The organism is Morganella sp. B601 (assembly GCF_051172335.1).
In the GTDB taxonomy this organism is placed as follows: domain Bacteria; phylum Pseudomonadota; class Gammaproteobacteria; order Enterobacterales; family Enterobacteriaceae; genus Morganella; species Morganella morganii.
On record NZ_JBPIZE010000005.1, the window covers coordinates 173,015 to 230,685 of the forward strand.

The 57,671-nt window shown below is 53.6% G+C and carries 49 protein-coding genes and 1 pseudogene (2 of these 50 running past the window's edge); 22 read left to right on the forward strand and 28 right to left on the reverse strand.

Annotation, left to right across the window (positions count from 1 at the left end; all coding sequences use genetic code 11):
• The 3 genes from rlmD to dgt form a co-directional block, all read right to left on the reverse strand.
• Window positions 1-728 carry the 5' portion of a 23S rRNA (uracil(1939)-C(5))-methyltransferase RlmD gene (rlmD, locus tag ACSBQN_RS14335; RefSeq protein WP_080740636.1) on the reverse strand. The gene continues 655 nt to the left of window position 1, outside the view, so the window shows 728 of its 1,383 coding nt (coding positions 1-728); the start codon lies at window positions 726-728; its stop codon lies beyond the left edge, outside the window.
• Between the two features lie 346 nt (window positions 729-1,074).
• Window positions 1,075-2,196, reverse strand: a complete 1,122-nt coding sequence (locus ACSBQN_RS14340) for a glutamate-cysteine ligase family protein (RefSeq protein ID WP_214167808.1) — start codon at window positions 2,194-2,196, stop codon at window positions 1,075-1,077.
• A 209-nt stretch (window positions 2,197-2,405) separates the two neighbouring features.
• On the reverse strand, window positions 2,406-3,917 hold the full coding sequence (gene dgt / locus ACSBQN_RS14345) for a dGTPase (RefSeq protein WP_024472720.1): 1,512 nt from the start codon (window positions 3,915-3,917) through the stop codon (window positions 2,406-2,408).
• 115 nt (window positions 3,918-4,032) lie between these two features.
• Between dgt and mtnN the strand changes: the two genes are divergently transcribed.
• From mtnN to ACSBQN_RS14360, 3 genes are all read left to right on the forward strand, one after another.
• Window positions 4,033-4,734 (forward strand): 5'-methylthioadenosine/S-adenosylhomocysteine nucleosidase, encoded by a 702-nt coding sequence (gene mtnN / locus ACSBQN_RS14350; RefSeq protein ID WP_004235964.1) that lies wholly within the window; start codon window positions 4,033-4,035, stop codon window positions 4,732-4,734.
• A complete protein-coding gene (gene btuF / locus ACSBQN_RS14355; protein WP_434991728.1) occupies window positions 4,731-5,537 on the forward strand; it encodes a vitamin B12 ABC transporter substrate-binding protein BtuF in 807 nt (268 codons plus the stop codon). The genes mtnN and btuF overlap by 4 nt, the downstream gene beginning before the upstream one ends.
• 210 nt (window positions 5,538-5,747) lie before the next feature.
• Window positions 5,748-6,716: a macro domain-containing protein gene (locus ACSBQN_RS14360; protein WP_354632924.1), complete on the forward strand. Its 969-nt coding sequence runs from the start codon at window positions 5,748-5,750 to the stop codon at window positions 6,714-6,716.
• Window positions 6,717-6,767: 51 nt separating this feature from the next.
• Here ACSBQN_RS14360 and ACSBQN_RS14365 read toward each other — a convergent pair whose 3' ends face one another.
• The 6 genes from ACSBQN_RS14365 to erpA all read right to left on the reverse strand — a co-directional run bounded on the left by ACSBQN_RS14365 (window position 6,768) and on the right by erpA (window position 13,890).
• Window positions 6,768-7,622 carry a dimethyl sulfoxide reductase anchor subunit family protein gene (locus ACSBQN_RS14365; RefSeq protein WP_024472723.1) on the reverse strand — a complete coding sequence of 285 codons (855 nt, stop codon included), beginning with the start codon at window positions 7,620-7,622 and terminating at the stop codon, window positions 6,768-6,770.
• A gap of 11 nt (window positions 7,623-7,633) precedes the next feature.
• Window positions 7,634-8,176 (reverse strand): DMSO/selenate family reductase complex B subunit, encoded by a 543-nt coding sequence (locus tag ACSBQN_RS14370; protein WP_004238898.1) that lies wholly within the window; start codon window positions 8,174-8,176, stop codon window positions 7,634-7,636.
• Between the two features lie 11 nt (window positions 8,177-8,187).
• Window positions 8,188-10,767: a molybdopterin-dependent oxidoreductase gene (locus ACSBQN_RS14375; RefSeq protein ID WP_024472724.1), complete on the reverse strand. Its 2,580-nt coding sequence runs from the start codon at window positions 10,765-10,767 to the stop codon at window positions 8,188-8,190.
• Between the two features lie 32 nt (window positions 10,768-10,799).
• Window positions 10,800-11,486, reverse strand: coding sequence for a TorD/DmsD family molecular chaperone (locus ACSBQN_RS14380; protein ID WP_024472725.1), 687 nt, complete (start codon window positions 11,484-11,486; stop codon window positions 10,800-10,802).
• Entirely contained in the window at window positions 11,476-12,825 is a 1,350-nt protein-coding gene (locus ACSBQN_RS14385; protein WP_024472726.1) for a radical SAM protein, read from the reverse strand. The genes ACSBQN_RS14380 and ACSBQN_RS14385 overlap by 11 nt, the downstream gene beginning before the upstream one ends.
• Window positions 12,826-13,545: 720 nt before the next feature.
• A complete protein-coding gene (erpA, locus tag ACSBQN_RS14390) occupies window positions 13,546-13,890 on the reverse strand; it encodes an iron-sulfur cluster insertion protein ErpA (RefSeq protein WP_004235975.1) in 345 nt (114 codons plus the stop codon).
• 239 nt (window positions 13,891-14,129) lie between these two features.
• On the opposite strand from erpA, the gene hemL reads away from it, so the two are divergent.
• Window positions 14,130-15,410 carry a glutamate-1-semialdehyde 2,1-aminomutase gene (hemL, locus tag ACSBQN_RS14395; RefSeq protein ID WP_036417975.1) on the forward strand — a complete coding sequence of 427 codons (1,281 nt, stop codon included), beginning with the start codon at window positions 14,130-14,132 and terminating at the stop codon, window positions 15,408-15,410.
• Between the two features lie 61 nt (window positions 15,411-15,471).
• Here hemL and ACSBQN_RS14400 read toward each other — a convergent pair whose 3' ends face one another.
• The 5 genes and pseudogenes from ACSBQN_RS14400 to ACSBQN_RS14420 form a co-directional block, all read right to left on the reverse strand.
• Window positions 15,472-15,921 carry a hypothetical protein gene (locus tag ACSBQN_RS14400; protein WP_227989215.1) on the reverse strand — a complete coding sequence of 150 codons (450 nt, stop codon included), beginning with the start codon at window positions 15,919-15,921 and terminating at the stop codon, window positions 15,472-15,474.
• Entirely contained in the window at window positions 15,918-16,283 is a 366-nt protein-coding gene (locus ACSBQN_RS14405; RefSeq protein WP_024472730.1) for a tlde1 domain-containing protein, read from the reverse strand. The genes ACSBQN_RS14400 and ACSBQN_RS14405 overlap by 4 nt, the downstream gene beginning before the upstream one ends.
• A 55-nt stretch (window positions 16,284-16,338) precedes the next feature.
• Window positions 16,339-17,058, reverse strand: a complete 720-nt coding sequence (locus ACSBQN_RS14410; protein WP_354632925.1) for a DmsC/YnfH family molybdoenzyme membrane anchor subunit — start codon at window positions 17,056-17,058, stop codon at window positions 16,339-16,341.
• 52 nt (window positions 17,059-17,110) lie between these two features.
• Complete coding sequence (locus ACSBQN_RS14415) at window positions 17,111-17,752, reverse strand: DMSO/selenate family reductase complex B subunit (protein ID WP_354632926.1); 642 nt, start codon at window positions 17,750-17,752, stop codon at window positions 17,111-17,113.
• A pseudogene (locus ACSBQN_RS14420) lies at window positions 17,749-19,614 on the reverse strand (DMSO/selenate family reductase complex A subunit); the annotation flags it as partial. The gene ACSBQN_RS14415 and the pseudogene ACSBQN_RS14420, both read right to left, overlap by 4 nt.
• A 448-nt stretch (window positions 19,615-20,062) precedes the next feature.
• Between ACSBQN_RS14420 and ACSBQN_RS14425 the strand changes: the two are divergent.
• The 4 genes from ACSBQN_RS14425 to fdnI all read left to right on the forward strand — a co-directional run bounded on the left by ACSBQN_RS14425 (window position 20,063) and on the right by fdnI (window position 25,716).
• Window positions 20,063-20,848, forward strand: coding sequence for an AraC family transcriptional regulator (locus ACSBQN_RS14425; RefSeq protein ID WP_024472733.1), 786 nt, complete (start codon window positions 20,063-20,065; stop codon window positions 20,846-20,848).
• Window positions 20,849-21,119: 271 nt separating this feature from the next.
• On the forward strand, window positions 21,120-24,167 hold the full coding sequence (fdnG, locus tag ACSBQN_RS14430) for a formate dehydrogenase-N subunit alpha (RefSeq protein ID WP_139144829.1): 3,048 nt from the start codon (window positions 21,120-21,122) through the stop codon (window positions 24,165-24,167).
• A gap of 9 nt (window positions 24,168-24,176) precedes the next feature.
• Window positions 24,177-25,067, forward strand: a complete 891-nt coding sequence (gene fdxH / locus ACSBQN_RS14435; RefSeq protein WP_004235986.1) for a formate dehydrogenase subunit beta — start codon at window positions 24,177-24,179, stop codon at window positions 25,065-25,067.
• Window positions 25,060-25,716: a formate dehydrogenase-N subunit gamma gene (fdnI, locus tag ACSBQN_RS14440; RefSeq protein ID WP_004235987.1), complete on the forward strand. Its 657-nt coding sequence runs from the start codon at window positions 25,060-25,062 to the stop codon at window positions 25,714-25,716. The genes fdxH and fdnI overlap by 8 nt, the downstream gene beginning before the upstream one ends.
• Window positions 25,717-25,775: 59 nt before the next feature.
• Here fdnI and ACSBQN_RS14445 read toward each other — a convergent pair whose 3' ends face one another.
• The 3 genes from ACSBQN_RS14445 to hrpB form a co-directional block, all read right to left on the reverse strand.
• Window positions 25,776-26,096: a HigA family addiction module antitoxin gene (locus ACSBQN_RS14445; protein WP_046895108.1), complete on the reverse strand. Its 321-nt coding sequence runs from the start codon at window positions 26,094-26,096 to the stop codon at window positions 25,776-25,778.
• A 147-nt stretch (window positions 26,097-26,243) separates the two neighbouring features.
• A complete protein-coding gene (gene mrcB / locus ACSBQN_RS14450) occupies window positions 26,244-28,751 on the reverse strand; it encodes a bifunctional glycosyl transferase/transpeptidase (RefSeq protein WP_354632927.1) in 2,508 nt (835 codons plus the stop codon).
• A gap of 134 nt (window positions 28,752-28,885) precedes the next feature.
• Window positions 28,886-31,336: an ATP-dependent helicase HrpB gene (gene hrpB / locus ACSBQN_RS14455; RefSeq protein WP_337137302.1), complete on the reverse strand. Its 2,451-nt coding sequence runs from the start codon at window positions 31,334-31,336 to the stop codon at window positions 28,886-28,888.
• Between the two features lie 92 nt (window positions 31,337-31,428).
• On the opposite strand from hrpB, the gene sfsA reads away from it, so the two are divergent.
• The 6 genes from sfsA to panC all read left to right on the forward strand — a co-directional run bounded on the left by sfsA (window position 31,429) and on the right by panC (window position 36,795).
• The gene (sfsA, locus tag ACSBQN_RS14460; protein ID WP_337137301.1) at window positions 31,429-32,139 is read left to right on the forward strand and encodes a DNA/RNA nuclease SfsA; all 711 of its coding nucleotides are present in this window, start codon (window positions 31,429-31,431) and stop codon (window positions 32,137-32,139) included.
• A gap of 187 nt (window positions 32,140-32,326) precedes the next feature.
• On the forward strand, window positions 32,327-32,782 hold the full coding sequence (dksA, locus tag ACSBQN_RS14465; protein ID WP_004238923.1) for an RNA polymerase-binding protein DksA: 456 nt from the start codon (window positions 32,327-32,329) through the stop codon (window positions 32,780-32,782).
• Between the two features lie 55 nt (window positions 32,783-32,837).
• Window positions 32,838-33,740 (forward strand): tRNA glutamyl-Q(34) synthetase GluQRS, encoded by a 903-nt coding sequence (gluQRS, locus tag ACSBQN_RS14470; RefSeq protein WP_024472739.1) that lies wholly within the window; start codon window positions 32,838-32,840, stop codon window positions 33,738-33,740.
• Between the two features lie 100 nt (window positions 33,741-33,840).
• Complete coding sequence (gene pcnB / locus ACSBQN_RS14475) at window positions 33,841-35,376, forward strand: polynucleotide adenylyltransferase PcnB (RefSeq protein ID WP_174525726.1); 1,536 nt, start codon at window positions 33,841-33,843, stop codon at window positions 35,374-35,376.
• Window positions 35,373-35,873 (forward strand): 2-amino-4-hydroxy-6-hydroxymethyldihydropteridine diphosphokinase, encoded by a 501-nt coding sequence (gene folK, locus ACSBQN_RS14480; protein WP_024472741.1) that lies wholly within the window; start codon window positions 35,373-35,375, stop codon window positions 35,871-35,873. The genes pcnB and folK overlap by 4 nt, the downstream gene beginning before the upstream one ends.
• Window positions 35,874-35,907: 34 nt before the next feature.
• Window positions 35,908-36,795, forward strand: coding sequence for a pantoate--beta-alanine ligase (gene panC, locus ACSBQN_RS14485; protein WP_024472742.1), 888 nt, complete (start codon window positions 35,908-35,910; stop codon window positions 36,793-36,795).
• Here the strand turns inward: panC and ACSBQN_RS14490 are convergent.
• The 7 genes from ACSBQN_RS14490 to ACSBQN_RS14520 all read right to left on the reverse strand — a co-directional run bounded on the left by ACSBQN_RS14490 (window position 36,767) and on the right by ACSBQN_RS14520 (window position 45,036).
• On the reverse strand, window positions 36,767-38,110 hold the full coding sequence (locus ACSBQN_RS14490) for a TolC family protein (protein ID WP_036408615.1): 1,344 nt from the start codon (window positions 38,108-38,110) through the stop codon (window positions 36,767-36,769). The genes panC and ACSBQN_RS14490 overlap by 29 nt on opposite strands.
• Window positions 38,111-38,115: 5 nt before the next feature.
• Window positions 38,116-39,423 (reverse strand): HlyD family type I secretion periplasmic adaptor subunit, encoded by a 1,308-nt coding sequence (locus ACSBQN_RS14495; RefSeq protein WP_024472743.1) that lies wholly within the window; start codon window positions 39,421-39,423, stop codon window positions 38,116-38,118.
• Entirely contained in the window at window positions 39,413-41,119 is a 1,707-nt protein-coding gene (locus ACSBQN_RS14500) for a type I secretion system permease/ATPase (RefSeq protein ID WP_354632928.1), read from the reverse strand. Before ACSBQN_RS14500 ends, ACSBQN_RS14495 begins: the two co-directional genes overlap by 11 nt.
• Window positions 41,120-41,189: 70 nt before the next feature.
• The gene (locus ACSBQN_RS14505; RefSeq protein ID WP_354632930.1) at window positions 41,190-41,618 is read right to left on the reverse strand and encodes an AprI/Inh family metalloprotease inhibitor; all 429 of its coding nucleotides are present in this window, start codon (window positions 41,616-41,618) and stop codon (window positions 41,190-41,192) included.
• Entirely contained in the window at window positions 41,593-43,047 is a 1,455-nt protein-coding gene (locus tag ACSBQN_RS14510) for a serralysin family metalloprotease (protein WP_354632931.1), read from the reverse strand. Before ACSBQN_RS14510 ends, ACSBQN_RS14505 begins: the two co-directional genes overlap by 26 nt.
• Before the next feature lie 295 nt (window positions 43,048-43,342).
• Window positions 43,343-44,113 carry an ABC transporter permease gene (locus ACSBQN_RS14515; RefSeq protein WP_004236001.1) on the reverse strand — a complete coding sequence of 257 codons (771 nt, stop codon included), beginning with the start codon at window positions 44,111-44,113 and terminating at the stop codon, window positions 43,343-43,345.
• Window positions 44,110-45,036: an ABC transporter ATP-binding protein gene (locus ACSBQN_RS14520; protein WP_004238932.1), complete on the reverse strand. Its 927-nt coding sequence runs from the start codon at window positions 45,034-45,036 to the stop codon at window positions 44,110-44,112. The genes ACSBQN_RS14515 and ACSBQN_RS14520 overlap by 4 nt, the downstream gene beginning before the upstream one ends.
• Before the next feature lie 184 nt (window positions 45,037-45,220).
• Here ACSBQN_RS14520 and can point away from each other — a divergent pair, with 184 nt between their 5' ends.
• A complete protein-coding gene (gene can / locus ACSBQN_RS14525; RefSeq protein WP_004236004.1) occupies window positions 45,221-45,880 on the forward strand; it encodes a carbonate dehydratase in 660 nt (219 codons plus the stop codon).
• Window positions 45,881-45,944: 64 nt separating this feature from the next.
• Here can and ACSBQN_RS14530 read toward each other — a convergent pair whose 3' ends face one another.
• From ACSBQN_RS14530 to cueO, 3 genes are all read right to left on the reverse strand, one after another.
• The gene (locus tag ACSBQN_RS14530; RefSeq protein ID WP_024472747.1) at window positions 45,945-46,229 is read right to left on the reverse strand and encodes a helix-turn-helix domain-containing protein; all 285 of its coding nucleotides are present in this window, start codon (window positions 46,227-46,229) and stop codon (window positions 45,945-45,947) included.
• A gap of 122 nt (window positions 46,230-46,351) precedes the next feature.
• Window positions 46,352-46,891, reverse strand: a complete 540-nt coding sequence (gene hpt, locus ACSBQN_RS14535; protein ID WP_015422488.1) for a hypoxanthine phosphoribosyltransferase — start codon at window positions 46,889-46,891, stop codon at window positions 46,352-46,354.
• A gap of 153 nt (window positions 46,892-47,044) precedes the next feature.
• Window positions 47,045-48,649, reverse strand: a complete 1,605-nt coding sequence (cueO, locus tag ACSBQN_RS14540; RefSeq protein WP_152696850.1) for a multicopper oxidase CueO — start codon at window positions 48,647-48,649, stop codon at window positions 47,045-47,047.
• Window positions 48,650-48,862: 213 nt separating this feature from the next.
• Here cueO and ACSBQN_RS14545 point away from each other — a divergent pair, with 213 nt between their 5' ends.
• From ACSBQN_RS14545 to fbpC, 7 genes are all read left to right on the forward strand, one after another.
• Window positions 48,863-49,207, forward strand: a complete 345-nt coding sequence (locus tag ACSBQN_RS14545) for a YacC family pilotin-like protein (protein WP_024472749.1) — start codon at window positions 48,863-48,865, stop codon at window positions 49,205-49,207.
• A 144-nt stretch (window positions 49,208-49,351) separates the two neighbouring features.
• Window positions 49,352-49,981: a response regulator transcription factor gene (locus ACSBQN_RS14550; RefSeq protein ID WP_004236009.1), complete on the forward strand. Its 630-nt coding sequence runs from the start codon at window positions 49,352-49,354 to the stop codon at window positions 49,979-49,981.
• A gap of 3 nt (window positions 49,982-49,984) precedes the next feature.
• Window positions 49,985-51,532: an MASE1 domain-containing sensor histidine kinase gene (locus ACSBQN_RS14555; protein ID WP_004238936.1), complete on the forward strand. Its 1,548-nt coding sequence runs from the start codon at window positions 49,985-49,987 to the stop codon at window positions 51,530-51,532.
• Between the two features lie 86 nt (window positions 51,533-51,618).
• Window positions 51,619-52,947 carry an MFS transporter family glucose-6-phosphate receptor UhpC gene (gene uhpC, locus ACSBQN_RS14560; protein WP_024472750.1) on the forward strand — a complete coding sequence of 443 codons (1,329 nt, stop codon included), beginning with the start codon at window positions 51,619-51,621 and terminating at the stop codon, window positions 52,945-52,947.
• Between the two features lie 17 nt (window positions 52,948-52,964).
• Entirely contained in the window at window positions 52,965-53,996 is a 1,032-nt protein-coding gene (locus ACSBQN_RS14565; protein ID WP_024472751.1) for an ABC transporter substrate-binding protein, read from the forward strand.
• 106 nt (window positions 53,997-54,102) lie between these two features.
• Entirely contained in the window at window positions 54,103-56,181 is a 2,079-nt protein-coding gene (locus ACSBQN_RS14570) for an ABC transporter permease (protein WP_024472752.1), read from the forward strand.
• Window positions 56,182-56,197: 16 nt separating this feature from the next.
• Complete coding sequence (gene fbpC, locus ACSBQN_RS14575) at window positions 56,198-57,247, forward strand: ferric ABC transporter ATP-binding protein (protein ID WP_024472753.1); 1,050 nt, start codon at window positions 56,198-56,200, stop codon at window positions 57,245-57,247.
• A gap of 72 nt (window positions 57,248-57,319) precedes the next feature.
• Here the strand turns inward: fbpC and ACSBQN_RS14580 are convergent, their stop codons facing one another.
• Window positions 57,320-57,671 carry the end of an amidohydrolase family protein gene (locus tag ACSBQN_RS14580; protein ID WP_024472754.1) on the reverse strand. It continues 1,265 nt past the right edge of the window, so 352 of the gene's 1,617 nt are visible here — the last part of the coding sequence; its start codon lies beyond the right edge, outside the window — the gene reads right to left on this strand; the stop codon is at window positions 57,320-57,322.

Below are 57,671 nucleotides of genomic sequence, written 5' to 3' on the forward strand. Positions count from 1 at the left end.
AACGCTGTCAGTGCGGACAAATCCGCATCGCTGAGCGGTGCCAGATGACGCAGCACCAGCAGCGGACCGCTTTCGGTATCCGCCAGTTCCGCGTGACCGAGTTCCGGTGCGGCGGCCAGAGACGACAGACAGCGCTGTAAGGGTACCAGTAATGCCTCCAGACGCGGAACCAGCACCGGACACTGTGTGACAGCAACGGTTGATTTGCTCTGCGCCTGACGGAATCCCATGGTCAGCTGTTTTGTTTTCGGGGAATACACCAGCGCCAGCCGCGCCCGGCGGCGGTAGCCGTACTCTTCTCCGCTCAGAACAGGAACCTCACCGCACGCCTCACCCGTTTCGCGGGTCAGCAGATACGCGAGATACGCCGCTTTGGTTTCCCGCTGCATAGCAACCGGAATGTGCTGCTGCTGGCAGCCGCCGCACTGCCCGAAATGACGGCAGACCGGTTTGCGGCGCGCCGGGCTATCAGACAGGCGTTTCACCACACTGCCTTTGGCATAGTGACGCTTTTCTTCCGTCAGCCTGACCTGTGCGGACTCACCCGGCATCAGATCCGGGATAAAAACAGTTTTTCCCTGAAGGCGGGCAATGCCCTGCCCGAGGGCATCGAGAGAGTCAGCGGTGACAGTGACAGTCCGGGACTGCCGCGGGGTCTGACGGGGCTGAGAATAAAATTGCGCCATAATGATAAAAAACGTTGTCTGTGAGGCCGGTGATTTTCCCATAAAGCAGCGTATTGACCAACGGATTCTTCGGATACACTGCAAATAACACGTCATGAACCGGTTAAAAATGCGTGGCGCTGATTATACCATACTGCCGGATAGTGCCTCAGCACTATTTGTTAAAAGGATAAATGATATTTATCGTTACACATCAGTGCTGCCGGTTTCATTATTTATAATGCCTGATACCGCACTATCCGCTGAATAATACGCAATATCAGCCGCTGATAAATAATAAATTTACATGAACTTACCGGTGCTGATTTTTTAGCACAAAAAAAACCGTTATTTAAAAAATAACGGTTTATTGTTACCGGAAATAAAAATGTATCCTGATATGACAGCGTTATGCATCCTGCTCCGGCCACAATCCGCCGAAATGCATTAACTCCCCGCTGACCAGGAAACGGGTGATCATTTCATCCGCCGGGGTCATTCTGTTTGCCAGACGTCCACTGAGTAACTGCAGCCGCGCCGCTTCATTCAGCAGACCATGCTGCTCCAGTGCGCGCCGGGCGGCGATAAGCAGTGTCTCAACCACCGTGGAAACGGTCAGGTCAGCAAACGGTTCGCAGGCAATCGCATTAAAGCGGGCGTCCGGCTGTACGCCGTAATTAAAGGAAATGGTATCATCCAGCACCAGCCCGAGGATCCACGCACAGAATGCGCCCATCAGCGCAGGGTCCGGAACCGCATCGAACGCTTTGAATTCAATCCGTCCGTGCTCACCCTCGTTACGTGCCGGATAAATAAAGTCATGCGGATACACCGCCGAGTTGGTCAGGAACCCTTTACAGGCCGGACGGTGACAACTGCGCAGTGCGGTACGGCGCGATAAGCCGCCCCATAACTGCCCGTTTTCCAGCGGGCCGTTCAGCGAAAGCGCCACCAGATACGGTGCGAAGAACGTCAGTTTTTCAACCGCATGCACAACACGGGCGTCACTCATTTCCGGCACGGAAATATTGATATCCGGACCGCAGGTCTGCATTACCAGATCGGCGTGGCGGAAAGCGGCGTGCTCCTCACGGAACGCTTTTTCCCATGCATTCAGCGGCGGATTAAACTGATAGCGCGGCGAAACCGGATGATAAGCACTGATTGCCAGCCCCAGCCCGCACGCTTTCAGGCGTTCACTCAGTTGCGCTTCAATGATCTGCAGGGAATCCAGTGCCGCTGTCACCGACTTTGCCGGTGGCGTGCGGATTTCTATCCCTTTGATAACCTGGGCAATGAGTTTGCCTTCCGGTGAAAACCGCTCATCGCCCTCAACATACCAGTAACCGGCTTTAATACCCGCATCACCCTTATGCAGCGAGGCATCATCCATCCCCGGGCGGTTATTCAGTGCAGGTGTCAGCTCTGACAGGGTAATATTGTCAAAGGATTTAATACCGGCGGCACTTTTATTCCGGTACTGTGTCAGCCAATATTCAAATTCAATCCCGACCCGATACTCTTTTTGCATACGTGATGTAATCCCGGTTAATACTTTTGGTGCGACGGCATAGTCCCTGAAACGAATTCAGGCTGCGACAATATGATGAACAGATCCGCTACCGAATACAGTGAATCTATTTCAGCAACACCTGCGGATTAATCGTAGCAACAATTCCGGTAATATTGAACCGGAATTGTCAGGTCATTTGTGCTAAAGTGCTGCCATTAATCAGCAGCTTACTGACAAACGGAGAAACGCCGGAATTCTTCGTAAGCGTAATGGTCGGTCATACCGCTGATATAATCCTGAATCAGCCGGGCGCGGTAATAAAATTCCAGGATGGTCTGCTCTTCCTGCGGTTTATCTGCCAGTGCGGCAACAGCTTCCCCGTAAGCCGCCCGCTGCTTGCGTGACAACTTATGTAACAGCCGCGTTTCGATAAAATAGTGTTTGTGAAAGTTTTCACGGACCAGATCGGCGAAATCCGCCTGCGGCATCATTAACAGCGGCCGGTAGAAATCCAGCAGACCGTTGATGATCCGGAATCCCTGTAATTCCAGCTCTTCCACTTCGTGATGGGTAAACACATATTTAAACGCGACCCGTTTCAGGGTTTTCAGCAGACGGTGCTCTTCACTTTTATCTTCCAGCAGCGCCTGATTATAAGTACCCGCAAACACGGCGGGCAGATTATCAATAAAGCGCTGCGCAGTGTACGGCACCAGTTTATTGGTGATATAAACCCGCAGATACATAAAAAACTGATCCTGCGGGCTGCGGTGCTGACTGCGGGTAAGCGACTGATACGCCTGCTCAACGGTATCGCGGAACAGCGCGGAATCCGCAGAGCCTTCCAGCGCCTGCCACTCCTGGCGCAGATAGGTCACCAGGGTATCCGGGGTCAGAATACCTTTCTCCACCGCATCATCCAGATCCGCAATGCAATACGAGATATCATCCGCCGCTTCCATAATATAACTGAGCGGAAAACGGCAGAACTCGCCGAGCTGTAATTCATCACGCAGCCGCTGAATCAGGGTATTTTCAGACCAGTAATAGCCCGGTTTTTTGGTGAGATAATCGAACTCCTCCGGCACCGGCTCTAACTGCCAGGCAGGACGGGTATATTTCAGCACACTGCCTATCTGGGCAAATGTCAGATTCAGTTTCAGCAGATGGTGTGCCATCCGCATTCCCTGGGCATTCCCCTCAAACAGGCACAAATCACGACGCAGCTGACAGCGCAGATGGTCCGCCTGCGGTGAGCCGGTCAGGCGCAGTGCGGCAATCTGACAGTTATCCTCATCTCCGGTCTGCGGCTCGCCCAGCAGATTACTGAACCATTTCTGAATCGCCGCCTCCCCGAAATGCCCGAACGGCGGGTTGCCGATGTCATGCATCAGACACGCCATTTCAACCACACTTTCAAAGGCATCCGTACGCTCATCCAGGCCGTATTCTTCCAGCTTTTGTGATTGTTTCAGCTGACTGAGGATCGTTTTGGCGATATAGCGCCCGACCTGCTGCACTTCCAGGGAGTGTGTGAGACGGCTGCGGACGGCGGAATTCTGCTCCAGCGGAAACACCTGGGTTTTCTGTTGCAGACGACGGACAGCGGCAGAATTGATAATACGGCCACGATCGCTTTCAAATGCCTGATTCACCAAAAACTCTTGTGCGGATCCCTCCGCAGAAGCACCAAACTGGCGGTGAAAATTCAGCTTCTTTTTAAAATCAATAACCGGCACGTCGCCTCCGTCTTCTTATCCGCACGGGAAAAGACACCACCCGCCGGGATTCAGTGATAAACTGTTGCTAATCCGTTATTATGCAGTTCAATTTCTATTCATGGAGTATGACATAATGAAAGTCGGTATCATAGGTGCGATGGAGCAGGAAGTAACCCTGCTGCGTGATCAGATTACCAACATGCAGACCCTCCGCCACGGCGGCTGCGAAATCTATACCGGTCAGATTAACGGTGTTGATGTTGCACTGCTCAAATCCGGTATCGGCAAAGTCGCCGCAGCGATCGGTACCACTCTGCTGCTGGAGCTGTGCAAACCGGACGTGGTGATTAATACCGGTTCTGCCGGTGGCCTCGCCCCGCATCTGAATGTCGGCGATATTGTTGTCTCCTCGGAAGTCCGTTATCACGATGCGGATGTGACTGCCTTCGGTTATGAACCGGGCCAGATGGCACAATGCCCGCCGGCCTTTATTGCTGATGCCGGTCTTATCGCACTGACTGAAAAATGCATTCAGACTCTCGGCCTGAACGCCGTGCGCGGCCTGATTTGCAGCGGTGATGCCTTTATCAACGGCGCAGAGCCGCTGGCGCGTATCCGTACCACCTTCCCGTCAGTAATAGCAGTGGAAATGGAATGTGCGGCTGTCGGCCACGTCTGCCATCAGTATCAGGTACCGTTTGTGGTGGTCCGCGCTATCTCTGACGTGGCAGATAAAGCCTCGCACCTCAGCTTTGATGAGTTTCTGCCGCTGGCAGCAAAGCAATCATCTCTGATGGTAGCGGAAATCCTCGCCAATATTGATTCACTGAAATGATAAAATCGTCATTGCACCTCGCCGGGTTGCTGCTTTTGCTGGCCACCTGCGGGGCACAGGCCGCGGCACAGAGAGTGATCGCGCTCTCTCCGTCACTGGCGGAGATAGCGTATGCCGCCGGTCTGGGGGATAACCTGGTCGGCGCCAGTGCTAACGCGGATTACCCGCCGGAAGCGAAAAACATTGAACAGGTATCCAGCTGGCAGGGACTGAACCTTGAGCGCATTATTGCCCTGAAACCGGATCTGATCATGGCCTGGCGCGGCGGCAACCCGCAGCGCCCGCTGAGCCAGCTGGAGCATCTCGGCATCAAAGTCGAGTATTTCGATCCGCGCAATCTTGATGAAATTGCGGATGATCTGGATCGCCTCGCGCCTTACAGCCCGCAACCGGCACTGGCGGAAAAAGCGGCTGCCGATATGCGCCACGGGATTGACGCCCTGAAAACCCGCTACGGCGATAAACCGGAGAAACTGATTTTTCTCCAGTTTGGTCAGAACCCGATTTTCACCGCGTCCGGCACCACCCTGCAAAGTGAAGTGGTGACCCTGTGCCGGGGTAAAAACGTGTTTGCCGACAGCCCGGTGCCCTGGCCGCAGGTCAACCGTGAGCAGGTACTGACCCGCAGACCGGACATGATCCTTATCTCCGGAGATGACCGCGAAGTGGAAAATGTAAAGCGCTTCTGGTCTCCGCAGCTTGATGTGCCGGTGATTACGATTAATGCCGACTGGTTCCAGCGCGGCACGCCCCGGCTGTTAAAAGCTGCAGAAGAATTATGTGAGAAAATAAATAACACCTGATATGAATATATCATGTTAATAATATGCCGCTTATTATGCGGCATATTCTTTTTTTATTTTTCTGTATTTAATTCAGCTTTATCTTTCCTGTTATTATTACTTATTTTCCCGCGACTATTATTATTCCGTAAACCCGAGAAGATTCCGATACCCGTCAGCGCCGGAGCAGGCGACAATGTCACAGACTGAATAAAGAAACGGACTGTAACGATGATTAAATATCTCAAAGGTGATTTACTGAGATCTGATGCTCAGTCACTGGTAAATGCCGTTAATTGTCAGGGCGTTATGGGAAAAGGGATTGCCTATCAGTTCAGACTGGATTATCCGGTAAATGCGCGCGCCTATGAAGCTTTATGCAAAGAAAATAAAATAGGTGCCGGCCAGTTATCAGTGACTGATGAACACGGCCGTAAAATTATTAATTTCCCGACCCGGAATAAATGGGATTCACCTTCCGGTTATGAATTTATCGAAAGTGATCTGCGTGAACTGAAAGCCCTGATTAAAAAACAGGGGCTGAAATCCGTGGCAATTCCGGCACTCGGCTGCGGCAGCGGCGGGCTGGAGTGGCGTCAGGTGGATAATCTGATCCAGACGCACCTCGGTGAATTAAGTGATACAGAAATAATGATCTATCCGCCGGTCAAATATATTGATGACAGCATCAGCCCGCATCATGTGCTGGTCTGGTGGATTGATAACTGTCTGCTGATCCCGTCACGCTACAATCTTTATATTGCCCTGTATATTCTGCAACGCCTGAACGGCATGAATCTGTTTAATTTCAGCGACACCATCAGTACCCTCTATTCCGATGATGTTGATCGCTATGTTAATGATCTGCGCGACCGGATTGCTCATTACGGTCTTGATTTTAATACCGTGATCGACGTGCAGATTAAACTGAACCGCGAACATCCGGAAAACCCGCTGCCGGTCTTTGATCACTATCTTAACCGGGTAATGGGGTCGCTCAATCCGCTGACCTACAGTGACCAGTCTCTGCTGCCGGCGATGATGATTGACGGATTACTGCAGGGTAAGGCGATCAAAGAGATCACTACTATTCTGCGTGATCGCTATCAGGCACGGGATATTGATTTTGTGCTGTTCCGGGCGAAAAACGGCGGTCTGCTGAAAGACAATATCTTAGGGGATGTGATTCTGACCCGCTGATAAAAAAATCCGGACGCTCTCACGTCCGGATTTTTTGTTTCATGCAGCGTATTACGCGCCGAGTGAGAAGAACACCACACGACCAACCGCTTCACCGGCAAATACACAGATGGCCGCCAGTGCCATCAGCAGTGTGCCGTTAGTGACCTGTGCATTTTTCTGGCACAGCAGGCGACCGGCAAAGAACATCCCCAGCCCGATCAGCACCACGCGGATGATATTCAGGTTCAGCAGCCCTTCCGGCATGGCTCGCGGTGTCATCCCGGCGTAAATTGGCTCACCGATATTGCCGAGCAGTGACAATGCGCCCAGCAGCATCAGCAACAGTCCGGCCACACCGGCAGCGAGGGAAATTTTCACCACACGCTGAATCAGCACATCCTCACGGGCAAAGCCCAGCGCTGTCACCAGCAGCAGACCAGCGATCATCCCGCCGGTCAGCAGCACCGTGCCGAAGAATCCGGCATAGGTAAACAGCCCGCCCCACAGGTTAAACAGGGTATTCGCATACAGTGCGGACATCGCATACATATACACCAGCCCCGCCGCCGCACTTAACAGCAGCAGAAAGCCGTTCACCTTCTGTTTTAACAGCAGCAGCGCGACACTGAAGAACAGCAGCGCCATATAAATGGCGGTCGCCCAGACTTCACGGCTCATCCACGAGGTCGAGACGTGCAGCATGGTGTAAAACATATGGAACGGATTCCCCATATGGAACAGGGAGCCGAGTAAGCCGACACAGCCCAGCAGGAAAGAAGCAACCAGCGGAACACGCACCCATTTCATCCCGGTGCGGGCATCCGTGCAGCCGAACAGACGGAAATAACAAAGCAGCGTGATCACCAGGCAGCCGACCGAAGCCTGCATAAATAAGGTGAATATAACAAGAGGCAGTTCATGCATGATAATTCTCCTTATCCTTTGGTGCCGACAACCAGGTTCGGCCGGGTAATGGATGAGTTCGGCAGACCGCCGATATCGGCATTGGTGCCGTATTTTTTGCGCAGTTCACTGATCAGACCAAACTCAATGGCGCGCATCGGACAGGAATCCACACACATCGGATTACCGCCCTGCTCCCGCAGATCCAGACAGGTATCACATTTGGTCATCATACCGATCGCCGGATCAAACTGCGGCGCTTCATACGGACAGGCCCAGGTACAGTAGCGGCAGCCCACACACTTATCATGATCCACCAGCACCACCCCGTCCTCTTCCCGCTTATGCATTGCGGTTGTCGGACAATGGCTGACGCACTGCGGATCGTCACAATGGTTACAGGCAATGGAGAGATGCCAGCGGCGCGGGCGCGGATATTCCCCGGCCTCGATATCATACACACGGCGGAAATTACGCCCGACCTCGAGATCGTTCTTATCCTTGCACGCCACAACACAGGTTTTGCACCCGATGCAGGCGGCGACATTTATATAAAATCCAACTTGGTTATCCATGTCTGTGCCCCTTATCCGATAATCCGCTGCGGCAGACGCGCATCGTCAGTTAATTGCTCACCGTGCCATTTTTCGATATTACACAGCATCGTGTTCCACCCGGAGGTACCCAGCCCGGTCGGTACCTGAATGGTCAGGGTGTTATCCGCCCCGGCCATATCAATCCCGGTGGTTTCATCCACATTGGTCCAGCTGCCGTGCGGCAGTGCAACCACACCCGGTTTCATGGTCTGGGTTACCAGTGCCGGACGCAGAATTTTGCCCTGCGGGCTGGTCACAAGGACGGTTTCGCCCTGTTTAATATCCAGACGTCTGGCATCGGAGGCATTAATGTAGATCGGGCTCGGCCACTGCTCGCGCAGCCACGGCACGTTATCCAGGGTACTGTGTGAACGGCGCAGATAGTGCGGGTTATAAACCTGGAACGGATAATCCCCTTTCTCTTTTTTGCTGAAATCTTTAAAGCTGGCTTCATAGCCGCTCGCTGACGGGATGTATTCGGCGATCGGCGGTAATTCTGTCCAGCCGCACTCTTTCGCTTTCTCCACCAGGGTTTCGCAGTAGATTTCAAACTTACCGCTCGGTGTCGGGCGCGGATTCGCCACCGGATCGCGGATAAAGTCCTCATACGCGATATAGCCGTAATTATCATCCGGGGTGCGTTCTACCTGATACTTCCCTTTGGTCAGGAATTCATTCAGCGTGATGCGCCCTTCCTGCGGCGTTCCGGTTACCTGCCACTCATCAATATCCGCCTGAGTGATGGTAAACAGCGGTGCTTTGGTGACACCGTCTTCGGCAATAATGGTTGCGCCGTTGAGTTTATTGAAGAACTGCTGTTTTTCGGAGATCGGGAAGATCTCATCCACATTGACACCCAGACGTTTACCCAGCTCTTTGGCGATCCACTGGTCGCTTTTCGCTTCATACAGCGGCTGAGTCACATTCACCGCAGCAATGATGACTTCACGGTTACTCGGGTTAAGAATGGTTCCCTCGCGCTCCCACTCGGTTGTCACCGGCAGGATCACATCGGAATATTTCGCACAGGTATGCGGGACATAGGCTGCAGTCGCGATAAATTCCACGCCGCTGCGGTAAGCCTCGATTCCCTGCATAATGTTGGCGCGGGTCTGTAAGGTGGCGTTAAACGGATGGAAAATCATCTGAATATTGGCATCCACATCCCCCACGCCGCGCTGACGGAATTTTTTCTCCAGCAGGGCACGGTTCAGTTCGTTGTGGTTGATTTTCAGAGTAACCGGGTTTTTCACTGCCGGTAAGCCGTTCGCACCGGCCATCACCAGACGGGTACCGTTGTTCCCGGCGGCATAGTGACAGCACGCGCCGGTCATGCGGCCCGGACGGCCCATATGCCCGGTCATAAACCCGAGTGTTGAGAATGCCTGAACCCATCCCTCTCCGTTATGAATACGCGCCGGTGCCCAGCCGGTTAACAGCGCCACACGCTGTGTGCCGCCGATTTGACGCGCGAGCGAGCGGATGTCCGATGCAGAAATACCACAGATATCCGCCGCCCATTCCGGCGTGGTCGGTTTGCCGGTGTAGGTGCCGAGCAGATAATCCTTAAAGTTTTTCTTCGGATCCGCCCCTGACGGCATATTGCTCTCATCAAAACCGACGGTGCAGCGGCGCAGGAATTCCCAATCGATCAGCGGATTCTCCGGGCTGTCCATCTCCAGCAGCGCATGCATAATCCCCAGTGCCAGCGCGTGGTCTGTACCCGGGTTGATCGGATACCAGTCCGCATCCATCAGTTCTGCGGTGGCGGTATAGCTCGGGTCGATACTGATAAAACGCGCCCCGGCTTTTTTCGCCTGATAATAGTTATAAGTCGGGCTGCCCGGGCTGGACCACGCCGGGTTCGCGCCCCACATCACAATCAGCTGTGAGTTGCGCATATCAAAACGGTCATTGGTGCCGAAGGTGTAGAATCCCTCCAGCAGCCCAAGATGAGCCGGGGTTTCAAACCATGCGCCCCAGGAGGTGGTGCCCCAGTCGCCGGTAAAACCCCCGGCGGCGGAGAACACACTCTGAAAATCCGTGCCGTTACCGCCGGTGACCCACAGAGATTCATTGCCGTATTGTCCGGTGATACGTTTGGTTTCAGAGGCTACAATATCCAGTGCTTCGTCCCAGCTGATACGCACCCACTGGTCACGTCCGCGCAGCGTTTTGTCCCCGCCGCCCGGTGCCCAGTTTTTGCGTTTCATCGGGTATTTCAGGCGATCGGCCCCGAACACCTGTTTACGCTGGGAACGCCCGCGCAGACACCCGCGCTGCTGCGGGAAGTCAGGGGAATCCGCCACCACATCATCAGTTTTTTGTCTGACCACCACACCATCGGCCACCAGTGCTTTGTTAACACAGCGCCCGCCGCAGTTATGCCAGCAGGCGACAGGTTTCCACTGCCCTTTGGCGGCAGGCGCTGCCGCAGAGGTGGCCTGTGCCGGTGCCGGGGTGGCCGCGTGAAGTTGTCTGCTTAACGGCAGTGCCGCCATGGCGGATGCCGCCGACGTCCATTTCAGAAATGAACGGCGGGTTACGCCGGTTTTCTGTCTGTCTGACATTGCTCTTACCTCATCATCAGGTTTTTAAATTATTATTGTAAGTTTATTAATTCATTGATTTTTTTATAATCACTCCGGACAAAGACTTCCAGAAGTGTGCTGAGCTGACGATAAAACGCGGTCTCCGCGTGATTATTCAGTTCACGACAGAACGGCGTGATAAACGCCAGCAGATGTGCCTGCATAAAGTCAGAGGAAACAGCCAGCGGCGCAGTGATGCGCTCACACATTGCCTGTTCCCGGTCAAGCTCCTGTGACGCCTGTTCACTCAGTTTCCAGAGGAAATCAAGCTCATAGCCGATATGATCCGCCGCCTCATACTCCTTTTCCGGCATATGAAAACCGTTCTGCTGGTAAAAGGTTTTCACATTCAGGGTACTTTCCTGAAACAGCAGTTTGTCGCGGGAGACATAAACCGACTCCCACGGCGGTGCAGGCGGCGATTCCGGCCCGATAAACAGGCGTGTGAAATCCCAGTGCAGTGCCTCAAAATCGGCGGCACCGCGTTTAAGCATGCGGGTGTTCAGATCATCCTGCATGGCATCGAGCGCACTCTGCATGGCAGGGAGTGCATCATCTGCCGGAAACAGTGACAGCCCCTCATCACGCAGATAAACCAGCAGTTCCGCTGTCGGTTCGTCCGTCAGCAGACGGCGCAGGACGTCATAAGCAAACTGACGCGCATACAGATAATCCGGATCCCGGTTATCACTGTTCACACATACCTCCGTGGATATCGTCGGGCGAAAATTCAGCGGGCGTGGTGAATTCCACCCGCACTTCTTTAATCAGGGGATTGCCCTGCTCATCGGCTTCCGCAATGTGGGATGTCAGCAGAACAGGCAGTTCAGGAGTGTCTGTCAGGCGCATAATCGATTCAGGACTGAATTGTAAAAAACCGTGCAGGAGATCCTCACGGAACGGGACACCCGCCTTACGCAACGCTGCCGCAACGGCAGCACAGTCCTCACCGAACACCTTGGCGCTTTTGAAAAAGTAATCACGGGAAGAAAACAGGTAATACGGCTCCGCACTGAGAAACGCATTGCTCTGATACACCTGGCCGGTGTGTTTGTTTTCCAGCGAGCAGTAATGCACACCAACGGAAAGCTGATTTCCGAGGGCAAACTTCAGCACCCGCAGACAAGCCAGCTCACTGTCTGCCACCGCCAGGCCACCGGCGTACCAGTAGTTGTAATAAACTTCATAAGGGGGATTTTTCAGGGCAAAGCTCCGTTCCTGATAGGCCGGGCTGTTGGTCAGCGGGAAACAGAATTCCAGCAGATTGATGCCGTCCACGCCGATAGCATCCAGTTTCAGCAGCAGATCATACATCTGCTCTTCACTGCCCGGGATCACCGGCATTTCCACCATCACATCCGGGAAAATCTCCCGCGCCAGTGCTATCCGGCTGAGAACCTTTTCAATTTTCTCCGGCGGATCATCAATTTTGATACTGAAACGCACCTCTTTCAGACCGGCTTTCGCCAGTGCCAGCGCGGTATTACGATCCAGCGGATCACCGGCGGTATACAGCCGGGTATGAACGCCGGGCAGTTTCGCCTGTACCGTTTCAAAAAAGCGGATGCTCTCCTGACGAAACAGCAGCGGCTCACCACCGGTCAGGGCAATATGGGTGAGCGGATACCCCTCTTCAGCTATCGCATTCACCTCACCAATAGCATCCCGCATCTCATGCTGAAAACCATCGTAATTTTCCTGATTCGGATTGAAGCAGAAATAGCAATCACGGTGACATTTCAGGGATAAAAACGTGGTGTAACTGCCCTCGCCGGTGCGGCACTGCACACAGGCGGATGACAGCCAGCGGCTGTGGATGCTTTTGCCGTTGTTGGCAAATACCGCGCCCAGCGCTTTCACCTCACGACGCAGCGCATCCGTTTCGGCCTGACGCCGGTACGGCGATTCAAAAGACAATCCGTACTGTGCGATAGCCTGCTGTGTCTGTTTTTCAATATCGGCATAGCGCCGGACATACCGCTGCAACGCCGCATTATGCTGTAAAACCGGGGTCTGTTCTGTCAGCGGGTAAATCATAGAAGATTCCTTAACGTACACTGCCGGAAACGCTCCGGCGGGTATCACTGGCTGAGATAAAATAGTCCGGTATATTCCTGCATTTATTTCTCATATTTCAGGTGTGACCGATGTGAACAGGTAATATTTTTACATGTTCAGTGTAAATGAGTGAAATACCGGCATATTGAGCGGGATCAAGATGAAATCAACTTACCGCTATATATATAAATATGCAGCGATAATGTAATCAGCCAATAATGAATATAATAAAGCTGAGCAAACAAATAAAAAATCATTACAAATCAAAGCAATAAACCAATTTCAGCACTGTATTAAAATGCCGTAAATGCGATTGATATTTAATAAATAATTAAATTAAAAACTATATGGCAATAAAAGATCCGGATTAAAAATATTAAATAATATATTTTTGTTTCATTTTATTAATTCATCAGTTTATCTGACAAATAATATTAGTATTATACCGTTATATAATATAATCCTCCGTATTTATATGCTCCTGTTTCAGCCGGAGATCCTGGTTTTTGCAGTGCAGCGGAATAAAATCATCCTGAATGACCGATTTTCTCTGTCTGAGGCCGGATATACACAATTATCCTCTTTTATTGTATGGATACAGGTTACAGAAAATAACCCTTCTTTCTTTAATGATACTTATCGGCATAAAAACAAAACGGGCGCATAAAGCGCCCGTTTTGTTTTTTGTCTGCGGATAAATCAGATACTGAAAGAAGAACCACAGCCACAGGTTGTTTTGGCATTCGGGTTGGTGACGATAAACCGCGAACCTTCCAGCCCTTCGGTATAATCCACACAACCGCCGACCAGATATTGCAGGCTCATCGGATCAACCACCAGCGCCACGCCTTCTTTTTCGATGGTCATGTCGCCGTCATTGATGGCATCATCAAACGTGAAGCCATACTGGAAACCGCTGCAACCGCCGCCGGTGATATACACACGCAGACGCAGGTTCGGATTTTCTTCATCCGCGATTAAGATTTTTACTTTTTTAGCTGCCGCATCAGTAAATTGCAGAGGCATTGCTGAATCATCGCTCATTTATTACTCCAGACTGGCCGCAACCAGTAAACACACGCAGAAGCTGACCGCTTCCGGACACTACTGCTGATTATCCACCACCTCCGGCAATCGTTCAAGTTTCGTCACACAGAAAGCATAGTGACCACACTATTAATAAGGATATAGTTATCATGAGGATAATGCGATAAGTTGGATTCACCGCCGCTCTCCTTTACAATAGCCGCAATTTCCCGCTCACCGACTGACAGGAGTCCTGCATGAGCCGTTCTGAAAATCTCTATACTGAAGCACAACATTTTATCCCGGGTGGTGTGAACTCACCGGTTCGTGCCTTTAACGGTGTCGGTGGTACGCCGCTGTTTATCGAGCGCGCCAACGGGGCCTATATTTATGATGTCGACGGCAAAGCCTATATCGACTATGTCGGCTCCTGGGGGCCGATGGTGCTGGGGCATAATCACCCGGCCATCCGCACCGCCGTCATCAAAGCGGTGGAAAAAGGGCTGAGTTTCGGTGCTCCGACTGCCGATGAAGTGGAAATGGCGAAATTTGTCACCGAACTGGTGCCGTCCATGGATATGGTGCGCATGGTGAACTCCGGTACCGAAGCCACCATGAGTGCGATTCGTCTGGCACGCGGTTATACCGCCCGCGATAAAATCATCAAATTTGAAGGCTGCTACCACGGACACGCAGACTGCCTGCTGGTGAAAGCCGGTTCCGGCGCACTGACCATCGGCCAGCCGAACTCACCGGGTGTGCCGGCAGATTTTGCCAGACACACACTGACCTGCACCTACAATGACCTGAGCTCTGTCCGCGAGGCGTTTGAAAAACATCCGCACGATATCGCCTGTATCATTGTCGAGCCGGTCGCCGGGAATATGAACTGTATACCGCCGTCAGCGGATTTCCTGCCGGGCCTGCGCGCCCTGTGTGATGAGTTCGGTGCGCTGCTGATTATCGATGAAGTGATGACCGGTTTCCGCGTCGCGCTGGGTGGTGCTCAGGCGCATTATGATGTTGAGCCGGATCTGACCTGTCTGGGTAAAATTATCGGCGGCGGGATGCCGGTGGGCGCCTTCGGCGGCCGTGGTGAAATCATGGAAAAACTTGCCCCGACCGGCCCGGTTTATCAGGCAGGAACGCTGTCCGGTAACCCGATCGCGATGGCGGCGGGTCTTGCCTGCTTACATGAAATCGCTCAGCCGGGTGTGCATCAGCGCCTGACCGAACTGACGGATATGCTGGCAGACGGTCTGTGCGAGAAAGCCCGTGAAGCGGGTATTCCGTTTGTGGTTAACCATGTCGGCGGGATGTTCGGCCTGTTCTTTACCGATGCACCGGCGGTCACCTGCTATCAGGATGTGATGAACTGCGACGTTGAGCGCTTTAAGAAGTTCTTTCACCTGATGCTGCAACAGGGTATTTACCTGGCACCATCCGCCTTTGAGGCCGGATTTATGTCTGTCGCGCACAGCGACGAAGATATCCGCAAAACCATTGATGCGGCCGCTTACGCTTTCTCAGAGCTGTAATGCCCGCATAATCTATCTGTCACGCCCGGCATCTGCCCGGGCGTTTTTGTTTATGACGGCCTCAGAATTCCCGCTGCTCTGTCAGCCAGCCGTTAAAGTGCACCGAGCACTCATCTTTGTCAGCCAGTCCGGAGGCGATAAAGATATTCTTCTTATTATCTTTATTCACATACGTGATCCGCAAAACCAGGTTATACGGCGGATTAACAGAAAACAGTTTTTTATAGGATTCCGGTGAGCTTTTGGATTTATCTGTCAGAGAATCATAGGTTTCCTGTGCAAGCTGAGAAATCAGCAGTTCCCCGGCCGGTTGAGCAGACAGAATTTCTGTTCTGGTTTTGCTTTCATCAATCTGTTTCATATCAATGTGAAGCGTATGCTCCATCACTATCTGCATTTCCCGGTCAACCGAGCGGCCGGGTTTGCTGCATTCACTGACAATATCCGGTGCGGCAAACAACGGCGCACTGACCAGTGATAACAGCAGCGGCGATAAATATTTCAGTTTCATTCGACAATCAGTTCCGTATCACCACTGTCCGCGATTTCTTTTCTGTGGGATTTTGCCAGCACAATACAGCCGGTGGATGCAGTTCCCGGATTACGGACACTGTCCCCGTGGATCAGGAAACCTGCCCGCCCGCACATATCATTACCGGCTGCCGGGGTTAATCTCAGGGTATAAGCTCCGGCAGTGCTGTGGGTAAAAGGAGCGCTGATGGTGTATGTTCCGCGCGGCAGTGGTCCCTGATTTGCTCTGCACTCATAAGCAGAATCATTTTTGTACCCTTGTGCACCAGCGTATTCCGCATAAAACTGATGCACGCCGTTCAGTGAGAATGCCCGTGTTGCAACATCGTATTTCCATGCCATCTCTGAATATTCCTTATGCATTAAAAGCAATTATCATGATAAAAGCCTTACTTTTTTAAAATAATAAGAATAATAACACCATAAAGATAAATTGACAGTGACATGCGGTTAACCGGGAATCCGGCTCAGAAAGAAATACGTAATACAGCAGATAAAAAAACACGCCTCCGGAGAAAGAGGCGCAGACCGGTAAACCGCTGCGTGCTTTTTTCTGTACCCGCACCAGAGAGATACCGCAGAGTGCCACACCAATTACCGCCGCTGCCCAGACACCAATCCGCAGCCCGGCAACACTGTCATACGCCTCAATCGGTGACAGCGGAAAGGTGATTGATTTATGTGTCAGTTGCGTACGCGTCAGGTAATGCGCATAAAACGGCTGATACAGCAGGCGCCCGATCAGACTTACCGCCATCACTCCCCACAACAGCCACAGCTGTGATAAGGACAGTGCGTCTGCGGGCAGTGTAATCCCGGCCCGGTGTCCGGCTTTCCGGATCACCATCACCACCAGCACAAACAGGACGGCACCGAGTGTCAGTGTTGTGCCGTAAAACATCAGATAGGTGTTGATGTCATTCCAGGTCAGAATCGATGTATAGCGGTAAATCGATGTCATACAAAAAATATCCGCCAGCCCGATCACCATTGCCCCGCCGTATAACAGGAAAGAGAATTTTCCTGTCTTCCACAGCCAGAGAAAACTGACACCGAGCGCACCGACAAATACAGCCGTTACCACCACTTCACGGCAAACACCCCGCTCACAACGCACAGCCCCGCCGCCGCATTCATCATGTAAGTGAAAATTAAAAGTGACCACTCATTCATTTTTCTTTTCTCTCACTGTTCATGTCATCAAAATTCGCGCCCTGATGCGGATTGGTCACCAGATTCGGGTGCGTGATGGACGGATCCGGCAAACCTGTCACGTAATCGAGTGAACCGTATTTCGCCCGCAGTTCCTCAATTGGCCCGAACTGAATCGCCCCGAGCGGACAGGTGCTGACACATACCGGCTGTTCACCTTTCTGATGAAGATCAATACAGAAATCGCATTTCGGCATCTGTTTCGTCTCCGGATTCATCTGTGGTGCACCGTACGGACACGACCACGCACAGGCACCACAGCCGACACATTTATCGGTATTGACCATCACAATGCCGTCCCCTTCGCGTTTATGCATTGTGGTTGTCGGGCAGTTGCGCACGCAAATCGGATCTTTGCAGTGGTTACAGGAGATGGAGAACGTATAAGCGAACACGTTATTAATCAGCGCGCCGTTTTTATTGCGGCTGTAGCCGCCGCCGGTCATTTCATACACGCGGCGGAAGCGGCGGCCGGCATCAAGATTATTTTTGTCCTTGCACGCCACCTGACACGCCTTACAACCGGAGCAGCGGGCGGAATCAATATAGAAACCTAACTGTTTGTCACTGACTGCCGGATAAACAATGAATTTGCTCATGCTTTTTCCACCTCAACTAATAGTGTCTGGTGTGCGTTGCCGTGGGTGAGCGCGGTACTGCGTGACGAGGTGAGCACGTTGGCACATCCGCCCTGATCAATGTCGTTGCTGTCCGGCTGCCACCAGGCGCCGGCCTGTAATGCCACCACACCCGGCATAATGCGCGGTGTGATTTTCACCGGGATCATGGTGATACCGCGATCGTTATACACTTTCACTTTTTCACCGTCACTGATGCCGCGATCAGCCGCATCCGCCGGGTTGATCCACAGCTCCTGGCGCTGCACTTCCTGTAACCACGGGTTGGCAAACTGGGTGGAGTTCGCGCGGTTGCGCCCTTTCCAGGTGAGCAGCTGTAACGGGTATTTCGCGGTCAGATTGTCTTCCGGCCCTTCTGTTGCCGGAACATAATGAGACAGTGCCGTGATCTCCGGATTGTGCATGTCATACAGGCGTTTGGAGAAAATCTCGATTTTGCCGGACGGGGTAGGAAACGGGTTGTTTTCCGGATCCTGAATATTCTGCTCAAACGCAACGTTCTGTGTATGCGGACGATGCGTTAATAAATGGCGGCGTTTGACCAGCAGCTCAGCAAACGCCGGGATGTTATCTTCCGGGCGCTTCTGTGCCGCGTCATTGACGAGAAACTCTATCCAGTCGCGATCTGTTTCATGGCCTTCGGTGAAAGCATCACGGACACCCAGTTTCTCTGCCACTTCGCACAGCCAGTCATAGTCAGTGCGCCGTTCAAACTCCGGCTCAATGGCTTTTTCGGACAGGATCAGATAATCGCCGTAACTCCAGGTGCCGCCGATATTCCAGCGTTCCAGAAAACTGGTTTCCGGCAGCAGCAGGTCGGCATATTTCGCACTCGGGGTGAGATAGAGGTCACTGCAGACGATAAATTCGACTTTCGATTCATCCTCCAGCACGCCTGCGGCATGAAGAATATCGGTGTTCTGGTTGGTCATGTAGTTACCCGCCATCGAAAAAATCATTTTGATTTCGGTGCCGAGTTTGTCTGCATTTTTCAGTCCGTTATCCGGCGTGACCAGGTTTTTGTTTTCGCACGCCTGCACCCAATTGGTGATGTTGATTTTGGCTTTGACCGGGTTATTAAACAGCTTCGGTCCGGCGATGGTTTTACGCAGTTCCGGATTCTGTGCCATGCCGTAACCCGCTGCCCAGCCGCCGCGCACACCGACATTACCGGTAATCGTTGCCAGCAGCGTGGCCCCGCGCGCACTGCGCTCACCGCAGATATGACTCTGCGGCCCCCAGCCCTGCATCAGTACCGCCGGTTTGGTTGTGGCATATTCACGCGCCAGCTGACGGATAGTGTCCGCCGGGACTTTGGTGATTTTCTCCGCCTATTCCGGGGTTTTGGCCATGCCGTCTTTCTGACCGGTCAGATACGCCACCAGCGATTCATTATCCGCCACGCCTTCCGGCATCTGATCTTCACTGAAACCCAGGGTGTATTTATCAATAAATGCCTGATCGTGCAGATTTTCTGTCACGATGACATACATCATTGCATCCATCATCGCGTTGTCGGTGGTCGGCAGCAGCGGGATCCACTGATCCGCCAGCGAAGAGGCGGTATCGGAATAGCGCGGATCGACAACGATAAATTTGGTGCCGTTCTTTTTCATCTTCTGGAAATAGTGGTTACTGTGCCCGAAAATCGTTTCGTTCGGGTTATGTCCCCACAGGATCACCAGCGGCGTATTTTCCAGAGTATCGAGCGTGCTGCCGCTGGCCGCCGTGCCGTAGGTATAGGGCGTGGCCGCAATGGTGTTGCCGTTACTGACGGAATGATAGTTTTCCAGAAAGCCGCCGGTCAGGTTAAACAGGCGGCGGCGGCTTATTTCGCCGGGAGCGCCGGACTTTTCATTATCGTGGCCGGATTGATGACTCATAATGGATTTACCCCGGGTGAGAAACAGAGTGCGGTATTTAAAACATCAGGAAACAATAAATATTATTTAATTTTAAATGACCGGAAATAACTTCACGCCACCGGTAATCGCTTAATAACCGGAAATAATTAAAATCTGTATAAACAGAATGGCGGCAGCAAAATAGTAATGGATTAATATATTGCCTCCATGCGCAAATCAGACAACGACATTTGAATTCCGGCCTGTTTCCGGTTACTGTTAACTGAACGTTTTATGTTTGTTACCGTAATAATACAGATGTGGCATCCGCTTCTGTTATTGTCACAAAAGCCCTGTTTTGCGGTGGCGGGATCTGATATAACACCCGCCGGTTTTTACTTTCAGTCAGATACGGAGCACAGCACTCATGAGAAATATTCCGTTAAAAAGCGTGGATAATATCGCGCGGGATGTCATTGCGCTCGGCACCGATTATCTGCCCGATACCCTGCTGGAATACCACGCCCACCGCCGGGCACAGTTTTTATATCCGGCCACCGGGCTGATTGAAGTCAGTACCGCAGACGGTGAGTGGGTGATCCCGCCGTCCTGTGGTGTGTGGATCCCGGAACAGGTCGCCCATGAAACCCGGATGCTGAATGTCAGCACGCGCAGTCTGTATATCGAACCGGCAGCAAAGCCGCGTCACGCCGTCAGTTGTGAAGTGGTGAGTGTCTCCCCGCTGCTGCGCCAGCTGCTGCTGGAGGCGGTGGATATCCCGGCGGAATATGATATTCAGGGGCGTGACGGTGTGCTGATGCAGCTGCTCCTCTGCGAGCTGGCGCGTATGCCCCCGCTTCCGTTTTTCGCGCCGATCCCGCGTGATGAGAAGCTCGGTCATCTGTGCCGTGAGTTTATGCGCAAACCGGTTATCACCTCACAGCCGGGGGAGTGGGCGGAACAGCTGCACAAAAGCGAGCGCTCTTTCAGCCGTTTTTTCCGCACCCAGACCGGGATGTCATTTTCAGAATGGCGGCAGCAGGCGTGTCTTCTGAACTCGCTGTCTCATATTCTGTCCGGAAAATCGATTACCGAAGTGGCGTATGAGCTGGGTTACAACAGTGCGGGGGCATTCTCAATTATGTTTAAAAAACAGATGGGGCAATCCCCTTCCCATTTTAAAAATGATGATTCGGATATCCGCCATTTTTAAATTGTTTTTTAACAAATATAATCTTATTATGTGCCGCCGGTGAAATTTGACTTATTTTTCTTTTTTCTCCGGACACTTATTTTTTTAATTGATCTGAATCAACATCCTTAATTCCCCCTACCACTTTGTGATTATTTACAAAACACTAAAAACCCCAATTGATAATTATTAAACATCAAAGTTCACTTTCATTGATTTCAGGCAATATAAATTCAACCTTTGCTGATATTCTCCTCACGATTTTTTACAAATAAATAAAAAAGAGGATGCGATGAATTTCAGCCGCAGACAGTTCTTTAAGGTTTGTGCCGGCGGTCTCGCCGGAACAACTGCCGCCGCTTTAGGCTTTATGCCGTCAGTAGCAATGTCTAATGTCCGGGAATACAAATTACTCCGTTCAAAAGAGACCCGTAACACCTGTACCTACTGCTCCGTCGGATGCGGATTACTGATTTACAGCATGGGTGATGGTGCCATGAATGCCAAATCAGCGATTTTCCACGTCGAGGGTGACCCTGATCACCCGGTCAACCGCGGGGCGTTATGCCCGAAAGGTGCCGGTCTGCTCGATTATATTCACAGTGAAAGCCGTCTGCGTTATCCGCAGTACCGCGCGCCGGGCTCGGATAAATGGCAGCGAATCAGCTGGGATGACGCTTTTGAGCGTATTGCCCGTCTGATGAAAGCCGACCGTGATGCCAACTTCATTGAGAAAAACAGCGAAGGCACCACGGTAAACCGCTGGCTGACCACCGGGATGCTCTGCGCCTCTGCCGCCAGCAACGAAACCGGGATGTTAACCCAGAAGTTTACCCGTTCCCTCGGGATGCTGGCAGTCGATAACCAGGCGCGTGTCTGACACGGACCAACGGTAGCAAGTCTTGCTCCGACATTTGGTCGCGGTGCCATGACCAACCACTGGGTTGATATCAAAAACGCCAACGTCGTTGTGGTGATGGGCGGGAATGCTGCGGAAGCACATCCTGTCGGTTTCCGCTGGGCGATGGAAGCGAAAAACAACAATGATGCCACACTGATCGTTATCGATCCGCGCTTTACGCGGACCGCATCCGTGGCAGATCACTACATCCCTATCCGTTCCGGGACCGACATTACGTTCCTTTCCGGCGTGATCCTGTACCTGATGGAAAACGGAAAATTCCACGACGAGTATGTGCGCCATTACACCAATGCGCCGTTACTGGTCCGTGAGGATTATACATTCAAAGACGGTTTATTCAGCGGCTACGATGCTGAAAAACGCCGTTACGACAAAACCACCTGGAATTACCAGTTCGGTGAAGACGGCTATGCGCTGCGTGACGACACCCTGCAAAATCCGCAGTGTGTGTGGAATAAGCTGAAAGAACACGTCAGCCGTTATACGCCGGAGATGGTGGAAAAAATCTGCGGCACACCGCAGGCGGATTTCCTCAAAGTCTGTGAGATTCTGGCCTCCACCAGCCCGGCCAACCGTGCGGCAACCTTCCTGTATGCCCTCGGCTGGACGCAGCATACCGTCGGCGCACAGAACATCCGTACCATGGCAATGATCCAGCTGCTGCTCGGCAACATGGGTGTGGCAGGCGGCGGCGTGAACGCCCTGCGCGGTCACTCCAACATTCAGGGTCTGACAGACCTGGGTCTGCTCTCCACCAGCCTGCCGGGTTATCTGACTCTGCCGTCTGAGAAACAGACCGATATCGACAGCTATCTGAAAGCCAATACGCCGAAAGCCACGCTGCCGGGCCAGGTCAACTACTGGAGTAACTATCCGAAGTTCTTCGTCAGCCTGATGAAATCTTTCTACGGCGATGAAGCAACCAAAGAGAACCAGTGGGGCTATGACTGGCTGCCGAAATGGGATCAGGCTTATGACGTGCTGAAGTATTTCGACATGATGAACAAAGGCGAAATCAACGGCTATATCTGTCAGGGCTTTAACCCGGTCGCGTCCTTCCCGGACAAAAACAAAGTGGTCAGTTGCCTGAGCAAACTGAAATACCTGGTCACCGTTGATCCGCTGAGTACTGAAACCGCAAGTTTCTGGCAGAACCACGGCGATATGAATGATGTGGATCCGGCATCCATTCAGACCGAAGTATTCCGTCTGCCGTCGACCTGCTTCGCGGAAGAAGACGGCTCGATTGCCAACTCCGGCCGCTGGTTACAGTGGCACTGGAAAGCAGCGGATGCCCCGGGGGAAGCCCGTACCGATGGTCAGATCCTTGCCGGTATTCTGTGGAAAATGCGCGAACTGTATCAGCAGGAAGGCGGTCAGGGTGTTGACCAACTGATGAAAATGTCCTGGGATTACAAGCAGCCGTTCAATCCGGAATCCGATGAAGTCGCCAAAGAGAACAACGGCGTGGCCCTTGAAGATCTGTATGACGCCAACGGTAATTTACAGGCCAAAAAAGGCGAGCTGCTCAGCTCCTTTGCGCTGCTGCGTGATGACGGTTCAACTGCGTCCTCCTGCTGGATCTACACCGGCTGCTGGACGGAACAGGGCAACCAGATGGCGAAACGGGATAACAGTGACCCGTCCGGCATCGGTAACACCCTCGGCTGGGCATGGGCATGGCCGCTGAACCGCCGTGTTATTTATAACCGCGCCTCAGCCGATCCGCAGGGTAAACCGTGGGATAAAAACCGCGTGCTTATCGAGTGGAACGGCAAGAAGTGGGTCGGTAACGATATCCCTGACTTCAACGCCTCTGCGCCGGAAGCCGGTACCGGGCCGTTTATCATGCAGCCGGAAGGTTTAGGCCGTCTGTTTGCCATCGATAAAATGGCGGAAGGACCGTTCCCGGAACACTATGAGCCGTTTGAAACGCCGATTGGTACTAACCCGCTGCATCCGGAGGTGATATCCAACCCGGCCGCCCGTATCTTTGAGGACGATAAAAACCGTCTGGGCAGTCACACGGAATTCCCGTATGTGGGCACAACCTATCGCCTGACAGAGCATTTCCATACCTGGACCAAACATGCGCGGCTCAATGCTATCGCACAACCGGAACAGTTTGTGGAAATCAGTGAAACCCTGGGCGCAGCCAAAGGGATACGCAGCGGCGATAAAGTAAAAGTCAGCAGTAAACGCGGCTTTATCCGCGCGGTTGCGGTAGTGACACCGCGCCTTCAGACACTGATGGTGGACGGTAAACCGGTCGAAACGGTCGGGCTCCCGATCCACTGGGGTTTTGAAGGTGCTGCCCAAAAAGGCTTTATCACCAACACACTGACGCCGGGAGTCGGTGACGCCAACTCGCAAACGCCTGAATTCAAAGCGTTCTTAGTCAATATCGAGAAGGCGTAAGGAGGAATTATGTCCATGCAATCTCAAGACATTATCAAACGTTCTGCGACCAACAGCATAACGCCGCCTCCTCAGGCCCGTGACGACAAGTTTGAAGTCGCCAAGCTGATCGATGTGTCCACCTGTATCGGCTGTAAAGCCTGTCAGGTGGCCTGTTCCGAATGGAATGACATCCGTGATGAGGTCGGGTTCTGTACCGGGGTTTATGATAACCCGACTGATCTCAGCGCCAAATCCTGGACTGTCATGCGGTTCAGCGAGACCAAAGAGAACGGCAAACTGGAGTGGCTGATCCGCAAGGACGGCTGCATGCACTGTTCGGATCCGGGCTGCCTGAAAGCCTGCCCGTCTGCCGGTGCGATTATTCAGTACGCCAACGGTATCGTTGATTTCCAGTCAGAACACTGCATCGGCTGCGGCTACTGTATTGCGGGTTGCCCGTTCAATATTCCGCGTCTGAATCCGAAAGATAACCGGGTGTACAAATGCACACTCTGTGTTGACCGGGTCAGCGTGGGCCAGGAGCCTGCCTGTGTGAAAACCTGTCCGACCGGTGCTATCCATTTCGGTACCAAAAAAGACATGCTGGAAGTGGCGGATGAGCGCGTACAGAAGCTGAAAAAACGCGGCTTTGCCAACGCCGGGGTCTACAATCCGGACGGTGTCGGCGGTACACACGTGATGTATGTGCTGCAGCACGCGGATAATCCGGAGCTCTATCACGGGCTGCCGAAAGATCCGCAGATTGATACACCGATTGATCTCTGGAAAGGGGTACTGAAACCGCTGTCGGCTATCGGGTTTATCGCCACCTTTGCCGGACTGGTATTCCACTATGTGGGGATCGGCCCGAACAAAGAGACGGACGATGAGGAAGAGGAGGAAACTCACCATGAGTAAGAAAAGCAAAATGATCGTCCGCACGAAATTTATTGATCGTGCCTGTCACTGGACAGTGGTGATCTGCTTTTTCCTGGTCTCCTTATCCGGTATTGCGCTGTTCTTCCCGACACTCCAGTGGCTGACGGAAACTTTCGGGACACCGGCAATGGGGCGTATTCTGCACCCGTTCTTTGGTGTGCTGATTTTCGTCGTGCTGATGTTTATGTTTTTCCGCTTCGTTAAGCACAACATCCCGGACAGAGAAGATCTGCCGTGGATTAAAAACATTATCGAAGTGCTGAAAGGCAACGAACACCATGTGGCGCGTGTCGGTAAATACAACGCCGGACAGAAAATGATGTTCTGGAGCATTATGAGCATGATCTTCGTGCTGCTGGCCACCGGGATCATCATCTGGCGTCCGTACTTTGCGCACTACTTCCCGATGTGGATGATCCGCTGGAGTCTGCTGATCCACGCAACGGCGGCTATCGTCCTGATCCACGCCATCCTGATCCATATGTATATGGCTTTCTGGGTGAAAGGATCGATCAAAGGTATGGTGGAAGGTAAAGTCAGCCGCCGCTGGGCGAAGAAACATCACCCGCGCTGGTATGAAGAAGTGGAAGCCGAAGAAGCTGCTGAGGAAGCGAAGCAGAAGAAGTAAACTGAAACATTCTGTATGAGACCAAAAAGCGCACCTATGGGTGCGCTTTCAGATTCTGTTCATTTATCCGCCGATGTATTACAAAAACCATCTTCTTCAGAATCGCCGTACAGCGTGATCCCCGAAATATCGATTTCCTTTTCCAGGCGGTGCAAATCATAATTTGCCTGTAAGCGCAGCCAGAATGCCGGGTTGCTGCCTAATGCTGCTGCTATCCGGATTGCCAGAGCCGGTGTCAGGGCTGTTTTCCCCGATAAGAACCGGGAAACCGTTGCCGGTGTTACCCCGATATTTCCGGCAAACTGACGAACTCCCACACCCAGATCAGTCAGTATATTGGCTACGATTGTACCGGGATGTGAAACAATAGCCTGTTTCATCAGTGATAATTCCCAAATTTAAACGCGTCTGTTGCATGATGAGTAACACCGTATCATGGCGTTACTCATCATGCAACAGTGAGCTCTATTCCATAAAACAAAACCCGCCTTGCGGCGGGTTTTCAGTGCTTCTCACAGAACAGAGGATTACTGTTCAAACATCTCTTTCAGCCAGCCGGGGGCTTCTTCGCCCTGCTGCTGAGCCGGGGCCTGCTGTCCGCACAGCGCCTGTGCGTCCGTTGTCCAGACCGGTAATGTCCGGGTGACCCCCACGCCGTTGCAGACAAAGTTGCCGTCCGCATTGACCGACATCTCTGCGATATCTTCCGGCGGTGTGAGATTCAGTGCCAGCGGCGGCTGATTGTCCAGATAACGGCCATAGAGCACCAGTGCACCGGAACCGCCGTACAGGCCGGACGGGCTGTTATCATCCAGGCCCATCCACGAAACGGTGACTTCTTTGCCGTCGATACCGACAAACCAGCTGTCGCGCATCAGGTTGGTGGTCCCGGTTTTCCCGGCCAGATGATATTTACCGAATTTCGATCCCAGACGGCGGGCCGCGGTACCGCGTTCCACCACCTGTTGCATCCCGTACAGCGTCATATAGGCCGCCTGCGGGGCCACAGCGCGCTGTGCCTGCGGGAAGCTCTGATAAATAACTGTGCCGTCTTCCGCAATCACCGAGCGCAGCGCAGACAGTGTCGCGCGGTTACCGCCGCTGCCGATGGTCTGGAACAGCTGAGAGACCTGCAATGGTGTCAGGTTTACCGCGCCGAGCAGCATTGCCGGGACTTTCTGGATATTTTTAGCCGGCGCGCCGAGACGGACAAAGGTATCCGCCACCGCATCCAGGCCGACCGCCATACCGAGGTTAACCGTCGGCACGTTGATAGAGCGCGCCAGCGCATCCACCAGCATCACACGGCCGCTGAAGGTTTTGCTGTCGTTACGCGGTGACCAGGTACCGCCGCCGCCCGGCACATTAATGGTCAGCGGCTGATCGTCCAGCCAGGTATTCAGGCGATAAGTGTCCGGAATACCAAGCGCGGTGAGATAAGTCATCGGTTTTGCCAGCGAGCCGATAGAGCGCTCCGCCGCCATCGCACGGTTAAACCCGGCAAACTGCGGCTGGGAGCCGCCGACCATCGCGCGGACTTCCCCGCTGATACGGTCAACCACCACCATCGCCCCTTCCAGCTCCGGTTTTTTACGCTCTGCACGGATGGCTTTCACGCCTTCCTCAACGGCATTTTCAGCCGCATCCTGGGAAACCGGATCCAGTGTGGTGAAGATTTTCACGCCGGACAGATCATCCACTTTATCGCCGAGCTTCTCGCGCAGTTCCTGACGAACCAGCTGCATAAATGCAGGCTGCGGGGTGATCACGCCGCTTTTCTCTTTCACACCCAGCGGACGTGCACTCAGGACGTCATACATTTCCTGATCGATCACACCGCCCTGGGTTTGCAGGAGTTTCAGCACCACGTTACGGCGCTCAAGGGCATTTTTCGGGTTACGCCACGGGTTATAGACCGACGCGCCTTTTACCATCCCCACCAGCAGTGCCACCTGGTCAAGGCTCAGCTCATCCACCGGACGGCCGAAGTAATAGAGGCTCGCCAGCGGGAAGCCGCGAATTTGCTCATCCCCGCTCTGTCCCAGATACACTTCGTTGAGATACAGTTCCAGAATTCGGTCTTTGTCGTAGCGGTAATCCATAATGAGCGCCATATAGGCTTCATTCGCTTTACGCACCAGTGTCCGCTCATTGGATAAGAACAGGTTTTTCACCAGCTGCTGTGTCAGGGTACTGCCGCCCTGAACCGCACGTCCCGCCGTCAGGTTTGCCAGAAGGGCACGCCCGATGGAGGTGATGCTGATACCGTCATGCTCATAGAAATTGCGGTCTTCGGTCACCAGCAGGGCTTTAACCAGCTCATCCGGGAAGCCGCTGCGGGCCAGGAACAGGCGCTGCTCACCATTTGCGGATTGCAGCATAGTGATAAGTTTCGGATCGAGGCGGAAGAAACCAAATTCACGACCGTTATCCACGTTTTCAATTTTTTCCAGTCCGCTGCTGCCGAAAGTCAGCCGGGCGTTAATCTGACCTTCTTTACTGTCCGGGAAATCAAACGGGCGGCGCAGCATCTGAATAGTATTACCGGTCACGGAAAATTCACCGGCACGGGTGATTTTGGTGACTTTGCGGTACTGCATACCTTCAAGCAGTTTCACCATCTCATTCAGGCTGTAATCCATACCCGGTTCGAGGTTTACAGTGCGTCCGTAAACCGCCGCAGGCAGATCCCAGACTTTACCGTCCAGGCGGTCACTGATTTTTCCGGCCAGATAAACGCCGTAAATCCCCAGCAGGATAGTCATCACAATGCCGAGTTTGACCAGGAACCAGAACCAGCGCCAGCGCCGTTTGGGCGGCTTGTTTTTGCGCCCTTTTTTACTCATGCGCGGACTATCCTCTTCATCGTCATAATCATCATCATCCGGTTCGTCATCCCCGAATTCATCATCGTATTCAATATCATCGTCATAATCCTCATCCCGGCGGCGACGGCGGTCTGAGCGCCCTCTTTTTTTACCGGCAGAAGCCTTGCTGCCCCTGCGGCCGGTGGGTTCACGATCAAAATCAGACATGGTCTCTCCCGTCAGTCTGTCTGCCGCACAATCATGTGCCGGGCGGGACAGGCGGTTATTTCATCAGTTGCTATTGTCGCCGATTCCGGCAACAGACACAGTAAAAATCCGTTAAACAAAGACTATCTTTGCATTTACATAAACTTTTTTACACGCTTTGTCGGCTGTGCATTTGCCGGATCGTCCGGCCAGAAATGTTTGGGATAGCGCCCTTTCATCTCTTTCTGCACCTCCCGGTAGCTCCCGCCCCAGAAGGCTTTCAGGTCGGCAGTAACCTGTATCGGGCGGTGTGCGGGGGATAACAGACTGACCGTCACCGGCAGCCGTCCCTGCGCCACCACCGGCGTTTCACGCACACCATACATCTCCTGAATGCGGACTGCCATCACCGGCGGTTTATCCGCCGCATATTCTACAGGGATCCGGGTGCCGGTGGGTACTTCAAAATGACGCGGGAATTGTGCATCAAGCCATTGCTGCTGAGACCAGTCCATCCGCTGACGCAGCGCGCCGTATAAATCCAGACTTGCCAGCTGCTGCTGATTGCGCACACCGGTCAGATACGGCGACAGCCAGGATTCCAGCCCGGCGAGCAGTGTATCATTATCCGCCGCCGGCAGCGGCTGTTCCGGAAACAGATCATTTGCCAGCTGCTGGCGGATAAGCAACTGCTCACAGGCTTCATTCAGCGGCAGAACGGATAAACCCTGTTCGCGGATCCAACTGAGCAGCGCATCGCGGACAACCTCATCAGACGGTGCCGCCAGCGGTTTCCGCTCAATAATCAGCTGCCCGCAGGTGACCGCCTGCCACGCCTGCCAGCTGCCTTTGTTTTCATCACGGGTCAGGCGGTTTTCTGTTTTCAGCAGGTGCGGTGCCATTTCTGTCAGCTGTGATAATTCAAACGGCACCGCTTTCAGGATCCGCGCATTGGCCTGCTGCTCATTTTGCAGGATCAGCGGGGCGATAAGCCCGGATTCATTGCCGAGCGGACTACTTTCATCCGTAACCGCGCCGGTGCCGTTTGCCAGCAGAAACGCACCGGAGCGCCCGCGGTTACCGGCGATTCTGTCCGGAAAGCCCTGTAATAAGGTGCGGCACAGCCAGCCGCTGTCCGGGTCATGTGACGGTTTTCTGACCGGCAAACCGGCGGCCTGCAACAGCTGGTGCGCCCGTTTATCCCACCGGGCGGACGGGTGTGTCAGATCATGCAGCAGATTGCCGTTACCCACGCGGGAAGGCTCTTCCAGCGCGGCAATCAGCCGGGCGGCATAGTATATATATGCCGGTTCTTCATTAAGGGTATAAAGCCACAACGCCGAGAGGCGCGGCTCTGTCCCGGAGGCGGCCATTGCCTCACCTTTGGCGGCCAATCCGCCGCCAGGCAGAAGACAGCCCATTTCTGTCAGTAGTTTTTTCGCCACCTGTACCGCCACAACAGGCGGAGTATCAAGCCAGGCAAGCTGTGAGACCTCACGGCAGCCCCACTGCGCCAGGTTCAGCACCAGCCCGGCCAGGTCACTGTGACAGATTTCAGGCTCACTGTGAGCCGCAGCGCGTTCTGCTTCCGCCTGTCCGCACAAATGCAGACAGATCCCCGGCGCCAGACGTCCGGCGCGACCGGCACGCTGTGTCATCGATGAGCGGCTGATGCGGCTGCGCACCAGGCGGGTCAGTCCGCTGCGCGGATCAAACTGCGCGGTTTTCTCCAGACAGCTGTCCACCACCAGAGTCACGCCTTCAATCGTCAGGCTGGTTTCGGCAATATTGGTCGCCAGCACGATTTTGCGCATACCGGGTGGCGGCGGTTCAATCGCCTGCTGCTGTTCTTTCAGGGAAAGTGCGCCGTACAGCGGGCAGATAAGGGTATCCGCATCCGTTTTACCGGTCAGTTGTTCCTGTAACCGGCAGATTTCCGCCTGTCCCGGCAGAAACACCAGCACAGAGCCTTCCTCCTGCTGATACAGCTGTAACACCGCCCGGGTTACCTCACTGATAAAAGGCTGATGCGCACTGAGCGGCTGATACCGCCTCTCCACCGGGAAAGCGCGCCCCTCCGCCGTGATCACCTCCGCCTGCGGCAGCAGGGACAGTAGTTGTTCATTATCTAAGGTCGCGGACATCACCAGCAGACGCAAATCATCACGCAGTGAGGACTGGACATCCAGCAACAGCGCAAGGGCGAGATCGGCCTGTAAATTCCGTTCGTGGAATTCATCCAGAATAATGATGCTTACTTCGGATAATTCCGGATCCTGCTGTAACATTCTGACCAGAATTCCCTCTGTAACAACCTCAAACCGGGTAGCTGCACTGACCCGGGTTTCACCGCGCATCCGGTAACCCACGGTTTCCCCCGGACGCTCCCCGAGCTGCGATGCCAGCCGGTGCGCCACGCTGCGGGCCGCGATACGGCGGGGCTCCAGCATGATAATCCGTCCGGTGACAGAAGCGTCTTTCAGCATCAGCAACGGCAGAATAGTGGATTTCCCGCTGCCGGTCGGAGCCTGTAACAACACCTGCGGAGCACTTTTCAGTGCCGTACTGAGTGCCGGATAAATGTTACAAACGGGGGAATATGTCACAAAAACCTCATCATTATCTGCTTAACTTTCGACGCACAACATTGTAGCATTGCCGCCCCCTGAAAAGTGCAGTCACATTGACAGGAGTTACGATGGAATTTCATCCCCCGTTACAGGCGGGCACACTGGTGCAGCGTTACAAACGTTTTCTGGCGGATATTATCACGCAGGACCGGCGCACCATCACCATTCATTGTGCCAATACCGGCGCGATGACAGGCTGTGCCACGCCGGGTGATACCGTCTGGTATTCCGAATCCGCCAATGCAAAGCGCAAGTATCCGCACAGCTGGGAACTGACGCAGACACAGGCCGGACATCTGATTTGTGTGAATACGATGCAGGCGAACCGGGTGGTAGCTGAGGCGATTGCGCAGAACCGGATCCCGGAACTTGCCGGGTACCAGACGCTGGCACAGGAAGTAAGATACGGCAGTGAAAACAGCCGGGTTGATTTTTTACTGACGGATCCGCAGAAAAAGCCCTGCTATGTTGAGGTGAAATCCGTCACGCTGCTGGAAAACGGACACGGTTATTTTCCCGACACCGTAACTTTACGTGGACAAAAACACTTACGTGAGTTACAAGCAATTGCTGAAGCGGGAAATCGTGCTGTTCTGTTTTTTGCTGTACTGCATTCAGGGATTGAGGCCGTATCGGACGCAGCGCACATTGATAAAAAATATTCATCACTTTTGCAGCAGGCATCACAGTCCGGAACTGAAGTAATTTGTTACAGAATGCGGATGACACCGGATGGCATCACTGCCGGAGAAAAGATACCCTTTGTATTCATGGGGTGAATATCAATTTTTTTAATAATAAATAGGATATTTTGTGAGTTGCGGGGTGAATAAACACGCTGTTCTTCACACCTTACAAAACTAATGAAAGCAAGGGTTGCATTATCCATAATCATCTGCTATCTATAGCGGCCTATTTTTCCCCTCTAAGGGATATTGTCAGACATGCGTGTGTAGGAGAAGCATTATGCAAGAAGGGCAAAAACGTAAAACCTCGTCCCTGAGCATTCTTGCCATTGCCGGCGTGGAGCCGTATCACGAGAAGGCAGGCGAAGAATACATGAACGAAGCCCAGTTGGCCCATTTCAAGCTGATACTTGAAGCATGGCGCAACCAACTCAGGGATGAAGTAAACCGCACTGTCACGCACATGCAGGATGAAGCAGCTAACTTCCCGGACCCGGTTGACCGTGCCGCTCAGGAAGAAGAATTCAGCCTGGAACTGCGCAACCGTGACCGCGAACGCAAACTGATCAAAAAGATCGAAAAAACCCTCAAAAAGGTTGAGGACGACGATTTTGGTTTTTGTGAGTCCTGCGGGGTTGAAATCGGTATCCGCCGTTTAGAGGCGCGTCCGACCGCAGATTTATGTATCGACTGTAAGACGCTGGCTGAAATCCGCGAAAAGCAGATGGCGGGCTGACAGATTCACCACAGACGGCGCTTTGACAGCGCCGTCCGTTTTTATGCCACTACAGATGACGGAATATTCTGCCGGCTCAGCGCCCGGTTATACCGGCCGCTTCGCACCCTCACCTTCCGGTGCGCTTCATTTCGGCTCTCTGGTGACCGCACTGGGGAGTTATCTTCAGGCCCGTCACCTCGGCGGACGCTGGCTTCTCCGTATTGATGATATCGACCCGCCCCGTGAAGTACCGGGTGCTGCGGATGCCATTCTGCGTATTCTTGACCATTACGGCCTGCACTGGGACGGCGATGTGCTGTATCAGTCGCGCCGCCATGATGCTTACCGTGACGTGATTGAACAGCTGAAAGCCACCGGGCTGTGCTATTACTGCACCTGCACACGGCATGATGTACATGACAGCGGCGGCCATTACCCCGGCACCTGCCGTCAGCGCGGCCTGCCGCCGGATAACGCCGCGCTGCGGCTTATCAGGACGCATCCGGTGTACCATTTTACCGATGGCCTGCGGGGCGATGTGTTTACGGATAACGCCACAGCAGAGGAAGATATCATTATCTTCCGCAAAGATAAGCTCTTTGCCTATAACCTGGTGGTGGTGCTCGATGATGATTATCAGGGTGTGACAGAGGTGGTCAGAGGCGCGGATTTACTGTATCCCACCTCACATCAGCTCTCATTATACCGCCAGCTCAGGCTGCCGGAGCCGCATTATCTGCATTTGCCGTTGATGCTGGGCCCGGCGGCGCGTAAACTCTCCAAGCAAAATCATGCCACCCCGGTGCCGCTCAGTGATCCGCGCCCGCTGTTATGGCAGGCGTTGCAGGTACTCCGGCAGCCGCTGCCGGAAACGGATCCGCTGTCGCTTTCCCTGACTGAACTGCTGGCATACAGTGTGCGGAACTGGGATATTGCTGCCGTACCGCGTGATGATGTGGTGACGGACAGGGAATAATTCCGCAATATCCGGGCTAAAGCATTCTCAAAAAACCAAGTGTACGATATTATTAGTCGCTTATTTTTTAGTTCATTTAATTGTTATACAGAGGTGTACCATTTTAAACCGAGTCGCAAAGTTCTGTCGCAGTCTGATTTCCCGCGAGAATAAGGCAGATTGCACAGAGGCTGCCAGTGAAAGGCCGGCCCCGAATGCTGACCATACGCCGCAGAATCCGTCACCCCGTGAGGCTTCCCCCGCGCGTCCTGCCGCTAAACGCAAAAAACCGGCAAAAAATATGGATAACAGCGGGACAGTCAGCGCAACGGTAATTCCCCGCAACAGTCATTCTATTTCCCGTCAGGACATCAGCGAGAATGCGCTGAAGGTTCTGTACCGCCTGAATAAATCAGGTTTTGACGCCTATCTGGTCGGCGGCGGTGTCCGTGATCTGCTGCTGGAGCGCAAACCCAAAGATTTCGATATCGCGACCAATGCCACGCCGGACGAAGTGAGAAAACTGTTCCGCAACTGCCGTCTGGTCGGCCGCCGTTTCCGTCTGGCTCACATTATGTTCGGCCCGGATATTATCGAAGTCGCGACCTTCCGTGGTCCGCATGACAATAACGAACCAGCTGATGACGGCAAAGCCCGCTCTCAGCAGGGCAAAAACGGCATGCTGCTGCGCGATAATATTTTCGGCACCATTGAAGAAGATGCCGTCCGCCGCGATTTCACCATTAACAGCCTTTATTACAGCGTGGCTGATTTTACCGTCCGTGATTATGTCGGCGGACTGGCAGATTTACAGCAGCGCATTATCCGTCTGATCGGCGATCCGGAAACCCGTTACCGGGAAGACCCGGTGCGTATGCTGCGCGCCATCCGTTTTGCCGCCAAACTGGATATGACCATCGAACCGGAGACCGCCGCGCCTATCCGCACGCTGAGCACACTGCTGCGTGATATCCCGCCTGCGCGTCTTTTCGAGGAAGTACTCAAGTTATTACAGGCCGGTGACGGACACCGTACGTTTGAATTATTACGTGAATACGATCTGCTGGATATGCTGTTCCCGCTGGTTGCCGGGCCGCTGAAAGAGAACCCGGACACCCCGCTGTCCCGTATCGTGGATCAGGTACTGAAAAATACTGACTACCGTATTCATAATGATCAGCGCGTCAATCCGGCCTTCCTGTTTGCCGTGATGCTGTGGTATCCGCTGTGCGAACATGCGGAAAAACTGGCTCAGGAGAGCGGGCTGGCCTATTACGAAGCCTTCGCGATTGCCATTAATGACATCCTGGATGAACAGTGCCGCGCGATTGCTATTCCGAAACGCCTGACCACCACTATGCGTGATATCTGGCAGTTACAGTTACGTCTGCCGCGCCGTCAGGGCAAACGCGCGATCCGTCTGATGGAAAATCAGAAATTCCGCGCCGCCTTTGACCTGCTCGAACTGCGTGCGAATGTGGAAGGCCGTCATGAGTTACAGGAACTGGCTCACTGGTGGGCAGATTTCCAGCAGGCGAATGCCCCGCAGCAGCGCTCTATGGTGACTGAACTGGGCAGTGATCCGGTCAAACGCCGTCCGCGCCCGCGCCGCCGCCATCCGCGTGCCCGTCAGGGTAACGGAAACAGTGAATCATGATTCCGGTCTATATTGCGATCGGCAGTAATCTTGCCGATCCGCTTGACCAGGTCAACCGGGCGATTGCCGCGCTGAGTGCTGTCCCGCAAAGCCGCCTGGTGCGCCACTCCGCTTTTTACCGCACCGCGCCGATGGGCCCCGCCGGACAGCCTGATTATCTTAATGCGGCTGTTTTGCTGGAAACTGACCTGACACCGCACCAGCTGCTCGATGCCACCCAGGCTATCGAACTGGCTCACGGCCGTGTCCGTAAGGATGAGCGCTGGGGTCCCCGCACATTAGACTTAGATATCATGCTGTTTGGTGATATGGTCATCAGTGATGCGCGGCTGACCGTGCCGCATTACGGCCTGAAAGTGCGTGAATTTATGCTGTACCCGCTCGCCGAAATCGCCCCCGGGCTGATTCTGCCGGACGGCGAGCCACTTGCGGCGGTTGTTGCCCGCACCCCGGAAAACGGGCTTGGCCTCTGGTCATCATCAGAGCCGGTACGCTGAACTTTCTGCTCAACAGACAGACAAGGAGACACTGATGCGGATTATTGAAACTGCGCTGATCCTGCGCAAAGAGATTGCCCGTCTGCGGACTGACGGCAAACGTGTTGCGTTTATCCCGACAATGGGAAACCTGCATGACGGCCACCTGGCACTGATAAAAGAAGCCCGTAACCAGGCGGATATTGTCGTGGTGTCTGTCTTTGTGAATCCGCTCCAGTTCCCCCGCGAAGATGATTTGCAGCGCTACCCGCGCACTCTCCAGGCAGACTGCGAAAAACTGAGCAAAGCGCAGGTGGATCTGGTGTATGCCCCGGCGGTCAGTGATGTCTATCCGCACGGGTTGGCTCACCAGACTCAGGTGGTTGTACCGCCGCTGCTCAGTCAGTGTGATGAGCCGCATCAGCGCACCCGTCTGCGCGGTATCGCCACCGTGATGTGCAAGCTGTTCAATCTGGTACAACCGGATATCGTTTTCTTCGGTACCAACGACCATCCGCGTTTCCTGACTATCCGCCGTCTGATCCGTGACCTGAATTATGATATCGCACTGGCCACCATTCCGACCGTCCGGGAAAAAACCGGGCTGGCACTCAGCTCCTGCAATACCCTGCTGAATAAAGAGGAAAAAGAGGCGGCACCGCATCTGTATCAGGTTATGCAGACCCTCGCGGATATGATCCGTGAACGCCCGAGTGCCATTGCCGAAAGTCTGGATAATGCCCGTGATGATTTAAGCCGTGCCGGATTCCGCGATATCAGCCTGGAAATCTGTGATGCCGATGACCTGGAAGCTGTGCGCGTCAACAGCGAGAAGGCCGTGATTCTGGCCTCCGCCTGGCTGGGAAATATCCGCCTGATCGACTGCCTGCATGTTAACATGCCGAACCCGGCGGTCAGTGAGACGGTCTCTCCGTCACTGTAAAATAGTCCTCAATCAGCCTGAAAAGCCCGGTTTCCGGCGTGCTGCTGTAATGACGCAGCCGGAACCAGGCCAGAAGCCCGTCATAGCGGGCTTTTGTCAGCTCCTGCTCCGCCTGATAATACTGGTCACGGGCATGTGCCACCTCCGGCTGACTGTTCTGCCCTGCCGCATATCCCTTTTCCGCCGCCGTTACCTGTAACTGCGCTGCCGCAGCGGCCTGCTCCAGCGCCGCCAGCTGTATACTACTGTGGCGGAACACCTGATACTGACGTGCCAGGTCACGCCGGAGTGTCTGTACCAGTGCATCCTGTTCAAACTGCGCCTGCTGAATCTGAGCAGACACCTTGCGCATCCCCGCCAGATCTTTTCCGCCGCTGAACAGCGGAACTGAAAGATGGATCCCGGCACTGAGATTACGGTAACGCTGACCGACAGTATCATTGCTGTCCGATCGGGTATCTGACCAGGCGGCAAAGAGCTGTGCCGACGGCATAAACGCCCCGCGCTGTACCTCTGCCGCCGCTTTTGCCAGTGAGGTTTCCTGCTGTGCCGCTTTGATTTCCGGATGCACGGCCTGCATCTGCTGTTCCTGAGCCGCATAATCACCGTCATTCAGGTGTGGTAACCGGAAATCCCCCGCTTTCAGTGCCGGAAGATCCTGCATCCGCAGCTGCGGCAGACCGGTAAGATCAGACAATATCAGCAGCGCATTCAGGCTTTCCGCTTCTGTTTCCGCGAGCTGCGCCTGACGTTGCCGCAGACGGGCACGGGCGGATTCAATCTCTGTCACAGTGCCCTCCCCGAGCTGCAAAAGGCGCTGTGCAGCCGCCAGCTGAGCGGTATTCAGTGCCAGCCGGAGCCGGTCTGTTTTCTGTAGTTCCAGAGCACAGGCCAGGTTCAGATACGCAGAGACCAGCCGGTTGATAAGCTCTGCCTGCTGTATCTGCAAGCGGCTCTCTGCGGCAGTACCGCGTATCTGTGCGCTCCGGTACTGATGGTATGCTGTGTAATCAAACAGCGGCTGTGTCACCACCAGGTTGAGGGAATGGCTGCTGTAACCCCGCTTACCGACCACCGGTGCCCGCTGTGTCAGCCGATTATACGGCGTGTTCTGATAACTCAGCCCGGCGGACGGCAGCAGGTGTGATTTCCCGGCGGCAGCCTCTGCCTGTTCCGCCTCATAAGCCTTACCCGCAGCACGGAATGACAGATCATTGTTCAGCGCGGACTGACCGAGTTCAGACAAGGTCACCGCCTGCACACCGGCGGACAACAGACACAGCAGTGCCGTAAAAAGGCGTTTTGCAGAATGCATAGGGATCACTCCTCGGTCAGCGCGAAAAAGAGCCGGTCAGTTACAGGCTTAAACAGATAACTGAGCAGTGACCGTTCACCGGTGCGGATAAAAATCTCAGCAGGCATACCGGGTTTGATCACCTGAGCCGCCGCCGTTTCCGGCACAGCGATCTGAATCTGATAATAAGGCTCCCCGTTTGCCGGATTTATCAGACGATCGGCGGAAATCATCGTCAGTTCGCCGCGCAGTTTTGGGGTCAGGTTCTGATTGAATGCGGTAAACAGCAGATCCGCAGACTGACCGGGGGTGACTTTATCTATCCACTGCGGTGATAATTTACCTTCAATAATCAGTGTCTGTTGTTCCGGCACCACCGACATCAGTTTTTCCCCGGCTTTCACCACACCGCCTGCGGTAAACACGGACACATCCATAACAGTACCGGTCACCGGCGCGGTAATGACATGCTGTTCCAGCCGCTCGTTTTCGATAATCTGTTGTTTTTTCAGCTCACTGCGCTGAACTGACAAACGTGATAACTCCTCGCGGATCCCGCCGTGAAAAGCCGCCTGTCTCTGTGTGATCTGCTCTGTCTGTGCGGATTTTTCTTCCTCCGCACGGCTTATCTGTAGCCTGGCGTCACCCGCCTGATTGCGCAGTGCCGCACTTTCCCGCCGGATCTCCTGATAACGGTGGCGCGGCAGATATCCCTCATCCGCCAGCGATTTCAGGTTTACCGCCTGTGCCGTCAGGCTGTCCGCCTGTTGCGCAGTACTGCGGGCAATCTCCCGCAGAGTGATAAGCCGCTGTGTCAGGCCGTCAACCGTGACCCGGCGGGCCTGAATCTCGCTCTCCAGTTCAAGCCGCCGGTCTGTAAGCAGTGCATTCTGTGCCTGTAACTGTACCCGGCCATACGCGGGCGGCGCATAAAAGACATCATCCGCCGCCGGGGTAAATGCCGCTTCACCGCGCAGCTCTGCCTCCAGCCGCCGTTGGATCAGCAATGTGCTGTCGAGCTGCTCTGCCAGCGACACCGCCTGAGCCTGAGACTGCACCGGGCGCAGCCGTACCAGTACCTGATCTTTTTCCGCCCTCTGACCGTTCTGCACATAAATCGCAGAAATCACGCCATCCGCCGGAGACTGCACCTGCTTGATATTACCGGCGATCACAACCGTTCCCGATGCGGCAACCCCCTGATCCAGCGGGGCGAATCCCGCCCACAACAGAAAACCGGCAAGACCGGAAGCAACCACGTATTTCCCCGCCCGCTGATACCCGCCGGTATCCGTTTTTACCTCCGGCGTCCCGGACAACCATTTAGTGATCATTATTTTTACCAGCCTGATTATTAAGCGTTTCAATGACCTTCTCCGACGGGCCAAAAAGCTGCATCCGGCCGCCGGCGAGCAGCAACAGCTTGTCCGTCACGGACAGCAGCGGTTTATGGTGAGTAATAAGCACAATGGTTTTTCCCTGTTTTTTCAGGGTATTCATGGCAGATAGCAGCGCACTGAGCCCGGCATCATCCAGCGCGGCATTGGGCTCATCCAGAATGATCAGTGCCGGTGAGCCGTACAGTGCCCGCGCCAGGGCGATCCGCTGCCGCTGACCGCCGGAAAGGCCGGTACCGTCAGCCCCGGTCAGCGTTTCATAGCCCTGCGGCAGTTGTAGGATCAATTCATGTACCTGTGCCAGTTGCGCCGCACGGATGATATTTTCCGGATCCGCATCCGGGTCAAAACGGGCGATATTAGCGGCGATTGTGCCGGGAAAAAGCGCAATTTCCTGGGGAAGATAGCCGATATATTTACCGGACACCGCCTTGTCCTGCTGACAGAGATCAGCCCCGTCCAGCCGGACAGCCCCGCGTGTTGCAGGCCACAACCCGGCGAGCAATTTTGCCAGCGCCGATTTCCCGGCACCTGACGGGCCGATAATTCCCAGCACCTCTCCCGGTGCGAGACTGAAATGCAGATTGTGCAACAGCGGCGTGTCACAGCCGGGATAACCCGCCTGTATCACTGAAACCGACAGATGCCCCTGCGGAACCGGCAATGCCAGTTTCTGCGGTGGTTGCGGGTGAGCCGCCAGCAACGCAGTAAGCCGCTGATACGCCAGCCTGCTCTCTTTGGCGCTTTTCCATACGCCTGTGACCTGTTCGACCGGCGACAGCGCGCGTCCCAGCAGAATCGACCCGGCAATCATCATGCCCGGCGAGATGGTATTATCCAGCGCCAGCCAGCCGCCCAGCCCCAGCATCAGGGATTGCAGGATCAGGCGCACGGTTTTGGTGGTTGTCATTATTTTTGCTGAATAATCACTGGCCCGGGTCTGTTCCTTCAGGCTGTCGCAGTGCCGGTTCAGCCAGCGCTGACGCAGATACTGCTGCATTCCCATCGCCTCTGCGGGTTCAGTATGGGCAAAATGGCTGCCCTGCATGCCCTGTGCGGCGGCAGAAGAGCGGTTTGCAGCGGTCAGCGGCGGCCCGGAAAGCCGTTCATTGAGCAACGCAAGCGCGATCAGCACGACGGCACCGCCACAGGCAAACAATCCCAGCCACGGATTAAACAAGGCGATCACCAGCAGATAAAGCGGGAACCAGGGCAGATCGAGAAAAGCAAAAATACCGTTGCCGGTGATAAAACGGCGCAGGATCATCAGATCGGTCTGTGCCTGTAACGGCAGCTGCCCCGGCGTGCGGTGCAGCTTTGCCTGAAACGCCGCATCATAAACCCGGCTGTTCAGAGCCAGATCGAACTGGTTACTCATGCGGATCACCAGCATATTGCGCAGATAATCGAGAACGCCGGTCAGTACCAGTAATCCGGCCATTATCAGCGTCAGCATCAGCAGTGTCATTTCATTGCCGGAAGGCAAAACGCGGTCGTACACCTGCAACATATACACAGACGGCACCAGCATCAGCAGATTAATCAGCCCGCTGAATAATGCCAGTGAGGTAAACAGGGACTTGCGGGCGGCAATAAATGCCGTAATGTCATTTCTGGTTTTCCCGGAAAGCATACACAGGGACTCCGCCCGGCATGTCTGCCGGGATTGATAATATTGTTCACCAGGTAAAAAAGAGAGGTAATTACTCTTTCAGAAGACAGGCGCCATTTTCATGCCAGATTTCCGCGCGGTAACGGCCGGGGGCTTCGGCGGAAAAGAAATAACGGGTGGTGCCGTCTGCGGTAAGAAACGCAATGCCGTCCGGCGCCGGGCGCCAGGCCGTTATTTGCGGCTGTGCCGTGAAATGCAGCTGAAACCCGTCTGCCGCGCTGTCGGGAACCGCTGTGAGTCCGACCGGCAGCGTCTGCCCGTCCTCCGTAAACTGCCAGTTGCCCTGAAGATCATCTGCGGCGGGGATTTTCTGGCTGATTGCCGCACTCTGTCCGGATAACAGCAGTGAAAACAATAACAATGATGATTGACTGATATGCATAATACCTTCCTGAATGCTGCGGACGCCGCACCGGCCGCGCCCGCCTGCTGCGTTAAACGATAAAATCAGTGTGAACATTCACCATACCGGTGATATCCACTTTAAAATCAGGCTGGTACTGATTTCCGCTGACATTAATCAGCAACTCTGTCAGGTTCAGTCCGTCATCATAGCGGAGCATCGCTTCCCCGGCCGCACCGGTAAATTCATCGGTGAAATAAATGAATTTTTCCCCGGCGCTGTTCTGATTCAGTCCCTGTAAATCAATACGGTCCAGCCCGGTTGAGAAATCACGGATATGGTCAGGCCGGTCATACAGCGAATCCGACACAGCCGAGAACACAAAGATATCGCTCCCGGTGCCGCCCCAGAGCTGATCCTGCCCGGCGCCACCGTACAGCACATCATTCCCGCCGTTACCCATCAGGATATTGTTCTCATCGTTACCGATGATCACATCATTTCCGCGCCCACCAAACGCATTTTCAATCTTCACGTTGTGTGCGATTGACACATTCCCGGTCAGACCGCCGACATCCGAAAAATCACCTTCCCGCAGCGAAATTTTCTGATCCTGCTTATAACGGGAGAAATTCAGTGTGTCATTTCCGCCGCCGTCCCAGACGGTGAAAATAAGTTTATCTGTGGCATTTTGGGCGGAGTAATAATCGCGCCCGGTATTGGAATCAAACCCGTACACAGTATCATCAGTGCGGATGTTATAATTGGCACCATACAGTTTCTGAATCGCCATAATGTCATCCAGCAGCGGCGCGGAAGCGTAGTAACCTTTGTGGTCCGCACCGGTGATTTTTTCACTCCAGTAACTCATCACACTGTACTGGCGGGTATCTTCAGCGTAATCCGCATCTTTATAAGAAGGACGCCCCTGACCGGCGTTATAGTTACCCGGATGGTTCAGCCCGAGGGTATGACCGATTTCATGAGTAAATGTCAGACGGCCATAGTTTCCGGTCACCGGTTTCACATTCAGCGCCCCGGGTTCTGAACTGTACCAGGACTGACCGGAGACATCAAAACCCCGTGAGTCGGTCACCACATCGCCAAAATAATCTTTGGTGTGCGGCAGCCAGGCGTATGCCTGTGTGTATTTATCATTGATATAACCGAAGGTGATATTGGTGTAGATATCTCCCCGGCCTGCATCCACTTCAGTAAAGGTAATGTTTGCCACGTCAGCCCATGACTGCAGTGATAAACGGGCCTGATCTTTCTGATAGTCATTAAAGCCTTTCAGGCCGGTATTTCCTGCCGCGTTATAATACATCCCTTCCCATGTCGGGAATGAATAGGTGATTTCCGCGGGCTGCCCGGTCACACCAACGCCATTCCAGCCGGTGTTGGATCTGGCAATGTGATCTCCGGCCTCAAAGGCATCATATGAAATTTTATTATTAATCCAGCGTCCGTTACCCCGCCCCGGACTGCTTAACACATCATCGATAAACGACCATCCGTCTTCCCTGCCGTATGCAGCGATACCCATAAAAATATCTCCGAATGTAATAATGAAACAGTGTGAAATTTATCCTTAAACATCAGTACACAGCCGGTTTTTACCGGCCCGCACACGATAAACACATTAATTTAATTAATCTATATTCCGGAAGATAAACGCATACTAATTCTGTGATTTAACTTTGGCAGGCGCAGGAACGGGAGAAGGTCTGTATTAATCGGGGATAAACCGAGGAAAAATAATTACATAGCGCAGGAAAATAATCAGGACAGATACAAAAAACCCGGCAACCATGTGCCGGGCTTTTTATCAGAAAGCAGGATCAGGTTCTCAGACCGCGCCCTTTCTCAATCAGGCGCCAGGTGAGCAGATAAAACACCGCAATAAACAGGCTCAGTACCCCGAGGGTAGTGGTCAGAGAGACATCACTGATACCGAGGAAACCATAACGGAAGCCGCTGATCATATAGACAATCGGGTTCAGTTTCGACACCGCCTGCCAGAACGCCGGTAACAGCGTCAGAGAGTAAAACACCCCGCCCAGGTAGGTCAGCGGCGTCAGGACGAACGTCGGGATAATGCTGATATCATCAAAGCTTTTCGCAAACAGCGCATTAAGCAGCCCCGCCAGCGAGAACAGAATGGAAGTCATCAGCAGCGTGGCAATGATCATAAACCAGGAGTGGATCTGTAACGGCACAAAGAACAGAGATACTAATGTGACCAGGATCCCGACCAGTACACCGCGCGCCACACCACCGCCGACAAACCCGGCGATAATGACGTGGGTCGGCACCGGCGCCACCAGCAGTTCCTCAATACTTTTCTGGAATTTTGCCCCGAAAAAAGAAGAGGATACGTTGGCATAGGAGTTCGTAATCACTGACATCATAATCAGGCCGGGCACGATAAACTGCATGTAACCGACACCGCCCATTTCACCGATCCGGTTACCGATAAGATTACCGAAAATAATAAAATAGAGTGACATGGTGATCACCGGCGGGATCAGCGTCTGGATCCAAATCCGCATAAAACGGGTGATTTCTTTGCGCCAGATTGTTTTCAGCGCCACCCAGTACAGCGACATCATTTTGCAGCCTCCAAATCATGATTCACCAGATGCACAAATAATTCCTCCAGCCGGTTCGCTTTGTTGCGCATGCTTAACACATCAATGCCCTGCGCATTCAGCTGGGCAAAAACGCCGTTCAGCCCCTGTTCACGGCGGACATCCACCTCCAGCGTTGAGGTATCAGTCAGCCGGAACGTGTAGCCCTCAAGCTGCGGCAGCGGGTTTTTTGAGCCCAGATCGAGGATAAAGGTTTCCGATTCCAGCTTACCGAGCAGCGCTTTCATACTGGTGTTTTCCACCAGTTCGCCGTGCTGGATAATCCCGATATTGCGGCACAGCATTTCCGCTTCCTCGAGATAGTGCGTGGTGAGAATGATCGTGGTGCCCTGTGCATTCAGGGTCTTGAGGAACCCCCACATGGAGCGGCGCAGTTCGATATCCACCCCGGCGGTCGGTTCGTCGAGGATCAGCAGTTTCGGCTGATGCATCAGAGCGCGGGCAATCATCAGGCGGCGCTTCATCCCGCCGGACAGACGCATCGCGCGCTCATCACGTTTCTCCCACAAATCCAGCTGCGTTAAGTAGGTTTTCGCCCGCTCCTGCGCCAGTTTGTGCGGCACCCCGTAATAGCCCGCCTGCTGTAAGACAATCTGCAGTACGGTCTCAAACGGGTTGAAGTTAAACTCCTGCGGTACCAGGCCGAGCTGACGTTTGGCCAGAACCAGATCGGTATCGATGTCATAACCGAACACGGAGACTTTGCCGCCGGTTTTATTCACCAGTGAACTGATGATCCCGATGGTGGTGGATTTTCCCGCGCCGTTCGGACCCAGCAGGGCGTAGAAATCGCCGGCACTGACTTTCAGGTCAATTCCCCGTAAAGCCTGCACGCCTCCCGCATACTGCTTGGTTAATTGTGATATTTCCAGTGCATAGGTCATAACAGAAAAATACCTTTTTAATTTAGAAATTTGGGTGCAATATAAACCGAAATAATACCTGCGAACCGGAATCGGTTCTTGACAATTTGTCTTCTTTGCTGAAATTATTTAATAACAATTTATTAAAATTTAAATTTTTTATACAAAAGATTCTAGCTAAAGGATCTGCAACAGGCTATCCGTCATGATGAAAAAAATCGAAGAACTGTTTGCCAATAACAAACAGTGGTCCGAATCTGTAAACGAAAAAGATCCGGAATTTTTCAAAGAGTTAGCACAGGCTCAAAAGCCGCGTTTTCTCTGGATCGGCTGCTCCGACAGCCGTGTTCCCGCCGAAAAACTGATCGAAGCAGCACCGGGCGATCTGTTTGTTCACCGTAATGTGGCAAACCTTGTCATCCATACCGACCTGAACTGCCTGTCCGTCATCCAGTATGCCGTGGATGTGCTCCAGGTTGAACATATTATCGTCTGCGGTCACTACAACTGCGGCGGTATTCAGGCCGCAATTGAGGGCACCGAGCTGGGGCTTATCAACAACTGGTTACTGCATATCCGTGATATCTGGTATCAGCACAGCTCCCTGCTGGGCGAACTCGCGCCACAGGACCGCATCAACCGTCTGTGTGAACTGAACGTGGTGGAACAGGTGTATAACCTGGGTCACTCCACCATTATGCAGGCAGCGTGGAAACGCGGCCAGCGTGTGATGATCCACGGCTGGATCTACGGGATTAACAACGGCCTGCTGCATGATCTGGATATCAGCTCTGACAGCCGCGAGAAAATGGAACTGGCTTACCGTCAGGCCGTGGCCAAACTTTCAAATATGCCGTCGTCCTGATCACGACAGAAACAAGCCCCGGATACCGGGGCTTTATTTTTGCTCAGATAAACAGCGGTACTTATTACAAAATAATTTTCGGGTTTTTTACACCGCATGCTGCTGCGTAGCGGGCTAATGTTTCGACAGTCGCTTTTTCCGCATTGCGCTCTGTGCGTGAGACTGCCGCCGGAGTGATTCCCAGACGGGCCGCGACCTGTGAGCTGGTCAGCCCGGCAGAACAGCGCCACGACAGTAATTGTTCCCGGATCCGTTCCGCCCGCAGTTCCGCTTCATAAATTGCGTTCACTTCCGGGTCGGATAAAATGTTTTCGCGGGCTTCTGCCCACGGAATGGATTTTTTACTCATCGTTCAGCATCTCCTCCAACCGCCGTGCTGCGGCAGTTAATACAGATGAAGGGAGTTTCACAGATTTTCAGTGATAAAAAAAGCACCCTCAGGTGCTTTTTCCGCTGTCACAACCGGACAGATTACTCTTCCAGCAGTGTCACATGGCCGATATACGGCAGGTGGCGGTAGCTCTGAGCGTAGTCGATGCCGTAGCCGACCACAAATTTGTCTTCGATTGCGTAACCGACCCAGTCAACCGGCACATCCACCTCACGGCGGGACGGTTTATCCAGCAGGGTGCAGATAGCCACGGAGTTCGGGCCGCGCAGAGACAGAATGTCGCGCACACGGTGCAGTGTATTTCCGGAATCAATGATATCTTCCACGATCAGCACGTCTTTGCCGCGGATATCTTCGTCCAGGTCTTTGACAATTTTCACATCACGGGTGGACGAGGTGCCGCTGCCGTAACTGGATACCGTCATAAAATCGACTTCATGCGGAACATCAATTTTACGGCACAGATCGGCCATAAAAATAAAAGATCCTTTCAGTAACCCGACTAAGACCAGCTCTTTGTTGCTGTGACGATAGTGTGCGGAAATTTCGCTGCCGAGATCGGCAACGCGCTGCTGAATCTCAGCTTCGGAGATCATTGTATCTAAGGTGTGTTTCTTCATGATTTTTTTGTCGTCAACGGTACGCTGTTTCAGTGGTTCGGTATTAAACCCGGTTTAATACCGGTCAGAAAGCGCGTTAGTTTAGCATACCACGGACAGATAAACAGTATCCGCGCCATGACTGACGCGGATTGTCGCCGGTTAATTTTATATTCAGGCCGTGACAGTAAAGCCGGTCATCATACCGGTATCTTCATGTTCCAGCAGGTGACAGTGCGCCATAAACGGATGCGCATTGGTGGCAGGATGGTCGAATTTCACCAGCACTTCGCTGACATTACCTTCGATCCGCACCATATCTTTCCAGCCCTGCCGGTGTGCCGCCGGTGTGCGTCCGCCTTCGCTGAGAATACGGAAACGGGTGCCGTGGATATGGAACGGGTGCAGCATCATGTCGCCGACACCGGAAATAATCCAGCGCTCCGCCTGTCCCTGTTTCACATCAAAAGCACTTTCGGTCATGGAGAACGGGATGCCGTTGATGCTGTTGGCATTCATCAGATCAACCTCACCGGAGCCGCAGTGGCCGCCGCGCATGCCGCGCCCCATACCATTATTATTCATTCCGCCCATATGTCCGCCGCTCATATGGCCGCCCATACCGCCGTGCATGCCCATCCCGGCCATCGCCTGCGGGCCGTATTTGTCGGTCAGCATCATCATGCCCTGCATGTCGAGGCGCATATCCATCATCAGACGGAACTCACGTACCGGCAGACGGGAGGTGTCGATCAGGGCAGGCATGGCTGCCAGCACATCCGGCAGTTTGCCGCGCGCAGCATCGAGAGTCGGACGGACAGACAGCACCGGCAGCGGAGCATCAAACGGTGCCAGGGTCATCCCCATCTGACGAACCGGCAAGGTGACAATATCAAACATTTTTCCGTCTGATGTATCCACCAGCACTTCAAACCGTTCCCCCGGCAGCATCGGCAGCTCCTGCACTTTTACCGGTTCGGCCAGCAAACCGCCGTCACTACCGACCACATACAGCGGGCGCCCGTCACCGGCAGCCATCCTCAGACTGCGGGCGTTACAGCCGTTGAGCAGCCGCAGACGCAACCAGCCGCGCGGGGCCATATGCTGCGGGTAAACCGCACCGTTGGTAAGCATGGTGTCACCAAACCAGCCGACCGCCGCTGACATCACATCCAGCTGATAATCAATTTCACCGTCTGCGGTCAGGCGTTTATCCTGCAGTACCACCGGGATATCATCCGTTCCCCACTCCCCCGGCAGACCGGTTGAGGCGGTATTGTCATCCTCAATCAGCACCAGCCCGGCCAGTCCCATCGCGACCTGATGGCCGGTTTTACCATGGGTGTGCGGGTGGAACCAGCAGGTGGCTTCCGGCTGATCCGGCGTGAAACTGACCGTGCGGGTGCCGCCCGGGGCGATAATGGCCTGCGGCCCGCCATCCTGCTCGCCGCTGATCTCCAGGCCGTGCCAGTGAACAGTGGTCGCTTCCGGCAGTTTATTGACGATATCCACCGTCACCGGTTTACCGCGCCGCAGTTTCAGTGCCGGGCCCAGTAAATCACCGTTATATCCCCAGGTTTGGGTGGTTTTGCCGGGAATAAACGCCATTTTCCCCTGCTGAATATTCAGGGTGATTTTTTGTGCATTATCCGCCGTTAACAGGGGCGGAATACCGAGAGCCGGGCGTTCCTGTGCCGCAAAGGCAAACCGGCTCCATGCCGGCAGCATCGTGGCAGCACCTAAGAATGCGCTATATTTCAAAAAATCGCGTCGTTGCATGATATGCTTCCTTTATCATCAGTGGTGATATGCTATGACAAAATAATTTAGTTCTGTTATAGCGCAGGCTAAACCCTGCCCTAAGGGTAAGGTCAATGTATTCCCTTCTCCGGAATAAGGGCTTTACACCACTTTAGTCAGCGGATGACATTCGCGACAAAACTATTAAAATCTTCACATAAACTGACAGGCGCTACCGGTAAACTACTTACTATGAAAATATTCATTCACGCTTTATTCAGCTGTGCCCTGCTGCTTTCCCTGCCCGCGAAAGCGCTGACGCCGTCACAGGCTGAAGACCTCGCCGGACTGACTGCGGTTTTTATTTATCTGAAAAATGATTGCGGCTACGGGGATTTACCGAATGCCCGCATCGAAAAAGCGATCTTACTGTTTGCCAAAAGTAACCGCTGGGATATGAGCAATTATGATACCCGGCAGATGGCGGAAATGAATAAAGATAACTATTTCGACATCAAACATATAAAGCTGCCGGAAAACTACAAATGCACCGCACTGGCCCGTGATTCACTGCCGTTGCTTGCCTATGTGAAATAATTTACCTGCAACCGAATCGGTTAAGCGGTAAAAAAACAGCCGGAGAGCGGATTTCTGTATGAATATCCTCGATTATCACCCGCTATATTGATATAACCTCTGTCAATAATTGATCCCTTTCTGCTGATAATACGCTGTCCGGACATGATAAAAATAGCGCTCATCGATGACCATGTAGTTGTGCGATCCGGTTTCGCCCAGCTCCTGACACTGGAGCCGGATATTACCATCGCCGGACAATATGCCAGTGCGGCGGAAGCCTGGCCCGCACTGACCCGTCCGGATATTGATGTGGTGATCATGGATATTTCCATGCCGGATGAAAACGGATTACAGCTGCTCGCCCGTCTGCGGGAGCGAAAAACCTCCTTCCGTACCATCATTCTCAGTATTTATGATACCCCTGCCTTTGTGCAAAGCGCGCTGGACGCCGGTGCCAGTGCGTATCTCACCAAACGCTGCGGCCCGGAAGAGCTGGTTCAGGCGGTGCGTTCCGTGCATCAGGGCGGCTGCTATCTGTGTGCGGATGCCATGCGCGCGCTGCGCCAGTCACCGCCGGAGAACCGGGCGCTGGAAGAGCTGACCCCGCGTGAGCGCGAGGTGTTTGATCTGCTGGTGGCGGGGATGAGTGTGCGGGCGATTGCGGATAAACTCGAACTCAGCCATAAAACTGTCCATGTCCACCGCGCCAATGTGCTGGGCAAACTGCAGTGTGACAGCACGATCGATCTGGTTCATTTTGCCCTGGCGCATCACCTTATCGCGGGGCAATAAGCCATGAGGCGCGGCGCCCGTCTGCTGTTACAGTCAGTATTTCTGCTGTTCACCTATTCCCTGACCTGGATTGGTCTGTGGATCATCGGTTTTTATCTCAGTCAGAACAGTGTGTTGTCAGCGTTTTTTCTGCCGGAAGGATTGCGGCTGGCGCTGATGATCCTGCTGTGGCGGCGCTTCTGGCCGACCCTGCTGCTGGCGGAACTGCTGCTGAATATCTGGCTGGCACAGGAACAATTGCTGTCACAGCCGGTGATCCTGCTGTCGCCGCTGCTGAGTCTTATCACCGCTTTTATTATCCAGACCACCTGGTGGCGCTACACCCTTTACTGGCAGCGCCTGTTATTGCTGATCGCCGGTGTCGGTATCAACAGCCTGCTGCATACCCTGGTGTTCAGTCTGCTGACGCCGCTGAGTGTGACCCAGATTTTCCTCACCACGCTGACCGGCGGTATTCTGCTGACACCGTTTGTCTATCTGATCTATGAATATCTCCATGAACAGCATTTCCGCCTGATCCTGGATTACGGCACGCCGGATCCGCAGCTGCGCACGTCGCTGCTGATGTGGTGTTTTCTGTTCTGCCTGGCCGGGCTCAGCGCCCAGCTCTTTTTTACCCCGGAAATTGAGCGCCTGCTGGTGCTGCTGGTGTTTATCCCCAATGTCTTTATGGCCTACCGCTACGGCTGGCAGGGCGGCGTGCTCTCTGCCCTGCTCGGCAGTCTGATCATCACCTTTGCCCGCCAGTTTAACGGCGCATTTGCCGATTTACAGGAATTGCAGATGTTTATGAGCACCCAGGCGCTGATTGGTATCGGCCTCGGGATTGCCATCAGCCGTCAGCAGCAGTTGTCGCGTAATCTGCAGCGCTACCGCGAACGGCTGGAGCAGGAATTACAGGCACGGCGGGATCTGATGCAGCAGCTGGTGCATACGGAAGAGGATGTCAAAAAAGCGATTGCCCGCGAGCTGCATGATGAAATCGGCCAGAACATCACGGCGATTCAGATCCAGTCGATGCTGGTCAGAAAAACTGCGCCGGATCCGCAAAGCAGCCGTGCGGCGGCACAAATCAATGAACTGGCACAGAAAATTCATCAGTCCACCCGCCAGCTGCTGCGGGAACTGCGTCCGCCGGTGCTGAGTGAAATGTCTCTTGAAAATGCGCTGCGCCATCTGATTACGGAATTTGCGTTCGGGGAAAACGGCATTCAGTGCGAGTTTCATTATGAACTGAAACAGCCGCCGGAAAATGAAACTGTGCTGTTCACGCTTTACCGGCTTGTGCAGGAATTGTTAAATAACATCAGTAAGCATGCCGGCGCCACCCATATCCTCATCATACTGAGACAGCAACGTGACACGATACAGCTCCATGTCTCTGATAACGGTATCGGTATCCCGGAGAGCAAACGCCGCGGCGGCTTTGGTCTGCGCGGTATTGAGGAACGGGTCAGGGCACTCGGCGGTGACTGGACACTGACCACCACCGGCGGGACCCGGATTATTGTTAACCTGCCCACATTTTCTGATGAAAATCACGAAAACTAAGACTTATTCCTAGTCATCTACTACCTTCTCTCATCCTTTTTATTGACAGATTGATTACATTTGCAGCCTGAACGGGACATAACGTAATGGCCGGAAAACAGACCAAAACTATGGATAAAACCTATCGATTCTGGCGCAACAAACTGATGTTATCGATGATAATCGGTTACGCCACGTTTTATCTGACCCGCAAGAGCTTTAACTTTGTGATGCCGGTGATGCAGACAGAACTGCATCTCGATAAAAGCGATATCGGCCTGATAGCGACCGCGTTTTACCTGAGTTACGGCATCTCAAAATTTGTATCGGGGATTTTCCACGATATCACCGGTTACCGCTGGTTTATGGGCGCCGGATTGTTTATGACCGGCGTGCTGAATATTGTCTTTGCCTGGTGTTTGTCGTTTCCTGCTCTGCTGATTGTCTGGACACTGAACGGTTTTTTCCAGGGCTGGGGCTGGCCGCCATGCGCGCGCATCCTGACACACTGGTATTCGCGCAATGAACGCGGCTTCTGGTGGGGATTGTGGAATATCTCCATCAACCTCGGCGGCATTACCCTGCCGCTGCTGACCGCCTGGCTGGCGACCCGTTACAGCTGGCAGACCGCCCTGATAGTGCCGGGTATTATCGGGATGGTGACCGGCCTGTGGCTGTGCAGCCGCTTACACGGCACGCCGCAGGAAGAGGGATTACCGAGTGTCGGGCAATGGCGGCATGACCCGTCAGAACTGCGTCAGGAGCAGTTATCCCCGCCGTTGCCGATGCGGGTGATCCTGAAAGATACAATTTTATGTAACCGGATGATCTGGTTACTCGGTTTCTCCTACATTCTCGTTTATCTCATCCGGATGGCGATCAATGACTGGGGAAACCTGTGGTTATCCGAAACACACGGCAGCAATCTGCTCAGTGCCAATGCCACATTGTCACTGTTTGAACTGGGCGGTTTGCTGGGTGCGGTCTGTGCGGGCTGGGGGTCGGATATTTTATTCCGTGGTCAGCGCGCCCCGATGATTCTGCTGTTTTCCCTCGGACTGTTTATTGCTGTCAGCGCCCTGTGGTTAATACCGATTCATCACTACGGACTGCTGGCGGCGTGTTTCTTCAGTACCGGCTTTTTTGTATTCGGGCCGCAAATGTTAATCGGACTGGCGGCGACAGAATATTGCCATAAAAAAGCCGCCGGTACGGTAACGGGTTACCTTGGTCTTTACGCCTACTTAGGGGCGGCAATGGCCGGGTGGCCGCTCGCGCAGGTCATGGCACATTACGGCTGGCAGGGCATGTTTACCCTGCTGACCAGTGCCGCGGCACTGACGGGATTACTGCTGATGCCGCTGCTGATAGCTAATGTCAGCAAGCGGGAACATCTGGCAGGCTCTGTTTCACTCTCCGATGACAGAACCCTATAATAAGGAATGAACTGATAATGAAACTCAAGACCCTCTCTGCTCTCGCTGCCGCCGGTTTATCACTGGCTGCTGTTACCACATCCGCTAATGCCGCCGGTCGTCTGGTGGTTTACTGCAGCGCGACCAACGCTATGTGTGAAGCTGAAACACAGGCTTTCGCCAAAAAATATGATGTGAAAACCACGTTTGTCCGTAACGGTTCCGGCAGCACCCTGGCCAAAATTGAAGCGGAAAAACGCAACCCGCAGGCTGATGTCTGGTACGGCGGTACATTAGATCCGCATTCACAGGCGGGTGAGATGGATCTGCTGGAAGCGTACAAATCCCCGAATTTAGATCAGATCATGCCGCAGTTCCGTGATCCGGCCAAACGCAAAGGCAACTACTCTTCTGCGGTTTATGTCGGCATCTTAGGTTTCGGTGTGAACAAAGATCGTCTGAAAGAAAAAGGCCTGCCAATCCCGGCCTGCTGGAAAGATCTGACCAAGCCGGAATACAAAGGCGAAATCCAGATTGCTGACCCGCAGAGCTCCGGTACTGCTTACACCGCGCTGGCGACATTTGACCAGCTGTGGGGCACCGATCAGGCATTCGATTACCTGAAAAAACTCAACAGCAATATTTCCCAGTACACCAAATCCGGTATTGCCCCGGCGCGTAACGCCGCCCGTGGTGAATCCGCTATCGGTATCGGCTTCCTGCACGACTATTCCCTGGAAGTGGAAAACGGCGCACCGCTGGAGTTAATTTCCCCGTGTGAAGGCACCGGTTATGAAATCGGCGGTATCAGTATCCTGAAAAACGCCCGTAACATGGACAACGCCAAACTGTTCGTTGACTTCGTGCTCTCCAAAGAAGCCCAGGAAATCAGCTGGAAAGAGGGTAAATCTTACCAGATCCTGACCAATACCACGGCTGAATCCTCACCAATGTCACTGAAACTCTCTGATCTGAAACTGATCAACTACGATATGGATAAATACGGCGATGCTGAAACCCGTAAGAATCTGATCAACAAGTGGGTCACCGAAGTCAAAATGAGTAAGTAATGTTGTCTGCCGCGCGGTGTTCTGCCGCGCGGTCTTGTTTTTATTATAATAATTATATTGTCTTGTCTCATTCTCCTGAATGAAGACGGGCAAGGGAGATTCTTTAATGTCTGAAACCCTGACTCTGCCTTCAAAACAGGGACGGGATTCCATCTTCTTATGGCTGCTGATCGCGTGGCTGGGCTTTGCCCTGCTGCCGTCCTGGAGCCTGGATTATGGTTTAACCGACTCCACATCAGATGAAATTCTTGCCGCTTACGGCTGGCACGGGCTGAATGTCAGCTGGCTCTGGTATCTGCTGCCGTCAGTGCTGTTTTTCCGCTCACTGACACCCGCTTCCCGCGACCAGCGCGGACGCCACTATACCGATATTGCCATCGCCGTTCTGACGGCAGTGGTGGCGGTTGTCAGCGCCGTATGGGAAGGGAAAGGTCTCGGCTATTCCGCCATTGTGCTGTTTATCTCGCTCGGCATGATTATGACCCTCGCCCTCAAACGCCTGGAATGGCTGGGCGGCGACCAGTTTGTTATCGGCTCACTGATTGCGGTGGTCGGACTGATTGCGCTGTTTATTGTATTCCCGAGTGTCGCGATTTTTATCCCGATGTTCACCGATAATAACGGGGATTTCGCGCCGTTCGCGTTTGTATCGATTCTCACACAGTCCCATATTGTGCAGGTCATCTGGAACTCCGTGATGCTCTCGCTGGCAGTCGGGGCGGGCTGTACCTTCTTCGGGCTGATTCTGGCGATTTATACCAGCCGTATCGCAAAACGTTCGGCAATTATCGGCCGTGTGTTCTCCATCCTGCCGATTGTCACCCCGCCGTTTATTGTCGGCCTGGGTGTCACCCTGATGATGGGACGTTCCGGTTATGTGACCGAATTCCTCGCCACTTATGCGGGGCTGGAAAACACCAACTGGCTGTACGGCTTTACCGGAATCTGGCTGGCCCAGGTGCTCGCCTTTACGCCGATGTCCTTTATGATCCTCGACGGTGCCATCAAAACCATTCATCCGTCGCTGGAAGAAGCGTCTTACACCCTGCGCGCCAACCGTTTCCAGACATTCTTCAACGTCTTTATGCCGCTGCTGAAACCGGCGCTGGCTAACGCCTTCCTGATTGTGATTGTGCAGTCACTGGCTGACTTCAGTAACCCGCTGGTCCTCGGCGGTAACTTTGACGTGCTCGCTACCCAGATCTATTTCTATATCACCGGCTCCCAGCTCGATTATCAGGCCGCCAGTACCCTCGGTGCTTCCCTGCTGGTTTTCTCGCTGCTGGTATTCTGTGTGCAGTATATGTGGATCGGCAAACGCTCTTATGTCACGGTGTCCGGTAAATCTTACCGGGGGGATGTACAGCCGCTGCCTGCCGCACTGGTTGCGTTTGTCACCACCTTCCTCGCCATCTGGGTTGTCTTCAACCTGGTGCTGTACGGCAGCATCTTCTACGGCAGCTTTACCGTGAACTGGGGCGTGGATTACACCTTAACCCTGGATAACTTTATCAAGCTGTTCGGTCAGGGCATGAATGACGGCGCATGGCCTTCACTGCTCGATACCCTGCTCTACGCCGGGATCGCCGCACCAATCACCGCCGTGCTCGGCCTGCTGATCGCCTACATTGTGGTGCGCCAGGAATTCCGCGGCAAAAAGACCATCGAATTTACCACGATGCTCTGCTTCGCGGTGCCGGGAACCGTGGCGGGTGTGTCTTACATCCTCGCCTTTAACGATTCTCCGTTCTATTTAACCGGGACGGCGGCAATCGTGATTATCTCCATGACGATGCGAAATGTGCCGGTCGGGATCCGCGCCGGTATCGCCGGTCTGGGGCAAATCGACAAATCCCTGGACGAGGCATCACTCAGCCTGCGTGCCGGTTCGATGCGGACAATCTTCCACATCCTGCTGCCGCTGCTGCGTCCGGCGATTCTGTCAGCACTGATTTACAGCTTTGTCCGCGCCATCACCACGGTCAGTGCCATTGTGTTCCTCGTGACACCGGACACCCGTGTGGCAACCGCCTATATTCTGAACCGCGTGGAAGACGGCGAGTACGGCGTGGCCATTGCCTATGGCTCAATCCTGATCGTCGTCATGCTGGCGATTATTTTCCTGTTCGACTTTTTGATTGGCGAAGCCCGTGTTTCACGTTCCAAAGCCAAAAATGCACAGTAATCATGGAGTAACCGACATGACACAACAAAGTTTTGTTGAATTAAAAAATGTGACTAAACGCTTTGGCACCAACACGGTCATCGACGATTTAAGTCTTTCTATTCCGGCGGGCAGCATGGTCACCCTGCTCGGCCCGTCCGGCTGCGGCAAAACCACTGTACTGCGTCTGGTGGCCGGGCTGGAAAAGCCGACCGAAGGTAAGATGTTCATTGACGGCGAAGATGTCACAGACCGTTCCATCCAGCAGCGTGATATCTGTATGGTGTTCCAGTCTTACGCGCTGTTCCCGCATATGTCCCTCGGCGATAACGTCGGTTACGGGCTGAAAATGCTGGGCCGCCCGAAAGCGGAAGTAAAAGAGCGGGTGGAGGAAGCACTGGAGCTGGTGGATCTGGCGGGGTTCGCGGATCGCTTTGTCGATCAGATCTCCGGTGGTCAGCAGCAGCGTGTTGCACTGGCCCGCGCCCTGATCCTCAAGCCGAAAGTGCTGTTATTTGATGAGCCGCTGAGTAACCTCGATGCCAACCTGCGCCGCAGCATGCGGGAAAAAATCCGTGAATTGCAGCAGCAGTTTAATATCACCTCCCTGTATGTGACCCACGACCAGAGCGAGGCCTTTGCGGTCTCGGATATGGTGCTGGTGATGAACAAAGGGAAAATTATGCAGCTGGGATCACCGCAGGAGCTGTATCGTCAGCCTGCCTCGAAGTTTATGGCGAGCTTTATGGGTGATGCCAACATCTTCCCGGCCACACTGACCGGTGATGCCGTTGAGATTTTCAGCTACCGTCTGCCGCGTCCGCCGCAGTTCGTCACGGACAAAAGCAGTGTTACTGTCGGTGTGCGTCCGGAAGCCATTACCCTGAGTTTGCAGGGTGATGAGAGCCAGCGCTGCACCGTGTCTCATGTGGCCTATATGGGGCCGCAGTATGAAGTGACCGTCGACTGGCACGGCCAGTCCATGCTGCTGCAGATTAACGCCACACAATTGCAGCCGTCTGTCGGCGACAGTCTGTTCCTGCTAATCCACCCTTACGGCATGTTTATTCTGCCGGAAGAGCAGTAATTTTCCCCTGAAATACAAAACCGCCTCCGTAAAAAGAGGCGGTTTTTTGTGTTGCTCACACTGCACGGTCAATTATTTTTTATAGCGGTAACCGGCTGAGAAATTCTCACGCGCCTGCTCCTGAGCAGTATCAAAGAATGCCGCCACTTCCTCCGCTGTCTGCTTCGGCAGTTTTTTCGCTGCTTTCTGAATACGGCGCAGTGCTTCTGTCGCATCAGAACGGATTTTATCGGTATTCTGCTGTGTCAGCTGACCAAAGCGTTTTTTCACATCGCCGTTGATAATCACCGTATCCACACCGGACGCGGTGGTTTGCAGCACCACTGAACCCGCCGGATAACTGGACGGCACAAACGCTTCTTTCTGGGAAACGATAATAATATCCGCTTTTTTACCTTTGGTAATCGAGCCGATTTCTTTCTCC

Bases quoted from the DNA above. Each gene is read 5' to 3' on its own strand.
- fdnI (WP_004235987.1), top strand. From the start codon at position 25,060: ATGAGTAAGAAAAGCAAAATGATCGTCCGCACGAAATTTATTGATCGT.
- dksA (WP_004238923.1), top strand. From the start codon at position 32,327: ATGCAAGAAGGGCAAAAACGTAAAACCTCGTCCCTGAGCATTCTTGCC.
- gluQRS (WP_024472739.1), top strand. From the start codon at position 32,838: ATGACGGAATATTCTGCCGGCTCAGCGCCCGGTTATACCGGCCGCTTC.
- ACSBQN_RS14445 (WP_046895108.1), bottom strand. From the start codon at position 26,096: ATGAAACAGGCTATTGTTTCACATCCCGGTACAATCGTAGCCAATATA.
- ACSBQN_RS14545 (WP_024472749.1), top strand. From the start codon at position 48,863: ATGAAAATATTCATTCACGCTTTATTCAGCTGTGCCCTGCTGCTTTCC.
- ACSBQN_RS14375 (WP_024472724.1), bottom strand. From the start codon at position 10,767: ATGTCAGACAGACAGAAAACCGGCGTAACCCGCCGTTCATTTCTGAAA.
- ACSBQN_RS14385 (WP_024472726.1), bottom strand. From the start codon at position 12,825: ATGATTTACCCGCTGACAGAACAGACCCCGGTTTTACAGCATAATGCG.
- ACSBQN_RS14370 (WP_004238898.1), bottom strand. From the start codon at position 8,176: ATGGATAACCAAGTTGGATTTTATATAAATGTCGCCGCCTGCATCGGG.
- panC (WP_024472742.1), top strand. From the start codon at position 35,908: ATGCGGATTATTGAAACTGCGCTGATCCTGCGCAAAGAGATTGCCCGT.
- ACSBQN_RS14550 (WP_004236009.1), top strand. From the start codon at position 49,352: ATGATAAAAATAGCGCTCATCGATGACCATGTAGTTGTGCGATCCGGT.
- ACSBQN_RS14360 (WP_354632924.1), top strand. From the start codon at position 5,748: ATGATTAAATATCTCAAAGGTGATTTACTGAGATCTGATGCTCAGTCA.
- btuF (WP_434991728.1), top strand. From the start codon at position 4,731: ATGATAAAATCGTCATTGCACCTCGCCGGGTTGCTGCTTTTGCTGGCC.
- mtnN (WP_004235964.1), top strand. From the start codon at position 4,033: ATGAAAGTCGGTATCATAGGTGCGATGGAGCAGGAAGTAACCCTGCTG.
- ACSBQN_RS14565 (WP_024472751.1), top strand. From the start codon at position 52,965: ATGAAACTCAAGACCCTCTCTGCTCTCGCTGCCGCCGGTTTATCACTG.
- ACSBQN_RS14490 (WP_036408615.1), bottom strand. From the start codon at position 38,110: ATGCATTCTGCAAAACGCCTTTTTACGGCACTGCTGTGTCTGTTGTCC.
- hemL (WP_036417975.1), top strand. From the start codon at position 14,130: ATGAGCCGTTCTGAAAATCTCTATACTGAAGCACAACATTTTATCCCG.
- ACSBQN_RS14515 (WP_004236001.1), bottom strand. From the start codon at position 44,113: ATGATGTCGCTGTACTGGGTGGCGCTGAAAACAATCTGGCGCAAAGAA.
- ACSBQN_RS14425 (WP_024472733.1), top strand. From the start codon at position 20,063: ATGAGAAATATTCCGTTAAAAAGCGTGGATAATATCGCGCGGGATGTC.
- ACSBQN_RS14555 (WP_004238936.1), top strand. From the start codon at position 49,985: ATGAGGCGCGGCGCCCGTCTGCTGTTACAGTCAGTATTTCTGCTGTTC.
- ACSBQN_RS14505 (WP_354632930.1), bottom strand. From the start codon at position 41,618: ATGTTCACACTGATTTTATCGTTTAACGCAGCAGGCGGGCGCGGCCGG.
- ACSBQN_RS14400 (WP_227989215.1), bottom strand. From the start codon at position 15,921: ATGAAACTGAAATATTTATCGCCGCTGCTGTTATCACTGGTCAGTGCG.
- uhpC (WP_024472750.1), top strand. From the start codon at position 51,619: ATGGCCGGAAAACAGACCAAAACTATGGATAAAACCTATCGATTCTGG.
- ACSBQN_RS14520 (WP_004238932.1), bottom strand. From the start codon at position 45,036: ATGACCTATGCACTGGAAATATCACAATTAACCAAGCAGTATGCGGGA.
- erpA (WP_004235975.1), bottom strand. From the start codon at position 13,890: ATGAGCGATGATTCAGCAATGCCTCTGCAATTTACTGATGCGGCAGCT.
- ACSBQN_RS14415 (WP_354632926.1), bottom strand. From the start codon at position 17,752: ATGAGCAAATTCATTGTTTATCCGGCAGTCAGTGACAAACAGTTAGGT.
- fdxH (WP_004235986.1), top strand. From the start codon at position 24,177: ATGTCCATGCAATCTCAAGACATTATCAAACGTTCTGCGACCAACAGC.
- ACSBQN_RS14530 (WP_024472747.1), bottom strand. From the start codon at position 46,229: ATGAGTAAAAAATCCATTCCGTGGGCAGAAGCCCGCGAAAACATTTTA.
- ACSBQN_RS14495 (WP_024472743.1), bottom strand. From the start codon at position 39,423: ATGATCACTAAATGGTTGTCCGGGACGCCGGAGGTAAAAACGGATACC.
- hpt (WP_015422488.1), bottom strand. From the start codon at position 46,891: ATGAAGAAACACACCTTAGATACAATGATCTCCGAAGCTGAGATTCAG.
- ACSBQN_RS14405 (WP_024472730.1), bottom strand. From the start codon at position 16,283: ATGGCATGGAAATACGATGTTGCAACACGGGCATTCTCACTGAACGGC.
- ACSBQN_RS14365 (WP_024472723.1), bottom strand. From the start codon at position 7,622: ATGCATGAACTGCCTCTTGTTATATTCACCTTATTTATGCAGGCTTCG.
- fbpC (WP_024472753.1), top strand. From the start codon at position 56,198: ATGACACAACAAAGTTTTGTTGAATTAAAAAATGTGACTAAACGCTTT.
- can (WP_004236004.1), top strand. From the start codon at position 45,221: ATGATGAAAAAAATCGAAGAACTGTTTGCCAATAACAAACAGTGGTCC.
- ACSBQN_RS14500 (WP_354632928.1), bottom strand. From the start codon at position 41,119: ATGCTTTCCGGGAAAACCAGAAATGACATTACGGCATTTATTGCCGCC.
- ACSBQN_RS14510 (WP_354632931.1), bottom strand. From the start codon at position 43,047: ATGGGTATCGCTGCATACGGCAGGGAAGACGGATGGTCGTTTATCGAT.
- folK (WP_024472741.1), top strand. From the start codon at position 35,373: ATGATTCCGGTCTATATTGCGATCGGCAGTAATCTTGCCGATCCGCTT.
- sfsA (WP_337137301.1), top strand. From the start codon at position 31,429: ATGGAATTTCATCCCCCGTTACAGGCGGGCACACTGGTGCAGCGTTAC.
- ACSBQN_RS14570 (WP_024472752.1), top strand. From the start codon at position 54,103: ATGTCTGAAACCCTGACTCTGCCTTCAAAACAGGGACGGGATTCCATC.
- mrcB (WP_354632927.1), bottom strand. From the start codon at position 28,751: ATGTCTGATTTTGATCGTGAACCCACCGGCCGCAGGGGCAGCAAGGCT.
- ACSBQN_RS14340 (WP_214167808.1), bottom strand. From the start codon at position 2,196: ATGCAAAAAGAGTATCGGGTCGGGATTGAATTTGAATATTGGCTGACA.
- cueO (WP_152696850.1), bottom strand. From the start codon at position 48,649: ATGCAACGACGCGATTTTTTGAAATATAGCGCATTCTTAGGTGCTGCC.